The following is a 57,671-nucleotide window of genomic DNA, read 5'->3' as shown; positions in this document are numbered from 1 at the left end:
AAAGATATTCGTGTTGAAGAGGTTGAAGAACCGGTAATTTCGCAAGGTAAGGTGAAAATTAAAGTACAATGGACAGGTATCTGTGGAAGTGATTTGCACGAATATGCAGCTGGTCCTATTTTCATTCCTGTAGATCAGCCACACTATGTAAGTAAAGATATTGCACCAATTATCATGGGTCATGAGTTTTCTGGTGAAGTAGTAGAAATAGGAGAAGGCGTTACCAAAGTAAAAGTTGGGGATCCAGTTGTAGTAGAGCCTATTCTTGCTTGTGGGGAATGTCCTGCATGTAAAAAAGGGAAATACAATATTTGTATTCATTTAGGATTCCACGGTCTTTCAGGTGGAGGCGGAGGCTTCTCGGAATATACGATGGTCGATGAAAAAATGGTACATAAAATGCCAGAGGGTCTTTCTTTTGAGCAAGGTGCTCTTGTAGAACCTGCAGCTGTTGCACTGCATTCAGTACGTCTAAGTAAACTTAAAGCTGGAGACAAAGCAGCTGTTTTTGGTACAGGTCCGATTGGTCTGCTTGTAATTGAGGCGCTGCGTGCAGCAGGTGCATCGGAAATTTACGCGGTGGAGCTTTCAGAAGAACGTGCTGCAAAAGCAATCGAATTAGGCGCGACAGCTGTCATCAATCCAAAAGATGAAGATGCAGTAGCTCGTTTACACGAGTTAACAAACGGCGGTGTTGATGTTGCATTTGAAGTAACAGGTGTACCAGTAGTTTTACAGCAAGCCATTGATTCGACAACTTTTGAAGGTGAAACAATCATTGTATCTATCTGGGAATCAAGTGCCTCAATTCAGCCGAACAATATTGTACTATCAGAGCGAACAGTAAAAGGAATTATTGCATACCGTGATATTTTCCCAGCTGTCATGGAATTGATGACACAAGGGTATTTCCCAGCAGACAAGCTTGTAACGAAACGAATCACTCTTGATGATGTAGTAACTGAAGGGTTCGAATCATTAATGAAAGAAAAAAATCACATTAAAATACTTGTAAATTCACAGTCATAAAATATTTAGCTTAAGGAAATTTATCGTTCCTTAAGCTTTTTTAATTTAAAGTCAAAAATCTCTTTTTTTATAGATAAATATTCATAGGCAGCATGCTGAAATTGAAACGGGCAGATGGCATCCTTATAAGGAAATGGACATTGCATTAGCGTATAATATTATTGGAAGATATAAGAAATATTGGAGGGATGGCATTGAAGAAAGAAATAAACTATTTAATAGACATGTATAGAGATTCTTATTACCCAGATTTCTTAGTAGATAAGGTAAAAGAAGCGATAAAAGTGGTCGTTTATTTTCTAGAAAATGAAACATACACAATTGAATCAGTTCAACTAAAATTAGATGAGATGACCGACAAAATTAATGATTTATCTGAAGAATTTTATGCACATGATAGTGAAATTGAAACTGTTGCGAGAGAATCGATTGCGGATACTGTTTTCTTAGTTTTAGAAGCTTATCAAATTAATATTGATATCGAAGAAGCTATTCGAAATAGAGATTGGTAAAAGACGAGGTGTGTTTATGAAATTTACCGCATTGTAAAAATTAATACATTGAAATAAATGTACTTTTTACCGAAAAGATTTAGTTGGTATTAACATTAGAGGAGCTGGTTCATTGGTCATTTCCGTTCAACATATCCGTCACGCTACATCTATTCTAACAATTAACGGCAAGCGGATACTAATTGATCCGATGTTGAGTGATATTGGAGAACTTTCGCCGGTGCCCTTCACTCGAAATTATCGTAGAAATCCATTAACGCCATTACCTGTCCCACTTTACGAATTCGATGATGTGGATGCTATACTCCTAACACATCGCCATTTTGACCATTGGGATAAAAAAGCTATTTCCATTCTGAACAAACATATACCTGTAATTTGTCAGCCAAGAGACCAAGCTTCTGTGCAGTCAGCAGGTTTCTTAAAAGTGATATCAGTCAATGATTCTATTGAATGGGAAGGTATTCAAATAAAGCGAAAAGAGGGTCCTCATGCGCCCGGTATGACTGGGAAGTTACTCGGACGGGTTTCAGGATTTTTCTTAAATACATTGGTAGAAGGTTCTATTTATATTGTGAGTGATTGTATAATTACGCCGGCTATTGAAGAGGTTTTCCAAGAGCTTGAGCCAGATTTTGCGATTTTGAATGCATCGGAGGCAGAGATGATCTGGGGAACCGTTATTACCATGACACGTGAAGATATTGCACATCTCGCAAGATTGTCACCGAAAACGAAGTTTCTTACTGTTCACCTTGAAACCATTAACCATTGTAAATTGAGTCGAAATGAGCTTAGAAAGTTTTTGAAGGAACAACAACTGGAAAATTCAGTTTTGGTGCCAGAAGACGGTGAGGTTATTTCTTTTTAAAGGTAACTATACAATCATGGAGGTTTCTAACATGCAGAAAAAAATACGTGAAATGGGGATTGTAATAGGAAAGTTACCGGTAGGGATGAAAAATTGTATTACGGATGTGGCTGGAGTGCAAGTTGGGCATAAGACACTTGATTATGAAATTAATCAGGAAGGGGCGTATGCATGTACAGGAGTCACAGCGATTTTACCGCATGGTGGGGATTTGTTCCAACAAAAGGTGACGGCTGCGAGCTATGTACTTAACGGCTTTGGTAAAACGACAGGGCTTATGCAAATAAATGAGCTAGGGGTTATTGAGTCTCCAATTATGCTGACTAATACATTTGGTGTACCTGCTGTGACACAAGGGACTTTGCAATATATGCTAAATGCTAACAACGAGATTGGTGATTCGACGGGTACGATAAATATTGTTGTTGGTGAATGCAACGATAGTTACTTGAACTCAATTCGCATGTGTCCAGTTACCCCTGAGCATGCGATGGAAGCGATACAGGATGCATCAGAAGATAGAGCAGTTGAAGGAGCGGTCGGAGCAGGAAAAGGTATGGTTTGCTTTGGCTATAAGGGAGGAATTGGCTCATCTTCCCGTCTTGTGACCGTAGAACTAGCGGAAGTAACGTATACTGTAGGATGTATGGTGTTGAGTAATTTTGGACATAGCTCAGAGTTTTCAGCGGAACGTTATCAAAAATCGAACGCTCAAGGTGAATCTACTTTATCGCCGACAGATGGCTCCATTATTATTGTGCTGGCAACAGATGCACCGCTTAGTAGTAGACAACTGTCCCGTGTCATTAAACGATGTGGTATCGGTCTAGGGCGTACAGGTAGTCATTTTTCCCATGGAAGCGGTGATCTTGTCATCGGCTTTACAACGGCACACCATATTCCTCATACGACGGATCAGCTTGTAGTAACGCGTACACAGTTGCGGGAGGATCATCCGGTTATGAACCAATTATTTTCTGCTGCTGCAGAGGCAACAGAGGAAGCGATTTTGAATTCACTTTCACAGGCAGAGACAACGACTGGGCGAAATCGCCATGTCGTTAATGCGTACAAATTTGAAACAATAAAATAGAATAAATTGTAGAAGCTGTTGAAGCACAATTGTGCTTCAATAGTTTTTTATTTTTCAAAACCATAATATTTCGACTCTATGTAACGATTGCTAAAAGTAAAGTAGCGTAATTTGTATTAAATCAAATTATTATAAAATATCATGTAATAATACTATTTTTATCTAGTCAATGAATTGTAGGTGTGTTAACATTTACCTTAAAATAATGAATTGTCTAAATATTAAAACAATGTTCTTTTTCAGCTAGGAATGGAGGTGAATCGTGTTGCAAGGAGACATTTATCAACCTATTGGTGTACTAAAAACTGCTAATAGACAACAAGCTCCGCCTATCCGAGAAAATGGCGATTCACTTATTCAAATAAATGATAACCACCCTAGAATTTTTATTCATTCCTTCTACTTTCTTCAACACATTCCGAACAGTCTAAAATCGTTGTATTTACGTAATGATGCTTACGAGCGATTGAAGCAGGCAGTGCTGTTATTGCCTAAAAACTATAGTTTGATTTTGTATGACGGTTTTCGACCATTACAAGTACAGCAGTATTTATTTACACATTTTTCGAAACAAATAAAACTGCAGTTTCCTGATTTTACAGAACAAGAAGTGTTAAACGAAACACTTAAGTACGTAGCATTTCCAGCCAATGGGCAAGAGTTTAATACACCACATGTTACAGGGGGAGCGATTGATTTAACGCTTGGAGATTTAAAAGGTCGTGCATTGGACCTTGGTACAACATTTGATGAAATCAGTGAAAAGTCTGCAACCCGTTACTTCGAACAACATCCACAAGAAAATAGGCAAGCGTGCATTCACCGCCGTTTGCTGTACAACTGTATGACAATGGTCGGTTTTTCGAATTATTCAGAGGAGTGGTGGCATTACGATTTTAACAATGTTTCTTGGGCAAGACGAGTGAATGCACAAGAAGCAGGGTATGGTGCGATTGAAGCAAATATTCAAGATAATCATGTAAAGGGGTATCGATATTTATGAAGGTATATATAAGTGCAGATATTGAAGGGATTACTGGAACAACTTCTTGGAGCGAAACGGAGCTAAATGCACCGGATAATCATTTTTTTCAGAAGCAAATGACGCAAGAAGTGGAAGCTGCCATAGAAGGAGCCGTTATTGGTGGGGCAACAGAAATTTTACTAAAGGATGCACATGATACAGCGCGTAATCTCGATATTTCAAACCTGCCTGTTAATTGTAAGGTGATTCGAGGTTGGACACAAGAACCTATGTGTATGGTTGCAGGGTTAGATCAGAGCTTTGATCGTGTTATTTTCATAGGTTATCACAGTAAGGGAGGCAGTTCACGGAACCCGTTAGCACATACGTTGTCTTTGATTGCTGATGTGAAGATTAATGGCGAATATGCGAGTGAATTTTTAATTAACACGTACGCTGCTGCATTACATGGGGTTCCTGTTTCGTTTGTTAGTGGGGATGTTGGGCTCACAGAAGAAATTCAGTCTGTCAATGAAAACATCGTTACTTTTGCAACGAAGGAAGGTGTGGGAAATGCAACGATTAGTGTAAGCCCGCAGCTTGCACTAATGGAAACAAAACGTCTAGTCGAACATTCGATGAAGGTGGAGCGTGAATCGCTACAAGTGACATTACCTGAGCGCTTTGTTGTGGAGATTATTTATCGTGACCATACGCGCGCATATCGAAATTCTTTTTATCCAAAGGCAACATTTAAGCCACACAATACGGTTGAATTCGAGACGGATGATTATTTTGAAGTACTTCGAATTTTACAGTTCTTAACTTAAACAGGAACTGAATTTGACGCACTAAGTCAATGTTTGAAAATGGGCTGTAGTATATTGAGAGTGCTTCTAACATGCTTTTTACCATATAGAAAGCTAGTTAATATGCTTGAGAGGCAACTTTGACAGTACCATTTTCATTATAAAAATTGCTAGGGGGAGGTTTTTTATGAAAAAGTATTGGTTGCTGTTAGTGTGCCTTACTGCATTGCTTTGTGCAGCATGTAGTGACGATTCCTCAGATGAAAAGAAATCTGAATACCGCACCGTTTATTCAGGAGAGTTAAAAACATTAAACTATTTAAAAACATCTGAAACTAATGAGTTTGCTGTCGCTGCAAACTTAATCGATGGTCTGATTGAGTACGATAAATATGGAATCGTACAGCCTAGCATAGCAAAAGAATGGAAGTCAAATGAAGATGCAACCGTGTGGACTTTCAAGCTTCGTGAAGACGTGAAGTGGGTGACACATGAAGGCAAAGAGTATGCAGATGTTGTCGCACAAGATTTTGTAGACGGCCTCAATTACGTACTTGATGCAAAAAATGAATCGTCAACAGCCTGGATTGCAACTGTTTTGAAAAATGGTAATGCTTTTTATGAGGGGGAAATGACAGATTTCTCTAAGGTCGGTATAAAGGCAATCGATAAACATACTGTAGAGTATACTTTGGAAGCACCTACACCTTACTTCCTCTCTATGCTGAATTATGTATGTTTCTTCCCTGTGAATGGTGAGTTTTTAGCTGATAAAGGCCAGAAATTCGGGACAACACGTGAAAACGTTCTTTATAACGGTGCCTATATTTTAGACAAATTCGAACCGCAAAATGAGCGTGTTCTTGTGAAAAACGATACGTATTGGGATAAGGATAATGTATTAATCGAACGTATTCGCTCTAAATATAACAAAGAAGCAGCTACTGTTGAGCCAGAATTATTTTTGCGTGGCGAAGTAGATAATGCCATCATTCCAACATCAATTATTGATGAATGGTTTAATGATGAAAAGAAAAAAACGCAAGTTCGTCAAACTCAAAATAACTTCTATTCATATTTTTACGCCTTAAACTTTAATCCACAATTCGATGCAGAATATGAGCCTGAAAATTGGAAAGTTGCTGTTAATAATAAAGACTTCCGAAAGTCACTCTTTCATGCTCTTGATCGGGTGTCAGCCATGTTAACAGTTGAACCATACAATCCAAAAGATTTGCTTAGCAACACGATTACACCGAAAAACTTTGTGGACGTGGAAGGTGTTGATTATACACAACTAGCACCATTAGAGGCTATTGCAAATGTAGATTCATTCAACAAAGATTTAGCACTAGCGTACAAAGAAAAAGCGATGGCAGCACTTGAAGGCAAGGCAACATTCCCAGTGAAAGTGTTAATGCCATACAATTCGGGCGTTGCAGATTGGGCGAATCGCTCGCAAGTAATTGAGCAACAAATTGAAAAATTATTAGGTGCCGATTATGTAGATATTATTATAGAGGCGGGCCCTTCAACTGGCTTCTTAGCAGAGGTACGTCGTCCGGGTAAATTCGCGTTACTTGAAGCAAACTGGGGACCAGACTTTGCGGACCCATCAACGTACACAGATCCATTCGAAGCGGATGGCACGTACAATAAGCCAGAATTAGCAGAAGGGTATACTGATACTAATGGCAAAACAAAATATCAAAATTTAGTCGATGCAGCAAAACTATCCGTAGATTCGGATGAACGTTATAATCTGTTTGCTAAAGCTGAAGCCTTTTTAATTGATGAAGCATTTGTCATTCCATACGCAGTAGGTGGTAGTGGCTATATGGCTTCAAAATTAAATCCATTTGAAGGACAGTATTCACCATTCGGGGTTACAGCAGAAAAATTCAAAGGTCAAAAAGTTTTAGAGAAACCAATGAGTAATGATGAGTTTAAGGAAGCATTAGCACAGTGGGAGCAAGAGCGTGCGGATGCTTTAGCGAAAGTAGCAAAATAATCAATGCATTGATACTAGGGTGATATGGCATGACGAAGGAGATGACCGACAGTTTGATTCGGCATCTCCTTCAATCTTTCTGATATGTTTCCAGTGAGGAGGACGAAGCGATGTTGTGGTATATAGGAAAACGATTATTACAATCTGTCTTAACACTTTTTATCATTATCACTATTGTGTTTTCATTACTACGTTTAATGCCAGAAGAAGGATACTTAGGCGCTGCAGCAGAGAAAATGTCACCAGCCCAACAGGAAGTGTATTTAACGAATTTAGGTCTACGGGATCCAATGCTGGTCCAATTAGGAAATTTCTATTCGAATTTATTCCAAGGGGATTTAGGGAGATCTGTTACATACCGTACAGATGTACCTGTTATCACGATTATTGCAGATAAAATACTGTATTCGGTGCTGTTTGGATTAGGTGCAGTAGCGTTATCACTTCTAATAGGAGTGCCGCTTGGAATATTGATGGCACAGATGAAAGGGCGTTGGCTAGATCGGTTAGGGACGGGCTACATTGTCTTTGTCGTTGCGGTACCAGCAGCTGTGTATTACTTAGTGATTCAAATGTATGTTACAGAAATCTTCCATTTACCCATGCTTTTTGATGAATATAATCCAATCAGCTGGATTTTACCCCTTACCTCAATGGCTTTAGCACCGACTGCTTCCTATGCGATGTGGATGCGTCGATACATGGTGGATGAGCTAAACAAAGACTATATTAAGCTAGCACGTGCTAAAGGCGTGAAAGAGCGGACATTAATGTTCAGTCACGTGCTTCGGAATGCGTTCATTCCAATAGCGCAGTACTTACCAGCGACGATTTTATTTACTATCACAGGTTCCATCTATATTGAGTCTTTATATTCTATTCCAGGGATGGGGGGCTTACTCGTTGATGCAATACAGCGGCAGGATAATACCGTTGTACAAGGGCTAGTGCTTGTTTTCTCATCCCTTGGCATTATCGGATTGATATTAGGGGATATCGCAATGGCACTCGTCGATCCACGCATTAAATTGGGTAGAGGGGAGAGTGTGCGTTAATGGGCATATTTTCTAGTGAAATTAACAATATCTCAGACAAATCACGTGACGAGTTGTTTCAGTTTGCTGAAGTAAGTGACAGCAGTGCTGAAGAAACTGCTTACTCCAATTACTCCTATTGGCGTTCAACATGGAAATCCTTTTTGAAAAATCGCTTGGCAGTTTTTTTATTAGTGACTGTTGTAATCATAGTGGCTTTTACAATTCTTCAACCATACTTACCGGGGCAAAAGTCGCCAACAGAAATTAATATTGATGAACAAACAGGTTTACAGGCACGTAATATCGTACCAAATTCGGAATTTTTGTTTGGAACCAATTCGATTGGGCAGGATTTATGGTCTCGTATTTGGGCTGGTACACGTACATCGCTATTTATAGGTTGTATTGTGGCTTTGGTCGAGGCAATTGTTGGTATTACAATCGGTACTATTTGGGGCTTCTCTCGTAAGCTTGAGGTGCCCATTACACAGCTATACAATGTGGCAGATAATATCCCCACAACGATTCTTCTCATTTTAATGTCGTATATTTTACGTCCGAGTATTTCGACAATCATTATAGCTATGTGTATCACGGGCTGGGTGGAGATGGCACGGTTCATTCGCAACCAAATCGTCATTTTGCGCGACCGGGAATATAACCTAGCCTCAAAGTGCTTAGGAACACCAAGTTATAAAATTATCATTAAAAATTTATTGCCGTACTTAATTTCAGTCATCATGCTTCGTATGAGCTTAGCGATACCATTTGCGATAGGTGCAGAAGTATTTTTAACCTATATTGGTTTAGGACTACCGATTAGTGAACCAACCTTAGGGAATCTAATTAATGAAGGTCGTGTATTAATGATGTCTCCTGACTTACGTTATCAGCTAATTTTCCCGAGTATTGTATTAAGTGTAATTACCATTGCATTTTATATTATTGGCAACTCTTTTGCAGATGCAGCAGATCCAAAAAATCATGTGTAGGGGGAAAGACATGACAACATCTCGAATATTATCTATTGAAAACTTAGTCATTAAATTTACACTTCGTGGTCAAGTGTTAACTGCAATTCGTGACATCTCCCTTGAGCTATACAAGGGTGAAAGCCTGGCGATTGTAGGGGAATCTGGTTCAGGAAAATCAGTACTGATGAAATCAATTGTGGGTTTGCTTGATAAAAACGGTTATATCGCTCAAGGGAAAATTATTTACAATGACATGGATTTAGCACAGTTTAAAACTGAGCAAGAGTGGTTGCAGATTCGTGGGAAAGAGGTTGCAATGGTGACGCAGGACCCCATGACATCATTAAACCCGCTCAAAATAATAGGCAAACAAATTGAGGAATGTGTAATTTTACACCAAAGCTTAAAAGGGAAAGAAGCCTATGAAAAAACACTTAAATTGTTAACCGACGTAGGCATTTATGATGTAGAGAAACGCTATAAGCAGTACCCTCACGAATTTTCGGGTGGCATGCGTCAGCGGATTGTTATTGCGATTGCACTTGCCTGTAATCCGAAAATTTTAATTTGTGATGAGCCAACGACGGCACTAGACGTTACGATTCAAGCGCAAATTTTGCGACTCTTAAAAAATCTTCAGAAGAAATACGGTCTATCAATTGTCTATATTACACATGATTTAGGGGTTGTGGCTAAAGTAGCGGATCGAATTGCCGTTATCTACGCAGGTGATGTGGTTGAAGTAGGAGAAACGCACGAAGTCTTTTTCAATGGTAAGCATCCTTATACATGGGCGCTTATTTCATCATTACCACAGCTTGGTTCAAAAGGAGAACAGCTTAATTCCATCAAAGGTACTCCGCCAAATCTTTTCAAAGAGATAAAAGGAGATGCTTTTGCACCGCGGAATCAATATGCATTAAAAATTGACTTTGAGGAACGTCCTCCATTCTTTAAGATAAGCGATACTCATTATGCGCGCACTTGGCTACTCGATTCACGTGCACCTAAAGTCGATCTTCCTAATGCGTTACGAGCATTCTTTGAAGATGGGAGGCGATATGCGTATGAGCAGTAAAGAAGTGTTAGTCGAGGTGAAAAACTTAAAAGTGGTTTTTGGTAAAGGGAAAAATAAATACGTAGCGATTGATGATGTTAGCTTTGAAATTTATAAAGGGGAAACATTCGGCTTAGTAGGAGAATCGGGTTCAGGAAAAACAACAATCGGTCGTGCTATTATGCGCATCAATGAAGTGGCAGAAGGTCAGATTTTGTATCATGGGAAGAAGATTAACGGCAAAATATCCAAGGAATGGGATCGTGAAATCACACAAAAAATCCAAATGATTTTTCAAGATCCGATGGCATCACTCAATGAACGGGCGAAAGTGGACTATATTATTTCTGAGGGCCTCGTTAACACCAAGAATTTTACAAGTGAGGCAGATCGACTGCAAAAAGTACGAAATGCATTATTAAATGTAGGGTTACTACCAGAGTTTGCAAATCGTTTCCCCCATGAATTTTCAGGTGGTCAACGCCAACGCATTGGCATTGCCCGTGCGTTAGTGATGGAGCCAGAGTTTATTATTGCTGATGAACCGATTTCGGCACTTGATGTTTCGATTCGCGCGCAAGTGCTAAACTTGTTGTCAAATTTACAAAAGCAAAATAACTTAACGTATTTATTCATTGCGCATGATTTATCAATAGTACGTTTTATTTCTGATCGGACAGCAGTTATTTATAAGGGGAATATAGTAGAGCTAGCGGAGACAGAAAATTTATTCACAAATCCAATCCATCCATATACGCGTGCATTACTATCCGCAGTACCAGAGCCAAATCCATACAAAGAGCGCGAAAAAGTGGTGGAAATCTATGATCCTTCTCAGCATCGCTATGAATCGTATCCACCGTCATTTGTAGAAATTGAGGAAGGGCATTTTGTATTGGCAAACGAAGAAGAAATCATTCAATACCGTATGACGAATAAAATGGGGGTTAACAGATGATTATTCCAAAAGCGTTGAAAAAAGGCGATACAATTGGGCTTATTAGTGCTTCAGGTGCTACACCGTCTGAAAAATTACCACGAGCAATTGCAAGTGTTGAGAAGTTAGGTTTTAAAGTAGTTACGGGGGAAACTTGTCGCGCAAGGCATGGCTACTTAGCGGGTTCGGATGAGCTCCGTGCGGCTGAGGTCAACCAAATGTTCCAAGATCCAACAATTGACGGTATCTTCTGTATCCGCGGGGGATATGGTGCAACGAAAATCCTGCCACTTCTAGATTTTGAGATGATTAAAGAGAATCCTAAAGTATTTGCAGGTTATAGCGATGTGACTGCTTTACATATTGCTTTTAACCAAAAATGTAACTTCGTAACCTATCATTCACCGATGCCATCTACAGAATTTATTCGCTCAGATATGGATGATTATACATGGGAATATTTTATTAATAGTGTTATGGATACAGGGAGGAGCGGTTACTTTCTTGAAAATCCACAAAGACAGCAAATGACAACACTTGTTGCTGGTGAAGCAACGGGAGAGTTGGTTGGAGGTAATTTAACATTAGTAACCGCATCGCTTGGTACACCTTATGAAATCGATACTAAGGGGAAAATCTTATTTTTAGAAGATATAGACGAGAGCGAACAGCGTGTAGACAGGATGCTTACACAGTTAAAACTAGCGGGGAAGCTTGACGATGTTGCAGGTCTATTGTTGGGTGCGTGGACGGATTGCGGTCCAGAAAATCCAAGTCAGCCCGAGCAAAGTTTATCGTTACCAACAATTTTTAAAGAAGTTTTAGAACCACTTCATAAACCTGTATTAATGGATCTTACTTGTGGTCACTGCTTACCAACGATGACATTGCCATTAGGTCGAACAATTAGCTTTAATACAGAGACACAAGCTATTAAAGTCGTGGAGTAGAAGATATATGGAGCGGGAAATTAGGCAAATGCTTCAAAAAAGCCCCTATAAAGTGCATTTATTTGTGAAAGATGCCGAGACAAATCACTACTTTATTGGTGAGCGACTGGATGATGCCTTTTCAAGTGCTAGTTTGATTAAGGTGCCAATATTACTTGCGGTGTTGGATGATTTAGAATGTAACAATGGCTCATTAGATAGAGTAATTACAATTTCGCCTGAAAGCTGGGTTGATTTTAGTGTAATTAGTGAACAACGACTAGATTCGATTACCATATACGAACTATTAGTATGGATGATTGTGACAAGTGATAATACAGCGACTAATGTGCTGATTGATCTTATTGGTATGGACACATTAAATAAATATTTTCGTCAAATTGGTCTAAAGCAAACCAAAATACAACGAAAAATGATGGATTTTGAACGACTTGCTAAAAGCTTTGATAATATGACGACCGCACGAGATATGGCGCATATTTTTACTCGTATTTATCGAACAGAATTATTAACACCCTCATTTAGTTCGCTAGTCATTGAAATCTTGAGCCGTCAGCGTGTCTATGACTCTCTAAAACGTTATTTAGTAGACGATGTGAAAATGGCTCATAAAACAGGGGGTCTTGATACGGTCGATCATGATGTAGGGATTATTTACAGCGACACAAAGGATTATATAATCGGTGTTTTCGTCACTGAGGTTACTGATAATACAGATGCTAAACAACTAATCGGTCGCATCTCAAAAGTTGTGTATGAGCATTTAGTAAAAAAGTGAGGAGAGGCTTTATGGATGCTATTGTCACTGTAATGATTGCCAATTTACATGCAAAACCGAATGCAGCATCTGAGCTTATTGATGAGGTTCTATATGGGATGCCCGTACAAATACTAAAAGAATTAGAAGATGACTGGGTACGTGTTCAAACGGCCTATCGTTATGAAGGGTATTGTCAGAAAAAACATTTGTTTATTGATGATACAATAACAAGGGCTTGGTTGGATGATGCAACTTACGTGATACACCAAAGCTTTGCTGATATTTTACAAGAACCGCTAATTCAAAGTGCGAAAATAATGACACTTGTTAGAGGTTCAATTTTACGCATAATCCCTAATGAGGGACTAGATGCAGAATGGGCAACGGTACAATTAGCGACAGGGGAAACAGGTTATCTACGAAAAAAATGGCTTCAAGAAAAGGTTGCAGAGTATAGTCTATCAGAGCAAAAAATGCGAGAACAAGTAGTCCAAACAGCACTTGGTTATTTAGCAACACCATACCGTTGGGGAGGGAAATCACCACATGGTATTGATTGCTCTGGTCTTTGTTCGATGGCCTATATGCTAAATGGGGTTCAAATTTACCGAGATGCCCAAATTGTCGAGGGCTTTCCTATAAAGGAGATTTCATTTGATCATATTCAAAAAGGAGATTTATTGTATTTTCCAGGGCATATTGCGATGTATTTAGGTGATAGTCAATATGTGCACGCATCAATTGGGGGGAATGAGGTCAATATTAACAGTCTAGATGAGCAACACCCGCTATTTCGTAATGATTTAACGACATCAACGATTACAGCGGTGGGGAGCTTATTTGTAGCTAAAAAAGATTAAAGTTTTTTAAAGGCATCTATATGAGGAGGGTCAATATTTTTTAGTAAAGCTTATTAGTTCGGGAAGCAAAATCAATATAGAGACAGACATTAATCAATTTGTTAGTAGATTAATGCCTGTTTTTTTACGCATAGATTTATTTAGTTGCATCTCTAATTGTTCACAAGATTTTTTATAGATTGTTCAATTAGATTTGTTAAAGTTTCTATCCCTTTTTGTTCCAAATGGACACCGTCTGGGGCAAAATATTCTTGATGGTCTAGGGCAGCAGAATGCCAATCAATTAATGTGATATTGTCATGCTCTTGAGCTTTTTTTAAGAGCGTATTATTTACTTTTCCCTCCCATGAACGTGGAACGCGTGTATTCACTAAATAAATATCAGCATTCGAAAAAGCTTCCAGCAACGTGTCAATTTGATTATTCGTAAAATAACCATTTGTCCCTAGTTGAATAATGACAGCTTTTTCTGGACTGTTGAAATGGGCATAACGAGGAACCAAATCGACAGCTTGGGAAACTTGACGGCCAATTTTAGCATCAATGGTAATGCTAGGGTAAATAGTTGATAAACTTTTAGCAATGTCTATCATCACTGAATCTCCAATTGCTAATATACCAGTATATGATTCGTTCACAGGGTTTTCACTTGAATCATTTTTCCCCGACTCTATATTATCGTCAACACTCGTTTCAACTTTTTCTGGAGATTCCTGATCTTTTGCAGAGGTCTGTTCTTCAGGATTTATCTCTACTTTTGTTGGAGGTACTTCTGTTGAATCTTGTTTCGCTTCTCCTACAACACCTGTAATTCCTGTGAAAAATAGTAGAAGGAGTAGAGGAATCAGGACAGTGGATGTTTTCCTAATATATGAAAAACTCTTCCAATTAGTAATATTTACAGCAAGATGCTTCCGATAATATGATCGGAAACCTTGTTTATGGATCGGCTTTTCAATAAAACGATATGATAGTTCCGTAATTATTAATATAAGCACTAGTTGTAAACCGACACGCCAGTATACTGGATTACCTATTTCGTGAACAGGTGTACTTAATACCATAATAGGATAATGCCAAAGATAGATACCGTAAGACCTTGAGCCAATCCAGCAAAGAGGCTTCAAAGAAAGTAATTTCCCTAAAAAGCTACTTGGGTGACAAACACATGCTATTAATACCGCAGCGTTTATACAAAGAAGGAACATGCCCCCCCTGTAAAGAAAAGGTTGATATTCATCCACAAAAAAAATACTTAGAATGAAGATACTAAAGGAAATTAAACCTATACTATTCAGCTTACGAACATGCTCAGTAGAAAGTTTTTTTGACGAAAGTCTTTTCATTGGCCAAACTAAAGCTAACCAACAGCCTATCAGTAGTTCAAATGAGCGGGTATCTGTGCCGTAGTAGACACGACTTGGATCGGCTCCAGGCTGATACAGTATATTCATGAGAATTGCTGAACACAATGCACCTAAAAAGACGATTTTTGAAAATTTGCTGGGCTTTTTAAAGATATGTAGTCCAATGATCAGAAGAATCGGCCAGATAATATAAAATTGTTCTTCAATAGCTAATGACCATAAATTTTTCAAAGGGGAAGGAGAGCCGAAACTATCAAAATAAGAGAGTTCGTGAAAAATGAACCACCAATTACTTGAATAAAGAATAGAAGAGATTGCATCTCCGCGCAAAGTATTTAGAAGTTCCTTATTGAATAACATTACCCACACGAAAGTAATTAAAATCATTACATATGCAGCTGGAAGTAAACGTCGGAAGCGTTTTATCCAAAATTGACGCAAACTAACCGTTAATTGATTTCCTTCATCAGGTAAAATAGTGGAAGTTATTAAGTAACCTGATAAAACAAAAAAGATATCCACTCCTAAGAACCCTCCGCTGGCCCAACTGAAGTTAAAATGGTAAGCAATTACAGCAAGTACTGCTAATGCTCGAATCCCATCTAATCCAGGGATATAATGTTGATTGAATGTTTTGCCTAGCATAAAACTTCCTCCAATAATCTATGAAAAGTAATTCTTGTTAACCTGTGAAATTATTAGATAATTGCTAATATCATCTCCATTTATTTCGCTTTTTTGATTCTTACTTAGACAAAGACGTATTAAATACCTAAAAAGTTTAGATTTGAATGAATTTAATAAGTAGCATATTTAGTAACGGGTTCTGTTTTCGAGTACAAAACTCTAAAAAACAATAAAAAACGGATATCAAATCGAATTAATAAAGTTACTTTATAGAAAGTTCTATAACGATGCGAATACATAATCTTTTTTCCGCTCGAATTAGTTAACGTGTTAATTTAAATGGCAAGGAACTATATTCAACTCCCACGAATGAACGTAATAATCTTTCATTTTCTGTGGTGTAGCGTAGATTTTACGCGACATGGATGGCTAACGAAGCAGTTTAGTTCAATAAGAAAAATAGAGATCAGAAGGAAAAAAATACATAAATGGAGAAAGTATCTGTTAAAGATATAGGAAGGAGTCGATAGAATGAGCGAAAAGTTGCTAAGGGTAGGAACTACTTATATTACAGTAACTAATGTAGAAAATTCTTATGAATGGTATGTAAACAAATTGGGGGCAGAGTTAAGCTATAAAGACGAAGACAAAGCAATTCTTAATTTTGCAAACCAAAGTATTTTTCTTGTTAAATCTAAAGAGAGTCAAAGTTCTAACTTTTATGATTGTTATGGTGTAGAACGTTTTTCTATAACATTTGAAGTTAATGGACTAACTGCATTAGAGGCAATTCATAGAGATTTTATCGATAAAGAAATAAGAGTTGGAGAAATTGAAAACAGAGGACACTCTGGAAGGAACTTTGTTTTCTTTGATTTAGATGGTAATAAATTTGATGTGTGGAGTGAATTAAGTCCATTTTTCAAAGAAAAATATCTTATCACGAAATAGAAAAAACTATTTTTTTTGAATTAACGGGGGCTTTAATTGAAGAGCATTGAGTTGCGTAGGCAGCTCTTCTTTCTTTGTTGAACTAACCAGGCAGGATAGTTAAGTAAGAATGATATGTGAATCTACTGGTGAATAAAGTATTTTATATACACAAAGAGAAAGGAGGCTTGAAAATGAAATCAATAGTTATAGGTAATGTTATATTTACTGGCATTGTTGCATTATTTATTTCTTGGTTTTTTGCAGAAGGGGCGTTAGGTGAATCTGATACTTTGACGCCAGAATTCTTTTTAGTCATACCAGTATGGGCTTTTGGGGCACTGTTGATGTGGAGATTCGTTTCCAAAGACAAATTAGAAAATACTTCTTATTATAAAATTATATTGAGCAATTCTCTGCTTTGGTTAACTATCCCTTTAGGTTTAATGTTTGCGTTTGAATTTATATAAGAATATTAGAAGAAAGATAAAGAATAAAGCTGTTTTCTTATTGAACTAATGGTGTGCTCTAGTTAAATTTTGATTCACGAAATATCAAACTAAGTTGTACAAAAAGGTACTGCGAATTGCAGTACCTTTTTGTATGCTAATTAATTGTCTTTTTAACCTGCGATTTTGCTTTTTGTACTTCAAAACAGAACCCGTTACATATTTAGGTAATTTTTTTACCTGCTAACTTAGGATTAGATGGGTGCTTCTTTAATAAGAAAACCAGGTGCTGTATGTAGTTGAGGTTACTAAAGATGTAGTTCAAAATACTTGTAGAATAAAACCAAAGATTCTATTGAATGGTGTATGAAGACTAATTAAATAACTGTTGTGGAATTAATCGGAATTATATCTCAAGGAGTGTTCTTTAATAAAATGCACTATGTGGGGTTTGTTTTTATCGTAAGAATTTGTAAATGGTTGTTTTAAGATTATGAGGTGGACATATATGCGGATATTCTCGACGTTTTTTATAGGATTTCTAATATCTTAAATCTTGATGGGTGTAGAAATAGCCCAGGACAAAATGAAGGCGGTTATTTAAGTAAACAACAAGTGTTGATATTAGATCCAGATGCGGACATCTTTGTCTACGATGATTGGGTCTATAAAACAGGTGTGGATTGGATTGAAGATGAAGAGTTAACAATAGAGGAACAAATAGGGGAAATAGCTGAGGGAATGGCTACTGTTTTGCCAGTTGGTGCGAAAATATTTGTACGAAATGAAAGAAAGGATATTCTGATTGTTGCGTACAATGGAAAAGACAAAAGGTATTTAGTTCAACTTGGTGAATAAAAACGATTACGTAACATAAATGTAACAAGTGGCACTGACATGGGAGTCGTTTTTTACTAAAACATATAGTAGTTCAAAAAACTATATATTAGAATATTGAGAGTGTCTGATTATGATGAAACCGTAAAGATAGGAAGTCCGGAAAATAGGGAGGCTCTACCATGAACATTATTGAAATTAATAAATTGACGAAAACTTATGGGAATGCAAGAGGGATTGTTGATGTTAGTTTTGACGTAAAAGAGGGAGAGATTTTTGGTTTTATTGGACCAAATGGCGCTGGTAAATCAACGACCATTCGTACATTGTTATCTCTGATTCATCCGACAAGCGGAAATGCCAAAATATTTGGGAAGGACTGTATTGAGTTCGCACCCGAGATTGCCAAGGACATTGGTTATTTGCCTTCCGAAGTGTTCTATTATGACAATATGAAAGTGATCGATTTACTCAAATACTCTGCCAGTTTTTATAAAAAAGATTGCCGGTCAAGAATGAATGAATTGGTTGGAATTATGGAACTGGATACAACGAAAAAAATTGATGACCTGTCGTTAGGCAATAAAAAGAAGGTAGGCATTGTGCAAGGGCTACTCCATGAACCAAAACTAATCATCCTTGATGAACCAACGAGCGGACTTGATCCATTAATGCAACAAAGGTTTTTTGATTTGCTAATTGAAGAAAATAAAAAAGGAGCTACGATTCTTTTTTCCTCTCATATATTAAGTGAAGTTCAACGGTTATGTGATCGAGTGGCGATAATTAAAGAAGGGAAAATTGTCACTGTTGAAAAGATTAGTAACTTACAAGAAAACAATTATAAAAAAATTAAAATTGAAACGAAAAATGCAGTTAATCAGGATTTCTTTACTATCGCCGGTGTCAATAATCTGAACGTCGAAGAAGGCATGGTGAGCTTTATTTTTAAAGGTGATATTAACACCGTGATGAAAAAGATAGCCGAGATTGAAATTTTGAATATATGGATAGAGGAACCGGATTTAGAGGAGATCTTTATGCATTACTATGAAAGAGAGGACTAAAAGTGATGAATATTTTTATTCACGAGCTGAAGGCTTATCGAAAATCAACGTTTGTTTGGACGATTTCTTTAATCGCCGTAGTCGTCTTGTTCATGTCTATGTTTCCTTCTATCTCAAAAGAAATCGTGGAATTTACTAAACTGTTAGAAGGTTTTCCAGAGCCCGTAAGAAAAGCATTAGGTCTTGAAATTGAAAGTTTCGGTTCAATATTAGGTTTCTATTCTTATATGTTTTTATATTTAACGCTTTGCGGGGCTATTCAGGCAATGCATATTGGTACGTCAATCGTCTCCAAGGAAGTACGTGATAAAACAGCGGATTTTCTGTTAACGAAACCTATATCACGTACAACAATATTAACCGCTAAGCTTTGGGCAGCACTGACTACATTAGTAATTACAAATGTAGTGTTTTTTATTGGTGCGAGTATCATGGTAGCGCAGGTGAGTACGGAATCTTATAGTGTTAAAAGCTTTTTGATGATCTCCATGACATTATTTTTTACGCAGCTTATTTTTTTATCGTTAGGCATTGTTGTATCTATCATTTTTCCGAAAATTAAGTCTGTCTTGACCGTATCTCTTGGAACTGTTTTTACTTTTTTCATCATTGGCTTATTAGTGTCAACGACCGATGATGATATAAAACGATATTTAACACCATTTAAATATTTTGATTCAGCGTATATCATAGAAAATTCTAGCTATGAAATCTCCTTTATGCTCACCGGGGTTGGTATTATTGTCATTTCATTAATTGCTAGCTTTATCATTTATACGAAAAAGGATATTTAAATCCAGCATAGGGGGATTTAGTATGAATATATTTTTGAGAGAAATGATTGCTTATCGGAAATCGTTAATCATTTGGAGTATCGGCGTGATTATCTTAATTGTCTCTGGTATGGCTAAATTTGAGGGGATGGTATCTTCTGGTCAGTCGATGAATGAGATTATGACGGCCATGCCGAAGTCTCTGCAGGCGATAATGGGGACAGGAACACTGGATGTATCGACGGTGAATGGCTATTTTGGTGTACTATATATTTATTTGTTACTTATGGCGACAATCCATGCTGCAATGCTTGGAGCTACAATTATTGCGAAAGAAGAACGAGATAAAACTGCAGAGTTCCTATTTGTTAAACCGATCTCTAGAAGTAAGATTATTTCTTATAAATTGATAGTGGCTTCGGTGAATATTTTACTATTTAATGTCGTAGCAGCGGTTTCATCTATTTTTTTAGTTGGAAAATACAATGAAGGTGAGTCAGTGACTGGTGATATTATTAACGCCATGTTAGGAATGCTTCTGTTACAGGTATTATTTTTGCTCATCGGTTCAACCATAGCTGCAGTCAGTAAAAGGCCAAAGATAGCAGTATCTTTATCTACAGGAATCATTTTGGTGACTTATATAGTATCGATTGCCATTGATTTAAACGAAAAACTAGCATTCATGAAATACTTAACGCCGTTTAAATATTTTGAAGCAAAAGTTGTGATGAATGGAGAAGGGTTAGATGTACTTTTTGTTCTGTTAACACTAAGTTTAATTGTAGTTTTGTTAATGATTACCTTTGTATTTTATCGTAAGAGAGATTTGAATGTGTAATGTTTTTTGACTTTGGTTATATTGGCTTAACTGAATATGAGTTCCAGTTTGCTTGGGAATGGCAGGCGCAACTTTTAACAGCCCAATCAAGAGCAATTAGCGAGTTACGTACTTCAATCAACCACTTTATTAAATTAGCTGATGAAGCTGACGAACGTCGCTTGAAGTTAGAGCAGATGCAACTGTCTATTGATAAAACGAAAGTTGAGATTGATAAGATTGGTTCTGATGAACAGACAGGCCCAATAGAGATTAAAATTGTTGGCAAGAAACGCGACTAATTTTATGCATGAAATCATGGGAAATAAAAATTTGAAGCGCCTGTAAAGCTTGATAAATCAACGATGTATAAAATCATGCCTAATCAATAAAAACAGAAGTTTTAGATACGTTGATATAACAGCGTTTGAGATTTTCAGAACTTCCTAAAATTAGAATTATGTTAACTTAAAACGAATAGCTTATACACGAAATTGAGGTCGATTTAAATAGCAGAAATCGACCTTTGGTGACTAATTTAAATTATTTTAATTAATTTGATTGAGGAACTAAAAGTAGTTCCACCACAAGTAGTGAACCTTGCACCGCCTACATTCCTTAATTGAACAGTACCCCCTGCCGGAATGGGTACAATTGCCCCTCCTGAAATTGGTATGCATTCAAAACGATCACCTTCGTTGTTGATAGCACCAAATCTTGTAAGAATTGGATTGACTTCAATATCATTTACGAAAATCGCTACAACTATTATGTTAGGTAGAAATGATGCAAAACCTCCGGTTATAATGAAATCAATGTTATACATACCAGCCTGAGAAACTCTGATAGTAACATTATCAGGGTCTAAAGTTATTCCAGATGTTTCTCCCTTGCTGTTCCATGGTATAGCTTCATTATCGTCTAGAAATATATCACCACCACCACTCAGGAAAAAATTAGCGAATGCTGGTGGTGGGGGTTGCGGTGGTGGTTCTTGGGGTAGAGGAATTTCACATTCCTCTACCGCTTTTATTACTCTTGATGGAATACCACATTTTTTACAACGCTCGCATGAACAATTTTTTTTACATGGATTCAAAAAAAATCCTCCTTTCCTACTTTCTAATTATTACTATTTTATTTAAATTAGTCTTACTTGTTTGTATGATTGTTGGTATATGACTGATGATTTATGACTTGGCAGTAAGTAATACTATTTAATCCATGAAGAGAGTGGAGTATATGACAACAGAAATAGCGAAAGAAGTAAATCCATATATCGAAGATTTTCTTTTCGACTGGCGTTGTAAAACTCAACTGCTTGTCGGTGGGTATGGTTCTTCGAAATCCTACCATTGTAGCACTAAAGATACTTTTAAAGTTGTTAGAAGAAAAACGTACAGCTCTTGTAGTTCGTGAAGTTTACGATACGCATAGAGACAGTACGTTTTCTTTGTTTACGGAAATTATCGAGGACTAAGGGCTATCTGGAAAGGTAAAGACAAGTTCGTCACCTATGACAGTGAAGTTCCCAAATGGCTTTAAGATAATCTTCCGAGGTATGGATAAACCTGAAAAGCTAAAATCCATCAACAGCATTTCGCTGATTTGGTTAGAGGAATGTAGCGAGATTAAGTACGCAGGGTTTAAGGAGTTACTTGGCCGTTTACGACATCCAACACTTGACCTGTTTATTATTCTCTCAACTAATCCAGTATCAAAAGGGAATTGGGTGTACAAGCATTTCTTTAAAAATGAGATGGAAGAGTATTTTGTACTGGAAGACGAGGAGCTTTATAAGCTACGGACTATTATTGTCAATAACACGTACTATCACCACTCAACTGCTGACGATAATCTTTTTTTACCTGATAGCTATCTTGACCAGGTAGATGAGATGGAAGCGTATGATCCCGATCTTTACAGGATTGCACGTAAAGGGCGTTTTGGCGTAAACGGAAAATTAGTGCTACCGCAGTTTAAAGTTAAGCCTCACGACCAGGTAATGGACGAGATAGCACTAATTCGAAAACCAATACGTAAAAACGGAATGGACTTTGGCTTTGTCGATTCTTACAATGCTGTTTTGCGCATGGTAGTCGACCATGTAAAGAAATGGTTGTACATCTACTGGTTGCTTGGAATGAGTGCCATGCTACAGGATAAGTCGCATAAAATTGATGTTCACGAATACATTTTCTAAAACTAATTGATTCTTAAAATAATGCCCACCTTGTCATTCAGGTGGGCATTATTTCATGATTTTATTAAAAAGCACTATGGTGCTCTCGACGTTGTAGTTCTTTTCTGATTTCATTCGTCCAAATTCCTTCTTCCAATTGATTGGCGATGTCGACTAATATTTCGATATCCTGAAAAGAGTATTTCCTTATTCCTGTTTTAGATCTTTCCGGGAAAAGTAATTTGCGAGTTTCATAATAGCGAATTTGTCGTTCGGATAGTCCTGTTAACTCTCTCACAGTTCCAATTGAAATTACTTTTTTGTCTTTATAAGAAATATCACTACAAGTCATGCTAAAATCACCATCTTTCTAGTAAATTCGATAGTATTATTATTTCTTTTTATCTAATATTTTATGACTGATAGAACAATAAAATACATGATTGTGTAAAAAATATTAACGCTAAATTCGGTAAAGTTCGACAATTGGCGATTGTTTCCTGAGTGGAAACGAAAGTGTGTCAGAACAGCTGACAAGGTTGCTGTTTTTTTGCAGTTTTAGAAATATACTTACTATGAATCTAGTTGTAAAACTGGAGAGAGAAAAAATAGGGGGTATACTATGAATCTAAAAAAATCTTTTGCTTTACTTTCAGCAAGTATATTAAGTATTGGAATTTTGGCGGCCTGTTCTTCAGACACTCCTGATTCCTCGGATTCAACGAAAGATGTTCCAAAAGACGGCACAACTGTCATCAAAATTGCGACTCAATCACCTTTATCAGGTGGATCGGCGATTACTGGTGAATCCATTCGATTAGGTGCCCAGCTGAAATTAGAAGAAGAAGTGGAGAAGTTTAAAGAGCTAGGCTATACACTTCAGCTTGAAACGTATGATGATCAATCAGATCCGAAAAAGGGTGTTTCAAATGCCAATATAATCGGTGCAGATGAATCTATTTTGGCTGTAGTCGGACATTACAACTCTGGAGTAGCGATTCCGTCATCAGAAGTGTATGACAAATACAAACTAGCCATGATAACACCGGGAGCGACAGCGGTTGATGTAACAGAACGTGGTTTAAAAACGGTTAACCGTATTGTTGAAAGGGATGATGGACAAGGTCCTGCAGCAGCAAAATATGCGGTTGAAACTTTAGGTGCTAAGAAAATTTTTATCATTCAAGATAAAACGGCTTTCGGTACAGGGGTTGCTGAAGCATTCAGAGGAGCAGCTGAGAAATTAGGAGCTGAAATTGTTGGGTTCGAAGGAATTACAGTAGGTGAGAAAGATTTCAACGGTGTAGTAAACCAAGTATTATCTAAAAAACCAGATGTAGTATACTTCGGTGGCATCTATTCTGAAGCTGGTATCATCATAAAACAAGCTCGGGCAAAAGGTATTGATGTACCGTTCATGGGTGCTGACGGAATGGACTCGTCAGGTTTAGTTGATATTGCAGGAGATGCAGTGAAAAATACATTTATTACATCTGTAGCAGGGGATAGTACTGCAACTGAAACAGGTAAAAAATTCGTAGAGGCTTATAAAGCGGCATTTAATAAAGAAGTAGAAGCCTTTTCAGTATACGGTTATGACACGATGGGTGTAATCCTCCAAGCAGTCGAAACAGCCATTAATGACAATGGTGGTAAGCTCCCTACAAGAGAAAAAGTAGCCGAAGCGATTCGAGGGACAAAGGACTATCAAGGTGCACTGACAAACGTTACATTTGATGAAAAAGGCGATAACGTAAACGCAAAAATTTATTTATATAAATTTGATGAAGCGGTATATCCAGGTGTTCTAGAGGGTGAAGTTTCCCCATAATAGGCAGATTTAATCGGGGTGTTGAGATATTATTTTTTCTCAACACTTTTTCTATAGTATTTAAGAAAGGCAGTATTTCTCATGCATTTAGACGAGGTGCATCTTTCTGGCTCATCATTAAAAGTAGGGGATGACACTTGTTTAGCGTATACCATGTATATAAGTTGATTGGAGTGGAGGCTAGGCGACTCCTTGGGGCTCATCGGACGCCCCCAGGAAAGCGCCTAGCTGGAACGGAAATCAACCCCACATTATGGTGATGAGCCAACTTTCTAACAGATGAATGTGAAGGAGGTTTACTATGTTTACAGAAATGATACAGACATTACCTCAAGTGCTAATTGATGGCCTGACGTTGGGGGCAGTGTATGCGGTTGTAGCCCTTGGTTATACAATGGTATACGGCATTTTACAATTAATTAATTTTGCACATGGCGAAGTTTTTATGACAGGTGCATTTATTGGTACAGCATTCTTTATTTTTCTAATGGGGATGAGTTGGATAACGGCGGTTCCTCATTTACTTGTTTTAATCATAGTGTTAGTTCTAACGGCTAGTCTGACAGGATTGATGGGCATGGGGATCGAACGAGTTGCTTATCGTCCACTGCGAAAGGCACCAAGGCTTATCCCGCTTATTACGGCAATTGGTATTTCTTTTATTTTACAAGATGTCATTCGTTTTATCGCAGAATTATCATCGGGTAACTATATCGTGACAGGACCTTCTTTATTTACTGAACAAATCACGTTAAAAGCATCATCCGTTTCAAGTATGTTTAATGATGCTAGTTTCAAATCGTCTTTTATCATTGTCCTTGTGATTGCGGTTATATTAATGGTTTCATTGGATTTCTTTATCAATAAAACGAAATATGGAATTGCAATGCGAGCGGTAGCACTAGACCGCGATACAGCATCACTTATGTCGATTAATGTAAATAAAATGATCTCTTTAACATTTTTTATCGGTTCAGCTTTAGGTGGAGCGACAGGTGTGTTATTTGCCGTTCAATATGGAACAATAGATCCGTTTATTGGTTTTATTTTAGGTATGAAAGCATTCATCGCAGCAGTTCTAGGTGGAATCGGTAACATTCGTGGTGCGATGTTTGGAGGCATGCTACTAGGAGTGTTGGAAATGTTTGCTGCGGCGAATTTATCACTTATTACAGCTGGGATATTTGGCGCTGAATATAAAGATGTTTTCGCATTTGCAATCTTGATTGTAGTACTTATCTTCAAGCCAGAAGGTTTATTAGGTAAACCTGTGGCAGAGAAAGTGTAGGTGATGGTAATGAAAGAAAAGTGGTCATTATTTGCACAAAATAAATGGGCACAAGCCCTATTATTCACGTTATTTGTAATTGTGACATCAGCAGCATTATATTTTTCCCAAAAATCAGTTATTGCCTTTTTGTTATTATTGTCTTCCTTATTAATACTTCATTATATGAAGTTGAAGAAATTAACGAAATGGGTAGTGGCGGGTGGTTTATTGTTTATTCTTATTCCTTTTGCCTCGAGTGGTGGACCAGCATTCCAATCATACATGGACGTAGCCACAATGGTTGGTATTTATATTTCGATGGCATTAGGACTGAATATCGTAGTCGGTATGGCGGGACTACTTGATTTAGGTTTCGTTGCATTCTTTGCGGTGGGTGCCTATTCATATAGTATTTTTGCAACTAAACAAGCATCGAATTTTATGCCATTTGGAACATTTCCTCTGGGGGGGGAAAGCTTTTGGGCGTTCTTAATTATTGGAGGGATCGTTGCAGCTATAGCGGGTGTTCTCATCGGGATTCCAGTGCTTCGGGTGAAGGGTGATTACTTAGCGATTGTTACGTTAGGATTTGGTGAGATTATTCGAATTTTATTCAACAACGCCGACCGCCCAGTAAATATTACAGGTGGTGCAATGGGGATTGCATCCGTTACGCCTCCTAAAATATTTGGAGTAGAACTCATTTTTCCAAACCAGTTTTACTTTGTTACACTTGTCATCTTATTATTTACGCTTTTTGCCGTTATTAGACTTGAGCATTCAAAGTTAGGTCGATCATGGAAGGCTGTTCGAGAAAATGAAATTGCTGCACAAGCAATGGGCATTCCACTTGTGAAAACGAAATTAATGGCCTTTGCACTGGGTGCTTCATTTTCTGGCATGATGGGTGTTGTATTTGCAGCAAAACAGGCTTTCATCGATCCGACAAGTTTTACTTTAATGGAGTCCTTTACAATTTTAGTAATGGTTGTACTTGGAGGTATGGGCAGTGTGCCTGGTGTTATTCTTGGTGCAGCCGTAGTGACCATTTTAAATTTACAAGTATTAACGGAATTAACGAACTGGATAAATCAGCTTAACTTTAATGGAACTATCTCGATTCCCGCTGCACTTTCTCCATCGAAAATGCAGAAATTTATATTTGGCGCTATTCTTGTAGCGTTTGCATTATATCGACCAAAAGGATTAATTCCTGCAAAAAATAAAGTCTTTGATGAAGAGAAGCTAAAAGAAGCTACTACGCAAAAGGGCCAGATACGTACTGACTAGTAAAGGACTCATTTGTAGGGGGGAAGTAAATGTCGATTTTAGAAGTGACAAATCTAACAAAAAAATTCGGTGGTCTAACAGCCAATCAGGATGTCACGATGAATGTCGAGAAAGGCTCCATAACAGCTGTAATTGGACCCAATGGAGCAGGGAAAACAACATTCTTTAATATGATAACAGGTGTTTATCAGCCGACTTCAGGTGACATTAAGCTAGAAGGAAAATCAGTAGTCGGGATAAAGGCTGATGAGGTATCAAAAAGAGGGATTTCGAGAACCTTTCAAAATATCAGATTATTCAGTGAAATGTCAGTTCTTGAAAATGTACTTGTAGGTATGCATACACAATTAAAAACAAATTTATTTGGTATTTTCTTGAATTTACCGGGAACAAAAAAAGAAGAGGTGGATGCTGAAGTGGAAGCATACCGTTTATTAAAGCATTTCGATTTGGCTCATCTATTAAATGAAAAAGCGAATAACTTAAGCTATGGTGCACAAAGAAAACTTGAAATTGCTCGTGCTTTAGCGACAAAACCAAAATTAATTTTATTGGATGAACCTGCAGCAGGGATGAATCCAAAAGAAACAAAGGAATTAACCGAAGTGATTAAGAGAATGGGCGCTGAATTTGATGTTTCGGTGTTGTTAATTGAACATGATATGAAATTAGTAATGGAAATATCAGAGCATATTATTGTACTAGACCATGGAGAAAAAATCGCAGAAGGAAATCCAGAAGAGATACGAACGAATCCTAAAGTAATTGAAGCTTATTTAGGTTCTGGTGCCGTTCATGGACCAGCTTCTACTCAACCGGTTTAAGGGAGTGAAAACGTAGATGACGATACTGCAAATAAATAATATCGAAACATATTACGGTGGCATACAAGCATTAAGAGGGATTAGTATGGATGTGGAAAAAGGAGAGATTGTTACTTTAATAGGGAGTAATGGAGCTGGAAAATCCACAACTTTAAAATCGATAAGTGGGTTGGAAAAAGTCAAAGTGGGCTCCATTTTTTATAAGGAACAGGAAATTACAAACAAGCAAGCGCACCAAACAACATTGCTAGGCATGGCACATGTGCCAGAGGGACGGAAGATTTTTTCAACGTTGACAGTAAAAGAAAATTTATTAATGGGTGCCTTTTCGGTGAGCAAAAAAAGTGCCATTGAAGAGCGTATGGAAATGGTGTATGGCCTTTTTCCAATACTTAAGAAGCGGATTGATCAAAAGGGAGGTACGATGAGCGGTGGTGAACAACAAATGCTAGCCATTGGACGTGCACTGATGATGAAGCCAGATTTATTAATGCTGGATGAACCGTCAATGGGGTTAGCACCAATTATTGTGGAACAAATTTTTGATATTATTCGAAAGTTGAATCAGGAAGGAATAACGATTCTACTAGTAGAACAAAATGCGTATCAAGCATTGAGTATTGCACATAGGGGCTATGTAATTCAAAACGGTGAGATTGTGTTAAGTGGAAAAGGTTCGGATCTCATTGAAAACGATGAGATAAGAGAAGCGTATTTAGCGTAACTGCTACAAAATTGAACAAGAGGCTTTCTTTAAAAAATGCCTCGTAAAATAGGGGATGTCCAATAAGTTTCTTTAAGCAGAACACCTGCCTTTCTATATTGTAAAAAAAACAGAATATTATTTTTGTATTTAGGACATCCCCTATTTTGTGTTAATCATTATTAGGAACTTTAAAAAGTACATACTTACCAGTCCACCTTTCTGTTGTAACGATTAATTGTCTCCCATTTTTCTCAAAACTCAAGACACTTCCATTTTTATCTTTGAAAGCCCATCCTTTTTTACTGATCATCTCTTTGATTTTTTTATCACCTTCTAAAATACCATTATTGTTACTCCTCGTAACATACCAAGTCCAATTATCTTCTTTAGACAGCATCGCTATATCCTCATTTGAATCACGTAGTTTATGTAAAATATCCTTTGCTGATAAATGCTCAATAGGTGATTGAGGATAATACAGTTTGTTTGCAAAGATATAGGTACCCGCGACTAAAAGTATTGCAACTAACCCTGAGATTATTTTTTTCACATACTACCTCCTTGAATGAATAGTCAGTATATTTCTCTTCGTCAGTTATTCCTAAAAACCTTTATATCTATTAACTTAAGCAATATAGATTACATATATGAACATAAAGCGATGGGGGAAAAAATATAATAAAATTTGGAAGTGTAAAGCATCTACGCGGGTCTATCATTTAAATAGGGCATATATTGTTTTATTATCGTTTTGTTGATTAACAAAAAAATGGGGGGTTACATGTTGCGCAATTTATATTATGGAGTTGCTAGGTCATTCACAGTCGAAGGCCTGGAAAGTAATATTAAGGGGAGCCTTTACAATGATTCAATTTGAGAATGTCACTAAAAAATATGAAAGTGATCAGATTGCGGTGAATTCGATTAATCTTGAAATTAATAAAGGTGAATTTTTTGTCATTATTGGACCAAGTGGATGTGGAAAGACGACATTACTGAAAATGATAAACCGTTTAATTCAATTGACTGAGGGCACTATTCGAATTAATGGAAAGAGAATAAGTGATTATAATATCCATGAGTTGCGCTGGAATATCGGCTACGTGCTACAACAAATTGCACTGTTTCCACATATGACGATTGAAGAGAATATATCCATTGTGCCTGAGCTGAAAAAGTGGCGCCATGAAGATATCCAGAAGCGGGTTCGGCAACTATTGGAGATGGTTGGACTTGATGCGGTGAAATATAGCAGGCGAAAACCAATAGAGCTTTCTGGTGGGGAACAACAACGAGTGGGTGTTCTTCGTGCATTAGCAGCCAATCCCGAGATAATTATAATGGATGAGCCGTTTAGTGCACTTGATCCGCTCAGTCGGACGAAATTACAAGATGACCTTCTGGAGCTTCAACGAGCGATACAAAAGACCATTGTTTTTGTTTCACATGATATACAAGAGGCATTGAAATTAGGTGATCGAATATGTGTGATGAAGGATGGCGAAATTGTGCAAATTGGTACGCCCCAAGAAATCCTACAAAATCCTGTAAATGATTTTGTTAAAGAATTTATTGGCGTTAATGAACACTCTTTAAATGGATTCAAGATAAAGCATTCGAGTGAACCGATTTTTTCTAAAGAATCCCTAGAAAGAGGGGATTCGAATGACTAATTTTTTGGATGTTTTTAACGAACGAAAAGGACAACTATTAGTCTCTTTACTAGATCATATTCAAATTTCATTTATTGCATTATTTTTTGCGGTTGTCATTGCAATTCCTTTAGGCATCTTTTTAACGAATAAGAAGAAAATTGCGGATAGTATTATTGGCATCAGTGCTGTTTTGCAAACGATTCCTTCATTGGCTCTACTAGGTTTGTTAATTCCGCTGTTTGGTATTGGCAAGGTACCAGCGATTATAGCATTAGTTGTTTATGCACTATTACCGATTTTACGAAATACATTCACTGGAATAAATGAGGTGGATGCATCTCTGAAGGAAGCTGCTACTGCTATGGGGATGAATACGTGGAAAAGGCTAGTGAAGGTGGAACTGCCACTTGCGATGCCTATCATTATGGCAGGGATTAGGACAGCTATGGTCTTAATAGTGGGGACAGCAACACTCGCTGCACTAATTGGTGCAGGGGGGTTAGGGGATATTATTTTACTTGGTATTGATCGTAATAATCCTTCTCTCATTGTTTTAGGCGCTGTACCTGCTGCGTGTTTAGCATTAGTGTTTGATTTTTTACTGAAAAAGTTAGAATCATTATCCTTTAAAAAAACGGTCACAGTGTTAAGTGTTATTAGTGTTGCAACGTTATTAATGATCCTTTTACCGTTAGTGAATCTTGAGGAAAAAGAAGAAATTGTGATTGCAGGGAAACTTGGTTCAGAGCCAGAAATACTTATTAATATGTATAAATTGCTGATTGAAAATGAAACTGACTTAACTGTTCAATTAAAGCCTGGTCTCGGAAAAACTTCTTTTGTTTTTAATGCGCTAAAATCAGGGAGTGTTGATATTTATCCAGAATTTACAGGAACAGCAATTTCTGAATTTTTAAAAGAAGAAGCCGTAAATAATAATGAAGAGGATGTTTACAAGCAGGCCAAGGCAGGGATGATAGAGAAATTCGACATGTTGATGCTTAGTCCGATGAAGTATAACAATACTTACGCGCTAGCTGTTTCTAAAGAGATGGCGGAGACTCATCATTTGGAAAGTATTTCGGACATTAAGGCCATTCAAGAGTCGATAAAAGCAGGTTTTACACTGGAGTTTAATGATCGAGAGGATGGTTATATAGGTATTCAAAAGTTATATGGAATTACGCTCGCCCATATAAAGACTATGGAGCCGAAGCTAAGATATCAAGCAATGAATTCAGGAGATATACAATTATTAGATGCTTACTCGACAGACAGTGAAATACGACAATATAATTTAACCGTGCTAGCAGACGACCAGCAACTATTCCCACCTTACCAAGGCGCCCCGTTAGTAAGAGCAGAAACATTAGAGAAGTACCCCGAAATAGAACAAGCATTAAATAAACTAGCAAATCTAATAACGGATGATGAAATGCGTGAAATGAATTATCAAGTGAACGTAGAAGGGAAAAACATTATTGATGTAGCTCGGGAGTTTTTAGAGGAAGCTGGATTGTTATAAATGATGAAACTTATACTTTTAGGAGAGCCGTTTTCTATATTAAATTATCGAAATATAGTGTTGCATGTCCTGCTATATAAATGAAACAGTATTGTTTTCATAATTGATAAGGCGGAATACTATTTAAATTGATGTATCTTTAATAGTTGAACAAAATATAATATTGCAATCGTTGTGGTTAAACTTTATAATGTTCAAAATACAATGAAGAGAAGAGTAAATGTGAGGAGTCTTTCCAGAGAGCTCGGGTAGGTGAAAGCGAGTAGGACGAATCAGATTGAAGCAAGTCTTGGAGTAGCGTATAGGATTTCATTTGAATGATGATACGACGGGGTCTCCCGTTATAGAGAAACAGTATGTTTGTACTGATTGAGGCGATAGATAGTGATATCTACGCGAAAAAAGGGTGGCAACACGTGTCGTATAGTCGATTCCGTCCCTAAGATGAATAATCTTAGGGATGGAATTTTTTTATTGTCCTAATATGGAAAGGGGTAAACTATATGACACATGGAAAAATACAATTATTAAGTAGTATGTTAATAGCCAATATTGGCGAGTGGGTTTATTTTATTGCACTCAATTTAATCGTACTAGAGTTAACAGATTCTCCTTTTGCGGTAAGTATATTATATTTGTTAATACCAATTGCTATTTTAATAACAAATAGCTGGGCAGGAACATTTATTGATCGGATGAATGTCAAAAGGTTACTTATAGCTTTAGATATTCTACGTGCTTCTTTAGTTCTAGTTCTTGTTTTTACTACGAATATATTTTTAATTTATAGCTTCTCCCTTGTCATTCATATGTGCGTTGCAATCTACTCAAACGCATCCTTTGTCTACATGACTAAATTTATTGATAAAGCTGAACAGCAACGATTTAATGCATGGAAAAATGTTGTGCAATCTTCAGGTTTTATTTTAGGCCCAAGTATTGCTGGAGGGCTATTTTTCATCGGCAGTCCACAGTTGGCTATTTTGATAAATAGTGTTGCATTAGTTTTTTCAGCGCTCTTACTTTTTGGATTACCAGATGTAAAAATTATGCAGAAACAAGGGGAGATAGTATCGATAGATGTAGTGAAAAATGATTGGCGGGTGGTTTTCTCATTTGCTAGAAAAGCTTATATATTTAGTTTAGTTTATATATTAAATAGTATTTTTATTGTTTTTATGACTGTTTTAGATTCTCTTGAAGCTTCATTTGCAATAAGGTCATTAAATTTTAGTGAATCTGAGTACGGATTATTAGTAAGTATCGCGGGTATTGGTTTCATACTCGGTTCGTTATTTAATACAAAATGGCAATTTCGGCCTATTTATTGTCTAAAATATGGTGCTGTGATGACAACAGTTGGTTATTTGATTTTTGGTATATCGAACGAGTGGTGGATGGCATCTTGTGGATTTTTCATCATATCTTTTGCCAATGCATTTGTGAATATCGGATTTTTAACGTATATTCAGCAAGTGTTACCAACAGATATCCTAGGTAGGTTTTCAAGTATTTTCGCTTTAATTGAGGCAAGTTGCTCCATTATATTCATTCTACTTTTTGGTCTACTGACTAATTTACTTTCAATAAGAATAATTATTTTATTTGGTGTAGCAATGCTATTTGTTATCGTAATAGCTATCTTTTTCGTATTTAATAATGATAATTAGAATTTAAGGTTTAAACAATAGTCGCATATAGAAGGTGGAGATTTTAAATAGTATAGAAGGATCTAATCTAAGTCTAATACTTTGGTAGCAGCAACCTAATAATAAGTGGGGATTTGTGTCTAAGGTGTCTTACAATGTTGATATGAAGGAATGGATGTTGAGGGAGAAACATTTAAAGTACAGAGGTTTACACTGAACTAAATCATAAACTATCTGAACGCGCCATATTTTGCATCGGTTTATAGAACCATAAATGAGAAGGCTCCTGCTTGAAAAAAAGCTGGAGCCAAGTGACTGAAAAGTGATTTAGATGTTTGAATATTATCCACCACACTATTTAAACATTGGTCAACAATCTCTAACTAAATTTTGATGTTAAGCCGCTTTTTTACTATTCTTTTTCTTAGCTTTTTTGTTCGAAACTTTCTTTTCCACTTTTTTCTTAGCTAACTTTTTCTCGAGCTTCTTTTTGTCTGCTTTTTTCTTAGCTTTCTTTTCTAGTACCTCTTCTTTAACTTTGTTTTTCTTGATTTTTTTTGCCATGTTATATTCACTCCTAATCTATATTGACTTTCTTTGTAAATAGAATGTCTATATACTAGGTTATACCAACCATAACTGGAATGCAAATATAATTAATGTAATATTTTTACAATTATTCATTTTAGGTGGTTTTTTCGGGTTTCCTGGATCAAAATATCGCCCAATGTTCATTTTTTACAAGCTTAATCGTTCTAGCAATATCTAAAAATAAATAAAGAACAACCGTATAGATAAATACTCCGCACATGGAGAAGAATGCTTGTAAGTTAGAGTTAATAAGGGATTCACCACTGTGGGTTTTAAAATGATCATCTGCCACATTAGAGCTCAACCAGGGTAAATATTAATAAGATAAAAACAAATGTGGATTTTTTATGAAAAATCAATCTTATCAAAGTATTCATAAAAATTAATGTGACTATTTTTGGGTGCTGTTGTTCATTTAGTAAGCTTTACTTCCTTGAAATGGGTCTAAAAAGAACAGTAAAAGTCAACTGTAAATTAGCAGTATTACCTATTATCAGGATACCTAATTTCCAATTTGTGTTGCAGTTGTTAGAGGTATATCGAACAAAGGGGGAGAGATGTGGCGAAAATTAAAGAGAATACTTCAAAATGGCTAAAAATGAATAGAGGATATAGAGATCTTTTATCAGAGCATTATCAAAAAGAAGACAGATTCCATCAAAGGAGACGTTACTATTTGAAAAAAACAATAGTAACTGTTTTCAACTTGTCTTTTATTGGTATTGGAATCTGGTTATTTTATTTGAGAACTATTTATATGGGTGTAAATTCTACTTTTAATAGTGGGCCGACGTTTATAATTATAGGCATAGTATTAACGATAGTGGGTTTTAAAAAAGATAAGAATACGCAACGAAGAATATTTGTCATATTCCCGATTGGCATTGCTATTATTTTGGCATTAATTATTAGCGAAATTCCAAATATCACTTATAAAGAAGCGCAAAAGATAATTGAAGAGGAAACCAGCGAATCAATTTTAAACCCTCCTAAAAATGAAAAAGCAGGTCAATTTGGTGTGTATTACATTTACACAGAAAAAGGGAGCTATGTTGTTAGTTCTGAAAATGGAACATTTGCAAAAAGAGGAATAAAAAGTAAAGAGAGCTAGACTCTCTTTACTTTTTTGACTGTATTACATTTCTTCTAAAATACCCTTAATTAACCCGACAAATTGTTCTCTAACTTTAGCCGCCACTTCAATAACTTCATCATGTGCTAATGGCTGATCTAAAATGCCACTTGCCATATTTGTCATACAAGAAATGCCAAGTACTTTCATGTTTCCATGAATAGCCACAATTGCTTCTGGAACTGTTGACATACCTGCAGCATCAGCGCCCATTGTACGCATCATACGGATTTCAGCTGGCGTTTCATAAACTGGTCCACTAGACCAAGCATAAACCCCTTCTTTTAAACTAAAGTTTTGCTCTTTAGCGACTTTAGTAGCAATATTACGTAATTCAAGATTATAAACTTGAGAAGCATCAGGGAAACGAGTTCCTAATTCATCATTATTTGGTCCGATTAATGGATTTGAACCAACCAAATTAATATGATCCGTAATTAACATTAAATCTCCAGGGGTATAACTTGTATTAATAGCACCTGCAGCATTTGTAACGATTAGGTTTTCAACACCTAACGCCTTCATAACACGTACTGGGAAAGTTACATCAGATAATGAAAAGCCCTCATAATAATGGAAACGACCTTTCATAGCTACTACTGTCTTACCTTTTAATTCCCCGATTACTAATTCGTTTGCATGACCAATTGCTTCAGACTTTGCAAAGTGTGGAATCTCGCTATAAGGAATTTTGACAGGGTTTTCAATTTCATCAGCAAGTGAACCTAAACCTGATCCTAAAATCAAACCAATCGAAGGACGATATTTTGTCTTGCTCATGATGAAATCTTTAGTTTCTGAAATATCTTGTAATTTGTGCATTAATAATGCCTCCTTAAATGATCGTTACTTGAACTAATTTGCTACTAGTCAAAAAGTTGAAGTATGAATTTTTATTGTAGGATTAGTGTTTCTCAATACTTCACCAATAGAAGTTTAATTGATTTTATTACCAATGTAAATAGAACAAAATTTGGAATGTCAATACTTAAAAAAACGAAAATTATTATGAATTTTGCTTAAATTCAGTCAGGTTAGTCCTTTGTAATGTTTGTGAAATTTGAATATTTTTAACGGATTTGAAAATCGAGTTGACCAACTTAATGTGGCCTTTCTACTTATACCTTATACCAAGAAATCGGTGTGATTTTTAGTTTATATAATATGTTCATTAATAAAATTTTCCTGTTTTGATTGACCTTACCCTAACAGGAGACTCTATATTAAAAGTACCACATAACAGGAGGTGATTAGTATGCTTTCAATTGGGGAGTTCTCAAAAATCTCGCATCTAACTCTGAAAACGCTGCGCTACTACGATGAAATTGGTCTTCTCAAGCCTGCTTTTACAGACGCTAAGACCGGCTATCGTTACTATAATACTCCACAAGTAGAAACAGCATTATTGATCTCACGTTTAAAAACATATTTATTTTCACTTGAAGAAATAAAGGTTATTTTAATGAATTGGCACGATGTAGATTTTTTTCAGACAAAAATGAAAACCAAACAAGAAAATCTAACGCAACAGATTACTTATTATTCTTCTCTATTAAAGAAATTAGAACTTGATATTCAACTTTTAGAAGAAGAGAGAAGCATCATGGATTATCTAGACCAAATTGACATTAAGCTTGTCGATCATCTACCATTCAATATTTTATCGCAGAGAAAACAAATTAATATCTCTAATTTTTTACGACATTTTAATGAATTGTTTAGTAAAGTAGTTTTCGAAAAATTAACACCTGTAGCTAAACCGCTTGCTATTTTTCATAGTACTTCATATGTACCAGAAAATTATGACGTAGAAATTGCGATTCCCATTGTAGAAGCCACAAATGAAACAATAGTTTTTAACCCTGGTCTTTGTGCAAGGGCTACGCTAATTGGTTCATATGATGAATTACCTTCGATTCATGCAAAGTTACATGCATGGATTGAAGAAAATCATTATAAACTGAATGGTGCTCCATTTGAAGTTTATCAAACGGACCCTCATACGACATTAGAGGAACATAATATTATAGAAATATATTTCCCGATAAAATAAATACAAGAAGGAGCATATCACCATGTATGGTATACACAAACCAACTATAAAAGAAAAAATATTGATTTTTTGTGCTGAAATTATATATTTAATCATCGCATATTATTTACTGTTCATCGTATATGAAAAATCAGCCATTTCAATCGGGCTTTTTATCGCATTAATCATTACAACAGTTAGACTAACAGCTATGATGTTTATTTGGCTGCCTAGAGGAATTGGTTGGCAAGAGGCCATCATGAACAGTGCAGCTTTTGGAATTTATTATTTAGGCTTCCCCATTTTATTAATAATCGGTAAACAAGAGCCAAACATAATAGTACTGATTATGGGCTGGGTCTTGTTTTTAGTAGGCAGTATATTAAATACTGCATCAGAATTGCTTAGAAAACCTTTTAAAGACAATCCAGCAAATAAAGGGAAGTTGTATACAGGCGGGCTATTTAAACATGCCATTCATATTAATTATCTTGGAGATTGCCTTTGGGTACTAGGTTTAGCGCTAATATCTAATAATATTTATAGCTTACTGATTCCTCTTTTTCTATTATTAGTATTTGTTTTTGGTTATATTCCAAAATCCGATGACTATTTACAAACTAAATATGGAGAACAATTTACAGCATACAAAAAGAAAACAAAAAAATTAATTCCGTTTATTTGGTGAATCATCTTGGTTTTACTTGAAGATTAACTCTGTTTTTATGTTTCCCTCAACAAACTATTAGAAAACAGCTACTTTCAATAGGGAAGGTAGCTGTTTAGTGCTGTTAATCTATGCGACGATTTCCTTTTTTTTCGTAACAATCCATAAAATCGAATGGACAACGACGATATAGATTATTAATAGTGTAGTACTTTCAATAAAAGATATTTCATTCATTGTATCCGTTAAATTCAGTGGCAAAAAATCGCGAATGAAGCGATTCTCTCTAAAAATAGAAGACAAAATAGATAAACCAATCGTCGAGAGTAATACGCCAATTGAACCGAAACGGAGTGCAATCACGGCTGCTAATGAGATAAAGAGGATGGCAAACAACATGATTAATAATAGGTTTTGCAATAATAATTGGTAGTCACTCAAAGTACCAGCAAAGTGTATTTGCTCAGGTTGAAAGATGAAATAAATCGCAAGCATGGCAAGAACAGATACACTCAAAAGGATACTTATTGCAATTGACATGACTAATATTTTACTCCACATCAATCTCCATTTACTATGACTATGCAAAAAATACGTAGTCAAACTCCGATGGTCGACTTCTTTTCCAAATGTATTCCAGCAAAGAATAGCTAAAATAATGCCAATTAAGCCAAGATGTTGACTCATGCTAAAAATTGAACCCACTATATTGTTTAACGAGAGTTCCATACGCTGACCGGATTCAATCTTTATAAAAGAACCTTCTGCGGACAACTGATACATAAAAAAGCTGGTAATACCAATTAGAATAATACCTGCAATATAAAAATCCCATCGGAATAATAATTTTCTAAGCTCAACCTTCAGTTCACGTAGCATAGAGAATGTCCTCCTTAAAGAGTTGTTGTAAGTCAATCTCTTCTGTTGCAAGTAAATCATGCGTAATTTTTCCCTGACTCAAGAATAGAATACGGTCAACAAGAGGCTCAAGCTCTGCTAGTTGATGACTTGATAGTAAAACAGTTGTGCCTTTTGAGACCATGGACTTTAAAATATTTTGGAGTTGCCCGATGCCAAGGGGATCTAAGCCGACAAAGGGTTCATCGAGCATTAAAAATTTTGGCTTGCCGATGAGAGCTGCAGCTAAACCGAGTCGTTGCTTCATGCCAAAAGAATAGTGGCTTACTTTCTTTTTCCCAGCTTGTTCAAGGCCCACTTGTTTTAGGATCTCAGCAATATTAACTAACGTTTCGCCACGTAAAATAGCCATTTGTTTTAAAAATTCTTGGCCAGTAAGATAGTTTGGAATTGCTGGTTCTAGTAAAATCCCAACTTGATTGAAAAGACGATGCCACTCTGAAAAAGGGGCATGTTGAAGAAGTTGTACGTTTCCAGATTCCTCTTTTAGTAAACCTGAAATTATTTTCATCAGGGTACTTTTCCCAGCTCCATTCGCTCCAAGTAGTCCGACAATTGTGCCTTGTTCCAGGGTGAATGTAATGTCTTGTAAGACAACTTGCCCTTTGAAGCATTTCGAAACCTGTTCAATTTTTAAAATTTGTTTATTCATAATGACCTCCTTATTTGTATTATCCGGATACGCTTTACTATAAAGTCTGAATTAAAATAAATCAATAAAAATTTAACGATAAACATTAATTAATTATTGAAAAGGATAAAACTAAGTGTATAATAAATGGTAAGAGAGGAGATGTTTTTATGGATCAATCAATTCAAAATAAAGAATTTATATTTTTAACCAAAGGACTACGTGCAATTTTCACGTTTATTATGGTAGTGGCGATATTTGGTGTTGTCATCATGGGGTGTGTACTTGCCGGGGCAATGATTGTACCTGAGCAGACCGTTAACAGCATAATCGATAAAGGGACGATATCAGCTGCCGTTAACTTTAATGGGATGGAAATTGTATTAGCAGATCAAGAAGCAAATAATATTCGATATGTAAAACAGGATGTCGTAAAATTAATAGCTGTTGCTACTATCTACATGGGGATATTATTATTTATAGTGGTGCAAGTGAGAAGATTATTAGGTAGTTTGAGTGGTGGTGATATTTTCACCAAAGCCAATAGCAAAAAAATTGAGTGGATTGCCTACAGTATTCTTTTGTTAAGCTTGACAGTAGGGGTGTTTCACACGTACATTTCATATACAATAGGTCACCTCGTCCATTTGGATACCCTATTACTAAGTACCGATTGGGTAGCGGGGGTAAATTATCAATTTAGCGGTATTAATTGGACATTATTATTTACGGGCTTAATCATTTGGACGATTGCACGTATATTCCGATATGGTGCTTTTTTACAAGATGAGTACGATGCAACAGTTTAGGAAGTGAAGAAATGACAATTATTATTCGATTAGATCGGATGCTAGCCGATCGGAAAATGCAGCTAAGTGAGTTAGCAGAGAAGGTAGATGTATCAATCGTCAATCTATCTAATTTGAAAACGGGCAAGGTAAAGGCTGTTCGCTTTTCCACATTAAATGCGATTTGCAAGGCACTAGAATGCCAGCCAGGTGATATTTTAGAGTACGCTGATGATGAACAATAACAAAAGTCCCAAATAGTGATTACTATTTGGGACTTCGTTGTTTTTGTTGACTTTTAAAAGTATGAAACATAAAATAAAAAGACCGTCTGGACGGTTTTATTTGTGGAGATGTCGATAAAAATTTGAATGAGTTCGATAAATTGAAAAATATGTCTGATAACCTAGAAAAGACCTCCGTTTGAAGGGAATAACTAGTATTGTCGCAAGAGAGGGTGAATGATGTGTCTTCAAAAGCAAGTCAAAAACGAGCACTAATTATTCATACAGCAATCCGACTTATACAAGAAAATGATTTGAACTCTTTGACACTAGAAGGTGTCGCAGGGAAGGCTGGGATTAGTAAAGGGGGGCTACTTTATTATTTTAAGACGAAAGACGCCCTTCAATCAGCCATTGCAGAAACAATCATGGAAGAGGTTATGGAATCCTATAAAGCAATAGCAAGCCAAGAGCAAGGTGCTGGTAGATTAACGAGGGGTTTTATAGTTGGCTCTAGGAAGGACTTAATGGAAGGGGCCCGTTTGAATATTGCCATTCAAATTATGCAAAATGAGTATACAAAAATGACCGACGACTATGAATGCTTCCTAGAGGACTTGATGAACGATGGGCTTGAAGAATCTAGTGTGCATTTGATTCGTTTAACGATTGATGGATTGTATTATTCGAAGTTATTAAATATTGCACCTGTTTCTGAAGAAATAGCAGAACAGGTCTTTGAACAATTATTAGAGATGACAAGAAAGGACAATGTTTCATGAGTATTTGGGTTTTTCTTATGATTTCGATTGTTGCAGAAGTTTTTGCGAGTTCGATGTTGAAACTGACAAATGGATTTAAACGCGTGCTGCCAACGCTTGGTGTTGTTGTTGGATATGGTACTGCTTTCTACTTCTTATCCTTAACGCTGCAATCATTAGCGATTGGCACAGTATATGCTATATGGGCAGGGTTAGGTACAGCCTTAACTGCGGTTGTCGGAGTCATTTTTTATAAAGAACATTTTAATGTGAAAAAGTTCTTAGGGATTGCCATGATTATTGTTGGCGTGGTCGTTCTCAATCTTGCTGGCGGTGCACATTAAGGAGGAATTTAAGGGATGAAAGGATATGTATTTTTAGCAATATCAATTGTTAGTGAAGTATTGGCGACAATGATGCTTAAACTTTCAGATGGTTTTTCAGTAATCGCTCCTTCAATAGGTGTCGCTATCGGTTATGGAGTTTCGTTTTATTGTTTGTCCTTATGTTTAAAGACGGTACCTTTAAGTCTTGCATATGCCATTTGGTCAGGTGTAGGAACCGTGTTAACTGTCATTGTGGGAATCGTCTTGTGGGGAGATGTTTTTAATCTTTATTCAGCAATAGGGATCTCCCTTATTATCGGGGGCGTTGTTCTCTTGAATCATGGCAATCAAAATGAGGCAACTTCATAAAAAATCGAATAGAAAAAAACGTCCAAAATCTCGATGAATTTGGACGTTTTTGTTTAATTGATAGAATCCATAAACTTATACACACGAATTGAACATAATACGGTAATAAAAAGGACTAGATAGCTAATAGGCGTGCCATATAAAAATCGTGCAACAATTGCTTGCCTAGGTGCATCAAGAAGTAGTTCAGTCATTGTTACAAATACAGGCAGTAAAATAATGATCGTAAAGACAGTTTGATAAATGCTAATCTTTTTTCTTCGATGTTTTTGTGTGAAATGCACAATCAGCAATGCGATAAGATGTAATGCTGTAAGATTAGCAACTCCTTGCAACAGAATGCTAGGAAGTGTTTGATGAATTGCTAGAAATGAGCCAGTGAATAGAGCTGCGATAAGTAATGAATAGATAATAGCCCTCATCTTGATTCCTCCTTAGTAAGGTAAAATAACACCGGCACTAACATAATGGACGATATCATTTTCTAAGTAGGGTAAAACTTCCTCAAGTGTACCTGTTAACACGACACCACCGACTTTTAAAGAATGGCCATCAACATCGCCAATTGTTGCTTTTAAAAGCTCTGCCTCATACATTTTTTCATGATTGCGAATGTTTAAGCCTGTTGTGTCTTTATCTCGTGTCTCCATCTTTTTTCGTAAAATGTTGAGTGCTTCTTTTTCATCGTGCGCATACATATCTACTTGATCTAAAAAGGATTCGGCAGAATGAAAGGGTTCGTTGGTGATAACTGGGTTATTAAGAATTTGGAAGCCGTAAGCACTATCACCAGAGACTAATCCATAATTCATTTTCGGCATTTTCGAAAGATCGACATTTGTTTCTTGTTGCTGTTCAGCCAGTTGCTTTTCCCATTTTCGCGCTTCTTTTTTCTGCTCATCTATAGATTCAAGTAATCCATTTTGAAGTATCCATGCCCATTGTGCTGTTGGGAATTTGGATGCCATTTCATCAATTGTTAATTCTTTTGTAAAAGACAGGCCTACCTCGACACTATAAAAGGGAGGTAAAGTTTTTAAATAATCTAGGTCATCTTCTATTTTAGATTCAGTATACGGATAAAATTTTAGTACCCGCTGATTATTACGGTAACCATTGCTAGAATGACTGTTGTTTACAGGTGCCTTTGTTCCTAAAATGGTATAAAAATGCTCCCTGATTCCCCAGTTAACTTCATGACCATTGACATTTTTGTATATAGGTGATTTTGTGTTACCAGCTAAAAAGAAATGATCGTAACTCGTGCTGTTAACTTGTAAATTCGCACCAGTAAATGTGCTTTCTAGATAATTTAGAGTGGATTGCTTATCCATCTCCTTATACATGAAATATTGCCCCAGAGCAATAAAAGCATAGACAAGTAGAGCTATACTAACAGTTACTGAAAATGAAATTAAAATTATACGTTTTAACGACTTTCGTTTTGCAGTCCTAACTAAATTTTGAAATGTTGGATCTTCATTAAATATTGAATTTTTCTCCATAGCCACCATCCTTTTGATAAATGTCACTAAATTTTTTCTTTGCGCGCGCCAGTAGCGTTTTGATTGTTTTATCGGTAGTACCGAAAAGTACTGCAATTTCTTTTAACGATAAGTCAGCACTATATTTCAATAGTAGTAACTCCGTTTCTTTTGGTTGTAACCTGTTTAAGCATTGTTGAACAGTGGCCAATTGTTCTTTTTGTAGCACGTATTGCTCAGGTGTTTGTTCATCTAATAAATCCTGCAAGTTAAACGATAGAAAATACTGGTTGGCGTGCTTTTGCTTTTTGAGTGAATCGTAGTACTTATTAATAGCGACTCGATACAACCAAGCCTCTGCGTATTTTGCGTCAATGCCATCTATGTATTTGATGAATTGATAGGCCGTTTCTTGCAAAATATCTTCTGCATCCTGTGTATTCGCGCCCATTTTCAGTAAAGTAAACTGAATGGTCCTTAGTTTTTCCTGTAATTGCTTGCCAAATTTCTCATTCATATCAACCCTCCTACTTAGATAACGATTAACCTAGAAAAAGGTAAACAATAAATTTACATATTTTTACCGTAATTTTTCTAAATAATTACGCGGCGCAAAAAAGCGCCATATTCATTAGCCATACATATTATAACGAGAAAGGTCTCGAATAAATATTTTTGGTATTGTTCCTATGTATACGAATCGTTTAATTGGATTAGAGGAAAGGGAGTTGAGCGTGGAAAGGGGAAGTAAATATTGTTTATATGAAGCGCTATGCGATTTAATAGCACTCCAGGATTTGATATCAAATTATCAATCTAAATATTTTGGTCAATACCTTGTGGAGGTTATTGGGGGAGATACGATTCCTTTATTATTAATAAAAAACAAAGGCGATCTTTTTAAATCATTAGATAAAACACTGCAATTTGAGACAGTGTTTTTTCGTATAGAATCTATCGATAAAGAAAGCTGCTGTGTGACGGTATCGTTATTACGTGGTATCGATCATGAGGGGCATCTTACAAATACAATAGTAGATGTTGTGAGATTAGAAAGAACAACATCTAAAAGGACCATTGAATTATGCGATATCGTAGCTATTCAACGTTTAAGTCCAGACTTGTTAAAAAACAACATCATTATTGAGCCTAAATGGTAATGAGGGACTAATGGAACCTACTAAAATAACAGCAAAACTAGAGCATCTGTCCATATACAGAATGCATTGGCTGAATGTAATAGAAAGATTCGAATGAAAGGAAGGTCAATGAATGGTGATTATTGGAATGTTGCACCACCGTCTAGATCCTAAAACAGTGATTAAATCTTTTGCATATGCAGCCGTTGCAAGAGCAGAAGGCGCTCAATTTTTTTACTTTACACCGAAGAATGTAAACTTTGAGGGCCGTACTATAAGAGGGCAAGTATATGAAGAGGGGCAATGGCAAGAAAAAGTTATGCCTTTTCCTGATGTGGTTTATAATGCGGGGAGCCCTGAAAAACTAGCCGCATCAAAAGAAATTATTGAAAAGTTGAAAAAGGAAGTACCCTTTACAACACATTCTATAGGTAATAAATGGAATGTTTCGGAACGATTAAAAGAAGCAAAAGAATTTGCCAACTATTTAATTCCTTCAGAAATCATGAGTAACGTCGAGGCATTTCACAAGTATATTACAACTTACAATAAAGTCGTGTTTAAACCGATTGATGGAAGAAAAGGAAAGGAAATTTATTTTGTTTCGAAAATAGGCACTTCTTTTGAGGTCAGGAAGGATACTGAAATTAATGTTTACTCGAAACCGAAGTTAGATAAACTATTATATGAGCAAATTTCTACAGGAACGTTGATCATGCAACCATATATTCAATCAAAGATGAAAACAGGTCAAGTCTATGATTTTCGTCTCCATGTACAAAAAAATGGGGAGGGGAAATGGATTGTAACAACGATTTATCCACGAATTGCGCCGAAAGGTTCCATAATACCTAATATAAATAATGGTGGTTTTACGCAATATTTAGATCCATTCTTGGAGCTAGAGTTTAAAGAAGAAGCCTATAATATTCGGCGTATGCTAGAGCATTTTTCATTATCATTAGCGCAACATTTAGATGAACTTCAAATGGTTCAATTTGGAGAGGTTATTGATGAAATTGGTATAGACGTAGGCTTAGATGAGCATCAAAAGATTTGGATCTATGAAGTAAATTGGCGTCCTGGTTGTCCACCTGCATTTTACTTAGAATTAGATGTCGTTGTTCATACCATTCGATATGCCAAATATCTAGCAGAAAACCAAGAACTAATAAAAAATGAGATTATGGAACGAAAAAACAAATTTTTAAGCGCAAGACCTATCATCGCCATTACCGGAAGTGCAGGAAAAACGACAACTAAGGCATTTCTTGCATCTATTCTATCTGAGAAATGGAATGTGTTTGAGTCAAAAGACTATTGGAATACAACAGAACATACCAAACTACATGCTGAAGAGATTAATGAATCCCATGATGCAGTTGTTCTTGAATACGGGATGGCTTATCCTGGGGTCATTACAAATCACTGTAGTATCATTAAGCCAAATATCAGTATCGTGACTAATATTGGTCTTGCACATGTGGGGAACTTTGATGGTGATATTCAAAAAGTGGCACTGGCAAAATCAGAACTAATTCATGGAATGGACCAAAAGGGATTACTTGTCATTAATAAGGATGACGATAATTCGAGGTATTTATCGATGAAGCAATTTAATGGAGAACTACTAACAGTTGGTATCCATTCTACAGCGAGTTATAGGGCGTATAGTATTCGCTATAAAGATGAAGGTATGTCTTTTAAGATGAAGCTAAAAGGGAAAGAAATTGAATTGTTCATTCCAATCTTAGGAGAACATCATGTCTACAACGCACTAAATGCGATTGCTGTTGCAGATTATCTAGGATTTAGCCCAGAAGAAATTAAGGCGGGTCTAAATTTCAAAAAACCACCAAGAAGATTAACTTTGTATCATTGCCGAGATCAAATTACGGTTATTGATGATACAGTTCACTCACATCCTCAAGGCGTACGGGCTGCTATTGATGTGCTTTCGAATATCGGAAGGAAACGAAAAATTGCTATCATCGGACAGATGCGAGAATTAGGCGATTTAAGAGAAGAAGAATATCGGAAAGTTGGCGAATATATTTATGAGCAAAACATTCATATTCTCATAACCTATGGATTTAGAACAGAAGAGATAGGAGCAGCAGCACGAGCAAGGGGAATGAATGGTTCAAATATTTATCATTTTACAGATAAAGAAGAATTAGATGCGTTATTACAGAAAATCATCCGCCAAAATGACACCATTCTCGTAAAGGGTGCTAGTAAAACAAATATGTTTGATATTGTCCAATTCCTAGATGAGACATATAGAGCATAAAGTGAAAAAACCGAAGCTACTACCCTTATGGCAGATACTTCGGTTTTTTGAATTGTAGGGAAATGCAGTGCTTTTTTTAGAAGGATTTTTAAGTATTTTAGAGAGTACTTTTGCAGATTGCGTAAGTTTATACGGCCTTCATAATGAACTTAATTTCCTTTGCAGCATTTGTGGCGTTGTTTTTAGCCTCAACTAACGTGTCGCCTTCTGCAATAACATATGCATAGCGATGACCCATGGATAATGGCGGGATTAAAAATGTTCCTTTTTTAGGCTTCACATAAACTGTTAAAACACCTTTTGAATTCGTAGCTTTTGTCTTGCCAAGCACTCTTTCTAAAATACCCTTCCTCTCAACAATTACATATTTTGTGAAGATAAACTTTCTATGCCTTGGCTCGATATGCGGTTCTTCTCCTAAAAATAATTTAAGTGTTTCTTCTACTAAACTTATTCCGAATGCGGCATATAGCATGTTGTTCATAGCGCCCCCTGAGATTCTTGGATTGATCTCAATGAGCTTCCAGCCATGTTCAGTCAACCGAAGTTCTAGATGCAGTGTACCGTTCTCTATATCAAATGCTTTGACAATTGAATGGAGTACTTCCTCAAGACCTGCTTTAAGTTCAGTCGAAACTTCTGCGAGTACACCATAACCAGTAATGATAAAACGTTGACCTTGGGTAATTTCCTGTTCAATAATCCCCATAATATGAGCTTGCCGCTTATAGACGAGTGCTTCTACTAAATATTGTGGGCCTTCAAGATATTCTTCAAGCATAATTGTTTCTCGTGGATTTTTGCTTTGAAGATATCGAAGGTGCTTTGTGAGTTGGTTTTTATTGGCAGCAAACAGTACATCTTTTGAACCTGTTGATTTTGGTGATTTGACCACTAGTGGGAATTCAATATTAGTAGGAAGTGATTCTTTAGGTTTAATCGAAAAATATTTAGGTGAGTAAGGTTGGTCTTTTAAAAAATTTCTTGTTTCCTCTTTATCTTCCATCATTTCAATGGCTTTTGACGACGTATAGTTATGACAAAATTCATCACATAAAGTAGAGGCAACGTGAACGTAAGGGTCTACAAAACTAACAATTGTTTTGATCGTTAATCCAGTATCTATCAATTTACGAATTTCTATTTTCATTTTCTTTATATTTGAAATGTCGATGGAAATCATTTTGTGAATATCTGGATAGGCCTTTCTCTGTTGTAATTGCTTTTCATTGTTTGTGAAAAGTATCGTCAAGTAACCCAATTTCTCTGCTGCCCTTATTGCTTCACGGCTTGATCCGGATTTGTTGGTGCCTATAAAAATAATTGATTTCAACTATATCTCTCCTTCAATTGGTAATTGGATTCTGCATACACATTTTATTAGTATGCGAAGAAATAGTTTTTCTCTAGATATGTATCATGTCTACATCCAATCAACTTTTAGCGAGGTACATATAGTAGAAAAGAAAGGAGAGAAATTTGATATGAAACCACTTTCGGTGAAGAAACTAACAGCAATTATTGCGGGTAAAATGGAGCAAGGGATAGATGAAGTACTTATCCAGTACGGTGCATATCGACTGAAGCAAGTAAAAAATCCAAACACCGCATTTTTTACAAGTAGGCGAATAATAGACTGGAAAAGTCTAGAAGGCTTTTCTCCTCTAGTTCTTGTAACAGATTGGAGCTATAGACAAAATGAACTCCCTAAGCATGTAATCCTCATTAAAGTAGCAAATGTGGAAGATGCATATTGGAAGTTTGTACATTTCTATCGTAGCCAATTTAATATTCCGGTCATAGCCATAACCGGTACTTCTGGAAAAACTACGACTAAGGAGATGATCAAACATATACTTTCAGCTAAGAAAAAGGTGACGGCAACTACTCAAAGTAGTAACTCCCGTACAGCTCATTTACAGTATTTACTCAACATTGAGGATGAAACCGAAGCAGCCGTTTTTGAAACAGCTGTTGGCTCGCCAGGTGATGTAAGTAGTGCAGGTGAATATTTCAAGCCGACAATCGGCATTATTACGAATATCGGAGCACATCACTTAGATTACTGCAAAACATTGGAGGGCTATATTCAGGCTAAAGGAGAAATGGTGAACATTATTCATCCTTCTGGTACCCTAATTCTCAATGCTGAAGATGTTAATACAAAGAAAGTTGATGTGTCGAAGTTCCGAGGAACTATTATTACAGTTGGTAAACATGCATCTTGTGAATTTAGAGCAAGTCATATTCGCTACTATCAACATGGTATGCGATTTACATTACATCACAAAAATAAGACATATGATATTTTTGTGCCGGGATTTGGGGAGCATCAAGTCTATAATGCATTAGCAGCGCTAGCAGCTGTATATGAACTAGGTGTAACGATTCCAGAAGCGGCGAAACAATTGCAATCATTCCGCCAGATGCGTATGCAATTGCAGTTATTTGAAGGCATTAATAAATCAATGGTTTTAGATGATACATGGAGTATTACGACCACTTCTTTAGAAGCGGCATTAAAGGTGTTGAGTTCACTTGGCGATGGTAAAAAAAGAATAGCAATTATTGGAGCAATGACAGATTTAGGGTCTTGGAGTGATAAAATTCACGAGCAAGCAGGGGAATTGATTCATCGCAGCAGAGTTGATGTGCTTATTACAATTGGTGAGCAAGCTCGCTTAATAGCTGATCATGCAGTTAAATTAGGTTTCAAGGGAACCGTTTACAAAAATAATAATAGTACCCTCTTGTATCGTTTATTGCGTGACAAAATAGATGAAAATACCATAGTACTCATAAAAGGAGATATGTACAGTAAGCATATGTTCGAATTAGCTGAAAAATTAAAGATAAAGCCGTTTTTTCATGCTGATTAGAAAACGAGCATGAAAGAGAAGCATACAACTTTGGAGTTGGAGCAATTTTATGTCGCTAGCAATGTAGTTGTAGGCGACAACCCTTAAAAAAATTTACAAGGACTATACTTTTTAAAAAAATCTACGTGACACTCCTAAGAAAGAGCATGAATTTTTTGTTTTTGTCTCTTCTTTAAGAGATGGTATAAGGGATGTCCAATAAGTTTCTTTGAGCAGAACAACTCCCTAATTTATATGGTGAAAGGTAGATATTCAAAGTGCTCTCAGCATATTATTTTTTCTTTTGTGTCATCTTTGCTTAATAGTAGAAACTATTGATTATTATGGGAATAAAATGTATAAATAATATTATCACTAGTTAATAATATGTTAAAGTAATTGTATTGTTAAAAAATGGATATCAAATAAAGATATAAACATAATATAATCGTAAGTTTTTCGGGCGAATTATGCATAATTAAGCATGTTTTTTACGAATCACTTCGGGTAGAATAGCAAATGAAATGCACATATAGCGTTATATTAGCGATAGGTAATATATGTTATATTTAAATTGTAATTTAAATAATGCCATTTAGACGAAATTGTGAAGTTTTATTATTAATCAGGTGTGTTAATTAGGGGAATATTGGGTTGTGTGCTACCTGTAAATTAATTGTTTTTATACTCGATATAAATAATATTACAATAAATTTAGTTGATTGTAGAAGAGGGGGCTTGCCCGCGGAAAACGGGCATTCCATAACGGAAATCAGCTTCCCGCTTTAATAGCGATGATTAAAATCAGTTAAACAACACACCTGATTATTTTTTTCACAAAGTAGACATAAGAAAGAGGTAAGTAGTATGTTTCAGTGGTTTAGTTTCAAAACAATTAGGGCAAAAATTTTAAGTGCTTTTTTTATCGTAGTATTATTAATCGCATGTTTTAATACATACAGCTATTATGTAAATAATAAAGTCATTTCTGCAGTTGAAGAGATTGTAGAAAAAGAACTGCAGATATTAACTGCAAGTGAACAGCTTGCTTCAACAATTAGTGTTCGAACAACTTCAGCAAAGAGTTATGTATTAACAGGAGATATTAAACATAAAGAAGAATTTCAACGCTATATAGAAATTGCTGAAAAAAATAATGCAGTATTAGTCGAATTGTTAGAAGCTAAGAATTTAGCAACATTGGTGGAGAAAGCAAGAGAATGGCGAAAATTTGTTCAAACAGATGTATTTGATGAGTACGATAAGGGGAATGTAGAGCAAGCCATCCAAAATTTAAATTCTATGGACGAACTTGCTACAGAGGTAAGAGTAGGCTATGAAAAACTGGCATTGGAAAGGGAAGCTAATATTAATCAATTAGGGAATGAGATGATTGCTCAATCCAAGAAGTCTACTAATGTGGGCTTATTAGTAGGAACGTTAACAACTATACTGGCAATAGTAATTGCTTTCGTTTCGGCTAGATTAATTGCAAATCCGATTAAAGCAGTAATTGAGAGACTATCAGCAATGGCAGAGGGCGATATTAGCCAACCACCACTACCAGAAAAAACGCATGATGAGATTGGGATTCTTGTAAAATCGGCAAATAAGATGAATCGCAAACTGCATGATATATTAAGTTCCATCAATGAGGTTTCTGGAAATGTCGCAGCAAATAGTGAAGAGTTAGCGCAATCTTCGGTTGAAGTTAAAACAGGCGCAGAGCAAATTGCTGTTACGATGCTTGAGTTAGCTGATGGCTCGGAATCACAGGCAAACAGTGCAAGCGACTTAGCACAAATTATTGAAAACTTTAAAGTTAATGTCCAGCAAGCAACAGATGAAGGTACTAGTTTGGAAGGGCATTCAAAAGAAGTATTACAATTAACAAAAGCTGGTCAACAGTTAATGAATTCATCAACGCAACAAATGTTTGCCATTGATCGAATCGTCCAAGAGGCAGTGTCGAAAGTTGAAGGCTTGAATACGCAATCACAGGAAATTTCAAAATTAGTATCAGTGATTGATAGTATTGCAAATCAAACAAATTTACTGGCGTTAAATGCGGCGATAGAAGCGGCAAGAGCAGGAGAACAAGGTAAAGGCTTTGCTGTAGTGGCAGATGAAGTACGCAAGCTTGCAGAACAAGTATCGTTCTCGGTGACAGATATTTCATCAATTGTGGCACGTATTCAAAATGAGACTGTCGGTGTTACATCCTCGCTTCAAACAGGCTATGAGGAAGTAAAAAAAGGAACAGTGCAAATTACCGATACGAGCGGAACATTCGAAAACATTGCAGCAGCAGTCAATAGTATGTTTAGTAATATTCAAGGTATTACTGGCAATCTACATGGAATCGCGACGACTACGGAACAAATCAATCGTTCTATCGATGAAATTGCAGCGATTTCTGAACAATCAGCGGCAGGTGTGCAGGAAACATCTGCAACAATCGAGCAAACAGTAGGTACGATGGAAGAAGTGGCGAATAGCACCGAACAATTAGCGATCATGGCAGAAAATCTAAATAATCAAGTACGAAAATTTAAGTTGTAAAGTGAATATGTGCGGTGATAAAGGAATGATAAATAAGACCTTTGATTTCCGCTATAAACAATAAAGCAAAAATGACAAAAGGCATTGAGAAGTCCATTCTCGATGCCTTTGTCATTATTGCTAATAAGTAGAATATAGGAATCATGTTTTGCACTTTTGAGTCGCTTCATCTCTTTTTATAAACCCGGTTAATAGAATAAGTGTATACGCCCATAAGAGCCATGAGGCAAAATAACGATCTAATTCAGTAGATAAATTTGTAAAGATACGATCAAAATAAAGTAGCACTATTGCATCTATAAGCATTCCTGGTAGTGCAACATAGATTGCTGCTTGTAGACGTTGTGCACCATTTGAAATTCTCATTAAAGAATAAATAGGGACAGTAAGTACCCAAATAAGTGGTATAACAAAAATATATGAAGCTATCATTAGCAAAGGTCTATCAAGTACGAAAAAGTACTGACCAACAATTCTAAAAATAGCACTCGCACCTAACCAAACAATAAAACCCCATAATAAAAAGAATCGCATTTGAATTCCTCCTTAACGAGTTATTTTCCTAATTGATAAAGTGTATTTAAGATTTTTTCTAATTCTTCATAAAATGAATCCACTGGGAAATCGTCGTTCATAACGACTTGCATGGCAATCCCATCTATAAGTGCATTAATAAAGATGCTCCAAGTTGCCATTGATACACCGTTAATTGGGGATTTATCCCATAACTTAGAAAGCACTTGAAATAACCTTTCATTTTCATTCGCTAAAATTTGTCCGATTTGCTCCTTAATAGGGGGCGTGTTAAAACCAAGTACGATTAATGTGAAAAACAATCGATAAAATTCTTTATTTTCATAACGGTCTTTCGCAGATAGGAATGCTGATTGAATTATTTGCTGATCACTTGCTAACAGTTCATCCCATGTGTTTTCACAAATAGATTGAATGATTTCAAGCAAAATTTGCTCCTTTGTTTTGAAATGATAATAGATGGTTCCTTGTGTCACACCAGCCTGTTCTGCAACTGCTTTCAAAGTAAACTTCTCAATACCTTTAGTTACTAAACATTGCTTGGCGGCCACTAATAAATCTACTTTTGCCACGCCAGTTGGTTTTGCCATTATATGTCCTCCATTTCTTTTAGTTAGTCAGCTAACTAACTTTAAACAAAAAAATATTGTCTTTTTATTTAAGTGTAGTTTCTGAATGTTTATTGTTCAAAGTAATAGCGGCGATACTAAACTGTAAGACACGTCTAGGTATAAATTTAGCAGCCAATAATAGTAACCCATAACGTTTACCTGGAATGGCATATGTCTTTTTCTTTTCGAGGCTTTTAAAAGCAACTTTAGCTACCTTCTCAGGTCGTACACCAACTAAATTGACTAGCTCACCAAGTTGCTTCATATCTCCATTCTTTGCGAAATTTGTTTTCGTAGGTCCAGGACAAATCGCGGTTACTGCATAATCACCTTTGTTTCGGAGTTCAGTGTTTAACGCTTCTGAAAAAGATAGTACATAGGCTTTCGTTGCTCCATACACCGCCATACTAGGTGTTGCGATAAAAGAGGAGATGGAGCCAATATTCATTATCCGACCATAGCCGTTATTCAACATATCTTGTACGAACAAGTGGGTTAACTGTGTTAGCGTTGTGATATTTAATTGAATCATGCGAAGTTGCTCTTGTGCAGATAGGTGATGAAAATGATCTTGTAAACCAGTACCTGCATTATTTACAAGTACATCGATTTGAATATTAGAAGATTGTATTTCATTATAAAGTTGCTGTGCTGCGTCTATTAGTGATAAGTCTTTCTCAATAATCATTACATCTGTTAGGTAACCGAGCTCTTGTTGTACCTCCTGTAACTTTTGATGATTACGTGCAACTAAAACAAGCTTATAGCCGTTAGTAGCAAATAGCTTAGCCAGTTCATAGCCAATACCTTCACTTGCGCCAGTAAGTAGAACTGTTCGATTTTTCATAGTCTTCTCCTTTTCGTTGAGATAACTATAATATCGGACTGTTTATCTGAATATTTAGAAATGGTAAAATGATTATATTGTTTAATAGAAAGTAATAGGGGGAGCGTAAATGCCAATCATTACAGTGCAAATGGCAAAAGGTCGAACAATTGCTCAGAAGCAGCAGTTTGTAGAAACGGTTACGAGGGAAGCTGTGCAAACATTTAATGTCAAAGAAGAATGGGTCACTGTTATTTTTGATGAATACGAAAGAGAGAACTGGGCTTCAAGTGGTGAACTACATGCTGTGAAATTTGGTGAAGGCTGTGGGAAGGAGGGAAGCGAGTAGTATATATACAAAAAGCCTTTTAAGTAACGGATCAAGAGCAATCGATAAAGTATATAGAAATCCCTTGAAATAGAGCATAAGAAAACCCAGTGAACTTTTAAATATTTAATTAGACATAAGAAATAAGAGAATATTATGTGTAGTATATGAGCATAGTATTTTCTTTTCTAATGCAATTTAGCTCATTATGAAATGTGTAGCATATTTATTAAGAACATAGTTATGATTAAGTTTATACATAATACTAAATTTATCTGAATTTTCGGAGGGTAATTCGATGAGATACATCTTCATTCATGGTTTGGGGCAAAATGCTTCAAGTTGGGAGAAAACTATATCGTTTATGGAGAAAACAACTCAAGTATCACATCTTGATTTGTTTGATCTTCTGAAAGATAAAAGACCGACTTACAACAATCTATACCTCGCTTTTTCTGAATATATGGAAGGATTTTCAGAGCCTGTCACCCTTTTAGGACTTTCTCTAGGAGCAGTTCTTGCATTGAACTACACGATTGAGCATCCTGAAAAAATTCAATCTCTGGTTTTAATGGCGCCACAATACAAAATGCCAAAACTGTTATTAAAATTTCAAAATGTTATTTTTCGGTTTATGCCAAAGTCTATTTTCCAGAAACTTGGGTCCAGCAAAAATGATTTTATTCTGTTGACAAGTTCGATGATGGAGTTAGATTTTAGTAAAGACTTAACAAGGATTCAATGCAATACTTTGGTTTTATGTGGGGAAAAAGACAAAGCGAATAGAAGGGCAGCGAAGATGGTAGCAGAGCAAATCCCAAAAGCAGAACTTCAGACAGTTATGGGTGCAGGTCATGAAATAAATGTGGACGCCCCAGAAATATTGGCGTCCATCCTCAATGAATTTTTGATAAACATTGAAGGTGAAACGATTATTTCTTAGTAACCTTACATTTATATTTTTTGATTCGTTTGTGAACATCTCATTTTTATTAATCGTGATTGTTGTTAATTAACATAAGGAATATGTTGCTTGAAGAAGAGTTTCGATTTTTAGTAACAAAACAATAAATAAAGATAGATATTAATTGGATCTATTGAAATTTAAAGCTTAAATCAGTAAGATGTGAATTTTACTCTTAAAAAATTGTTATTAAGCTAAAAAGTGGTACTAGTTAAACACAGAATTGATTCTACACATTTTATAGATTAACTTTATGCTATTGTTTTAACCGCAAGAAATCTTTAGAAAATAGCTAAAAAGAAAGAACATAACAAATTATATAATTAAGTTATGTCCTTTTCTTAATTTAGATGCGATTTATCTTGTATCTTAGTAGTGCTTTCCCTAATTTAACGACACCCACAATTAATAGGAGTAAGGGGATTAAAAATAACAAATGCCCTATCCCAGGTGCAAATAGTGTTACTGCAGACAAAGGTCCAAATAATTTAGGGAATTCTATTAAAATAAGCAATGGTATCAGTAAATGAAATACGAAAATAAGAATTCCTTTTAGAATGGTGACCTTTTCATTTTTAGGTTTTATAATTCTGTAAGTTGACCAAACAATGTAAGCAATGATCCCCAGTAAAACCAAATCAAAAATAATATATTTCATAAATGGATTGCTAGTAGGTAGGGGAGGCTCTTCATTATGGAGTAGCTTGTTAATTCCACTCGTTATAGTTTCATATTCATTAAGATTAAAATAATCCATTGAATTAATAAGCAGACTAATGCCATACTCTCCATCTAGCAGTACTCTTGAGTATGCATTTTCTGTCCATCCATTATGGGAGATTACGTCATTTACTTCCCATCCCATCGCATAGTATGTGTCATTGCTCACAAGTGATGATGGATGATGTATTGTGCTCATTGCATTCGCAGATATAATATTTTTACCTTTGAATTGACCTCCATTTAATTGTGCAATCATGTAATTTGCCATATCTTCAGCACTTGAAATGATGTAACCAGAAGCAACAGTTCCTCGATGGTTTAATTGTTCTGTACGTATTTTAAATCCAAAAACAGTTTGATAGCCCGCCGCCATTGTATTGTTGATATCTTCTTTAGGGTCCGTAAAGGTATTGACCATTTCGAGTGGTTTGAATATGTATTCATTGATATAGTCTGAATAGGATGTTTGTGTTACTTCTTCGATGACTGCACCTAGGATGTTGTAATTTAAATTTGAATATTGATATTGCTCTCCAACAGGGAAAGTTAATTTTATATTTGCTAAGTCTTTTATATGTTCTTTTACAGTTGTATCTCCATTTGAGATTGAGACTTGTCCATCATTTGTTGAAAGACCACTCGTGTGATTTAGTAAATGTTGAATCGTGATTTTTTTAGATGCTTCTTTATCTGCAAGGTGGAACCAAGGAATCACTGACTGCACAGGATCCTCTAGACTGATTTTTTCTTGTTCCACTAGTTGCATAATGGCCAGTGCAGTAAACGATTTACTAACTGATCCAATAACAACTGGCGTTTGCGGTGTCATTTCGGTTCCATCTGGGCGCGAAACACCATATCCTTGCAAGTATTCAACGTGATCGCCCTTTACGATGGCCAATGAAGCCCCTTGGATGTTAAGTCTCTCTACTTGATTTGACATGAATTCATCAATAGTAGAAAAATCGAGCTTTCTATCAATGGTCTCTTTTTCGTTTGCAAATACAACTCCATTAATACATGTCATCAGTAGTAGCATGGCGATTACGATAATGTTACCTATTACAAATTGTTTTTTTAGCATAGTTATAATTCCTTTACCTCTAAAATGTTTTTTATTCTGACTGGAATCTCGTTACATAAAATTATTCTTAAACATATTCAACACTCTCTGTTGTGAATACATACTCAATGTGGATATTTTCGGTTTATTGCTGAAAGCCGAGGATGACATTCGATTAAAG

Annotated in this window: 58 protein-coding genes, 2 pseudogenes and 1 other annotated feature (1 of these 61 only partly in view); of the genes and pseudogenes, 44 read left to right on the top strand and 16 right to left on the bottom strand. The window is 36.1% G+C overall.

The annotated features are described in order from the left end of the window. The 14 genes from ACIQZG_RS09540 to ACIQZG_RS09475 all read left to right on the top strand — a co-directional run. Window positions 1–1,029, top strand: partial view of a 2,3-butanediol dehydrogenase gene (locus ACIQZG_RS09540; protein ID WP_402754976.1) — the 3' portion only. It extends 27 nt beyond the left edge of the window; only the last 1,029 of its 1,056 coding nucleotides appear in the window; the start codon falls outside the window, past its left edge; the stop codon is at window positions 1,027–1,029. Between the two features lie 188 nt (window positions 1,030–1,217). Then, a complete protein-coding gene (locus tag ACIQZG_RS09535) occupies window positions 1,218–1,541 on the top strand; it encodes a DUF5713 family protein (protein WP_402754943.1) in 324 nt (107 codons plus the stop codon). A gap of 112 nt (window positions 1,542–1,653) precedes the next feature. Further along, a complete protein-coding gene (locus ACIQZG_RS09530) occupies window positions 1,654–2,412 on the top strand; it encodes an MBL fold metallo-hydrolase (protein ID WP_402754942.1) in 759 nt (252 codons plus the stop codon). Between the two features lie 31 nt (window positions 2,413–2,443). Next, window positions 2,444–3,505, top strand: coding sequence for a DmpA family aminopeptidase (locus ACIQZG_RS09525; RefSeq protein ID WP_402754941.1), 1,062 nt, complete (start codon window positions 2,444–2,446; stop codon window positions 3,503–3,505). Window positions 3,506–3,770: 265 nt separating this feature from the next. Beyond that, window positions 3,771–4,508 (top strand): M15 family metallopeptidase, encoded by a 738-nt coding sequence (locus ACIQZG_RS09520; protein WP_402754940.1) that lies wholly within the window; start codon window positions 3,771–3,773, stop codon window positions 4,506–4,508. Next, window positions 4,505–5,299: a M55 family metallopeptidase gene (locus ACIQZG_RS09515; RefSeq protein ID WP_402754939.1), complete on the top strand. Its 795-nt coding sequence runs from the start codon at window positions 4,505–4,507 to the stop codon at window positions 5,297–5,299. Before ACIQZG_RS09520 ends, ACIQZG_RS09515 begins: the two co-directional genes overlap by 4 nt. 166 nt (window positions 5,300–5,465) lie before the next feature. Then, window positions 5,466–7,289, top strand: a complete 1,824-nt coding sequence (locus ACIQZG_RS09510) for a peptide ABC transporter substrate-binding protein (RefSeq protein WP_402754938.1) — start codon at window positions 5,466–5,468, stop codon at window positions 7,287–7,289. 110 nt (window positions 7,290–7,399) lie between these two features. Beyond that, window positions 7,400–8,344, top strand: coding sequence for an ABC transporter permease (locus tag ACIQZG_RS09505; RefSeq protein ID WP_402754937.1), 945 nt, complete (start codon window positions 7,400–7,402; stop codon window positions 8,342–8,344). After that, window positions 8,344–9,318 (top strand): ABC transporter permease, encoded by a 975-nt coding sequence (locus ACIQZG_RS09500; protein ID WP_402754936.1) that lies wholly within the window; start codon window positions 8,344–8,346, stop codon window positions 9,316–9,318. The genes ACIQZG_RS09505 and ACIQZG_RS09500 overlap by 1 nt, the downstream gene beginning before the upstream one ends. Window positions 9,319–9,328: 10 nt before the next feature. Then, entirely contained in the window at window positions 9,329–10,378 is a 1,050-nt protein-coding gene (locus tag ACIQZG_RS09495) for an ABC transporter ATP-binding protein (protein WP_402754935.1), read from the top strand. Continuing rightward, entirely contained in the window at window positions 10,368–11,315 is a 948-nt protein-coding gene (locus ACIQZG_RS09490; RefSeq protein ID WP_402754934.1) for an ATP-binding cassette domain-containing protein, read from the top strand. Before ACIQZG_RS09495 ends, ACIQZG_RS09490 begins: the two co-directional genes overlap by 11 nt. Beyond that, entirely contained in the window at window positions 11,312–12,244 is a 933-nt protein-coding gene (locus ACIQZG_RS09485; protein WP_402754933.1) for a S66 peptidase family protein, read from the top strand. The genes ACIQZG_RS09490 and ACIQZG_RS09485 overlap by 4 nt, the downstream gene beginning before the upstream one ends. Window positions 12,245–12,251: 7 nt before the next feature. Continuing rightward, the gene (locus ACIQZG_RS09480) at window positions 12,252–13,022 is read left to right on the top strand and encodes a serine hydrolase (protein ID WP_402754932.1); all 771 of its coding nucleotides are present in this window, start codon (window positions 12,252–12,254) and stop codon (window positions 13,020–13,022) included. Window positions 13,023–13,033: 11 nt separating this feature from the next. After that, window positions 13,034–13,864: a C40 family peptidase gene (locus ACIQZG_RS09475; protein WP_402754931.1), complete on the top strand. Its 831-nt coding sequence runs from the start codon at window positions 13,034–13,036 to the stop codon at window positions 13,862–13,864. Window positions 13,865–14,016: 152 nt separating this feature from the next. Here ACIQZG_RS09475 and ACIQZG_RS09470 read toward each other — a convergent pair whose 3' ends face one another. Next, a complete protein-coding gene (locus ACIQZG_RS09470) occupies window positions 14,017–15,876 on the bottom strand; it encodes an acyltransferase family protein (RefSeq protein ID WP_402754930.1) in 1,860 nt (619 codons plus the stop codon). 513 nt (window positions 15,877–16,389) lie between these two features. Between ACIQZG_RS09470 and ACIQZG_RS09465 the strand changes: the two genes are divergently transcribed. From ACIQZG_RS09465 to ACIQZG_RS09435, 7 genes are all read left to right on the top strand, one after another. Then, window positions 16,390–16,809: a VOC family protein gene (locus ACIQZG_RS09465; RefSeq protein WP_402754929.1), complete on the top strand. Its 420-nt coding sequence runs from the start codon at window positions 16,390–16,392 to the stop codon at window positions 16,807–16,809. Between the two features lie 173 nt (window positions 16,810–16,982). After that, window positions 16,983–17,258, top strand: a complete 276-nt coding sequence (locus tag ACIQZG_RS09460) for a hypothetical protein (protein ID WP_402754928.1) — start codon at window positions 16,983–16,985, stop codon at window positions 17,256–17,258. 477 nt (window positions 17,259–17,735) lie between these two features. Further along, complete coding sequence (locus ACIQZG_RS09455; protein WP_402754927.1) at window positions 17,736–18,095, top strand: hypothetical protein; 360 nt, start codon at window positions 17,736–17,738, stop codon at window positions 18,093–18,095. A 161-nt stretch (window positions 18,096–18,256) separates the two neighbouring features. Then, window positions 18,257–19,141 (top strand): ABC transporter ATP-binding protein, encoded by an 885-nt coding sequence (locus ACIQZG_RS09450; protein ID WP_402754926.1) that lies wholly within the window; start codon window positions 18,257–18,259, stop codon window positions 19,139–19,141. A 5-nt stretch (window positions 19,142–19,146) separates the two neighbouring features. Next, window positions 19,147–19,935, top strand: a complete 789-nt coding sequence (locus ACIQZG_RS09445; RefSeq protein ID WP_402754925.1) for an ABC transporter permease subunit — start codon at window positions 19,147–19,149, stop codon at window positions 19,933–19,935. Between the two features lie 22 nt (window positions 19,936–19,957). Then, window positions 19,958–20,755, top strand: a complete 798-nt coding sequence (locus tag ACIQZG_RS09440) for an ABC transporter permease subunit (protein WP_402754924.1) — start codon at window positions 19,958–19,960, stop codon at window positions 20,753–20,755. Next, window positions 20,755–21,036 (top strand): hypothetical protein, encoded by a 282-nt coding sequence (locus ACIQZG_RS09435; protein ID WP_402754923.1) that lies wholly within the window; start codon window positions 20,755–20,757, stop codon window positions 21,034–21,036. Before ACIQZG_RS09440 ends, ACIQZG_RS09435 begins: the two co-directional genes overlap by 1 nt. Before the next feature lie 236 nt (window positions 21,037–21,272). On the opposite strand, the gene ACIQZG_RS09430 is transcribed toward ACIQZG_RS09435, so the two are convergent. Next, window positions 21,273–21,833, bottom strand: a complete 561-nt coding sequence (locus tag ACIQZG_RS09430) for a hypothetical protein (RefSeq protein WP_402754922.1) — start codon at window positions 21,831–21,833, stop codon at window positions 21,273–21,275. A gap of 143 nt (window positions 21,834–21,976) precedes the next feature. Between ACIQZG_RS09430 and ACIQZG_RS09425 the strand changes: the two are divergent. Further along, window positions 21,977–22,904 (top strand): annotated as a pseudogene (locus ACIQZG_RS09425) (PBSX family phage terminase large subunit); the annotation flags it as partial. A gap of 97 nt (window positions 22,905–23,001) precedes the next feature. Here the strand turns inward: ACIQZG_RS09425 and ACIQZG_RS09420 are convergent. Further along, window positions 23,002–23,268, bottom strand: a complete 267-nt coding sequence (locus ACIQZG_RS09420) for a MerR family transcriptional regulator (RefSeq protein ID WP_402754921.1) — start codon at window positions 23,266–23,268, stop codon at window positions 23,002–23,004. Window positions 23,269–23,538: 270 nt separating this feature from the next. Between ACIQZG_RS09420 and ACIQZG_RS09415 the strand changes: the two genes are divergently transcribed. The 5 genes from ACIQZG_RS09415 to ACIQZG_RS09395 all read left to right on the top strand — a co-directional run bounded on the left by ACIQZG_RS09415 (window position 23,539) and on the right by ACIQZG_RS09395 (window position 28,855). Next, the gene (locus ACIQZG_RS09415; RefSeq protein ID WP_402754920.1) at window positions 23,539–24,747 is read left to right on the top strand and encodes a branched-chain amino acid ABC transporter substrate-binding protein; all 1,209 of its coding nucleotides are present in this window, start codon (window positions 23,539–23,541) and stop codon (window positions 24,745–24,747) included. A gap of 301 nt (window positions 24,748–25,048) precedes the next feature. Then, window positions 25,049–26,035: a branched-chain amino acid ABC transporter permease gene (locus ACIQZG_RS09410; RefSeq protein ID WP_402754919.1), complete on the top strand. Its 987-nt coding sequence runs from the start codon at window positions 25,049–25,051 to the stop codon at window positions 26,033–26,035. Between the two features lie 9 nt (window positions 26,036–26,044). Next, the gene (locus ACIQZG_RS09405; protein WP_402754918.1) at window positions 26,045–27,307 is read left to right on the top strand and encodes a branched-chain amino acid ABC transporter permease; all 1,263 of its coding nucleotides are present in this window, start codon (window positions 26,045–26,047) and stop codon (window positions 27,305–27,307) included. A 29-nt stretch (window positions 27,308–27,336) separates the two neighbouring features. Further along, window positions 27,337–28,131 (top strand): ABC transporter ATP-binding protein, encoded by a 795-nt coding sequence (locus tag ACIQZG_RS09400; RefSeq protein ID WP_402754917.1) that lies wholly within the window; start codon window positions 27,337–27,339, stop codon window positions 28,129–28,131. A gap of 16 nt (window positions 28,132–28,147) precedes the next feature. Beyond that, window positions 28,148–28,855, top strand: coding sequence for an ABC transporter ATP-binding protein (locus ACIQZG_RS09395; protein WP_402754916.1), 708 nt, complete (start codon window positions 28,148–28,150; stop codon window positions 28,853–28,855). Window positions 28,856–29,006: 151 nt separating this feature from the next. On the opposite strand, the gene ACIQZG_RS09390 is transcribed toward ACIQZG_RS09395, so the two are convergent. Further along, a complete protein-coding gene (locus ACIQZG_RS09390) occupies window positions 29,007–29,387 on the bottom strand; it encodes a hypothetical protein (RefSeq protein ID WP_402754915.1) in 381 nt (126 codons plus the stop codon). A 313-nt stretch (window positions 29,388–29,700) separates the two neighbouring features. Here ACIQZG_RS09390 and ACIQZG_RS09385 point away from each other — a divergent pair. From ACIQZG_RS09385 to ACIQZG_RS09375, 3 genes and pseudogenes are all read left to right on the top strand, one after another. Then, window positions 29,701–30,414, top strand: a pseudogene (locus ACIQZG_RS09385) (ABC transporter ATP-binding protein); the annotation flags it as partial. An 88-nt stretch (window positions 30,415–30,502) separates the two neighbouring features. Next, complete coding sequence (locus ACIQZG_RS09380) at window positions 30,503–32,017, top strand: ABC transporter permease/substrate-binding protein (protein ID WP_402754914.1); 1,515 nt, start codon at window positions 30,503–30,505, stop codon at window positions 32,015–32,017. A gap of 195 nt (window positions 32,018–32,212) precedes the next feature. Further along, window positions 32,213–32,461 (top strand) — a binding site (T-box leader). A 59-nt stretch (window positions 32,462–32,520) separates the two neighbouring features. Continuing rightward, window positions 32,521–33,687 carry an MFS transporter gene (locus tag ACIQZG_RS09375; RefSeq protein WP_402754913.1) on the top strand — a complete coding sequence of 389 codons (1,167 nt, stop codon included), beginning with the start codon at window positions 32,521–32,523 and terminating at the stop codon, window positions 33,685–33,687. Between the two features lie 375 nt (window positions 33,688–34,062). Here ACIQZG_RS09375 and ACIQZG_RS09370 read toward each other — a convergent pair whose 3' ends face one another. Beyond that, on the bottom strand, window positions 34,063–34,230 hold the full coding sequence (locus ACIQZG_RS09370) for a hypothetical protein (protein ID WP_402754912.1): 168 nt from the start codon (window positions 34,228–34,230) through the stop codon (window positions 34,063–34,065). 586 nt (window positions 34,231–34,816) lie between these two features. Here ACIQZG_RS09370 and ACIQZG_RS09365 point away from each other — a divergent pair. Then, entirely contained in the window at window positions 34,817–35,368 is a 552-nt protein-coding gene (locus ACIQZG_RS09365; RefSeq protein WP_402754911.1) for a tetraspanin family protein, read from the top strand. A 24-nt stretch (window positions 35,369–35,392) separates the two neighbouring features. Here ACIQZG_RS09365 and ACIQZG_RS09360 read toward each other — a convergent pair whose 3' ends face one another. After that, window positions 35,393–36,211, bottom strand: a complete 819-nt coding sequence (locus tag ACIQZG_RS09360) for a purine-nucleoside phosphorylase (protein WP_402754910.1) — start codon at window positions 36,209–36,211, stop codon at window positions 35,393–35,395. A 433-nt stretch (window positions 36,212–36,644) separates the two neighbouring features. Between ACIQZG_RS09360 and ACIQZG_RS09355 the strand changes: the two genes are divergently transcribed. Further along, the gene (locus tag ACIQZG_RS09355; protein ID WP_402754909.1) at window positions 36,645–37,442 is read left to right on the top strand and encodes a MerR family transcriptional regulator; all 798 of its coding nucleotides are present in this window, start codon (window positions 36,645–36,647) and stop codon (window positions 37,440–37,442) included. A 22-nt stretch (window positions 37,443–37,464) separates the two neighbouring features. After that, complete coding sequence (locus ACIQZG_RS09350; RefSeq protein ID WP_402754908.1) at window positions 37,465–38,109, top strand: methyltransferase family protein; 645 nt, start codon at window positions 37,465–37,467, stop codon at window positions 38,107–38,109. Window positions 38,110–38,217: 108 nt separating this feature from the next. On the opposite strand, the gene ACIQZG_RS09345 is transcribed toward ACIQZG_RS09350, so the two are convergent. Next, a complete protein-coding gene (locus tag ACIQZG_RS09345) occupies window positions 38,218–38,967 on the bottom strand; it encodes an ABC transporter permease subunit (RefSeq protein WP_402754907.1) in 750 nt (249 codons plus the stop codon). Further along, window positions 38,957–39,658, bottom strand: a complete 702-nt coding sequence (locus ACIQZG_RS09340) for an ABC transporter ATP-binding protein (RefSeq protein WP_402754906.1) — start codon at window positions 39,656–39,658, stop codon at window positions 38,957–38,959. Before ACIQZG_RS09340 ends, ACIQZG_RS09345 begins: the two co-directional genes overlap by 11 nt. A 149-nt stretch (window positions 39,659–39,807) precedes the next feature. Here ACIQZG_RS09340 and ACIQZG_RS09335 point away from each other — a divergent pair, with 149 nt between their 5' ends. The 5 genes from ACIQZG_RS09335 (at window position 39,808) to ACIQZG_RS09315 (ending at window position 42,105) form a co-directional block, all read left to right on the top strand. Next, complete coding sequence (locus ACIQZG_RS09335) at window positions 39,808–40,446, top strand: DUF2975 domain-containing protein (protein ID WP_402754905.1); 639 nt, start codon at window positions 39,808–39,810, stop codon at window positions 40,444–40,446. A gap of 11 nt (window positions 40,447–40,457) precedes the next feature. Continuing rightward, window positions 40,458–40,670 carry a helix-turn-helix domain-containing protein gene (locus ACIQZG_RS09330; protein ID WP_402754904.1) on the top strand — a complete coding sequence of 71 codons (213 nt, stop codon included), beginning with the start codon at window positions 40,458–40,460 and terminating at the stop codon, window positions 40,668–40,670. A gap of 221 nt (window positions 40,671–40,891) precedes the next feature. Beyond that, a complete protein-coding gene (locus ACIQZG_RS09325) occupies window positions 40,892–41,431 on the top strand; it encodes a TetR/AcrR family transcriptional regulator (protein ID WP_402754903.1) in 540 nt (179 codons plus the stop codon). Then, window positions 41,428–41,754: a DMT family transporter gene (locus ACIQZG_RS09320; RefSeq protein WP_402754902.1), complete on the top strand. Its 327-nt coding sequence runs from the start codon at window positions 41,428–41,430 to the stop codon at window positions 41,752–41,754. The genes ACIQZG_RS09325 and ACIQZG_RS09320 overlap by 4 nt, the downstream gene beginning before the upstream one ends. Window positions 41,755–41,769: 15 nt before the next feature. Then, window positions 41,770–42,105: a DMT family transporter gene (locus ACIQZG_RS09315; protein WP_402754901.1), complete on the top strand. Its 336-nt coding sequence runs from the start codon at window positions 41,770–41,772 to the stop codon at window positions 42,103–42,105. A 53-nt stretch (window positions 42,106–42,158) separates the two neighbouring features. Here the strand turns inward: ACIQZG_RS09315 and ACIQZG_RS09310 are convergent, their stop codons facing one another. The 3 genes from ACIQZG_RS09310 to ACIQZG_RS09300 are packed head-to-tail and all read right to left on the bottom strand — an operon-like array spanning window position 42,159 to window position 44,106. Next, on the bottom strand, window positions 42,159–42,527 hold the full coding sequence (locus tag ACIQZG_RS09310) for a hypothetical protein (protein ID WP_402754900.1): 369 nt from the start codon (window positions 42,525–42,527) through the stop codon (window positions 42,159–42,161). Window positions 42,528–42,539: 12 nt separating this feature from the next. After that, complete coding sequence (locus ACIQZG_RS09305; protein WP_402754899.1) at window positions 42,540–43,610, bottom strand: sigma factor regulator N-terminal domain-containing protein; 1,071 nt, start codon at window positions 43,608–43,610, stop codon at window positions 42,540–42,542. After that, the gene (locus tag ACIQZG_RS09300) at window positions 43,588–44,106 is read right to left on the bottom strand and encodes an RNA polymerase sigma factor (protein WP_402754898.1); all 519 of its coding nucleotides are present in this window, start codon (window positions 44,104–44,106) and stop codon (window positions 43,588–43,590) included. Before ACIQZG_RS09300 ends, ACIQZG_RS09305 begins: the two co-directional genes overlap by 23 nt. 172 nt (window positions 44,107–44,278) lie before the next feature. Here ACIQZG_RS09300 and ACIQZG_RS09295 point away from each other — a divergent pair, with 172 nt between their 5' ends. After that, window positions 44,279–44,749, top strand: a complete 471-nt coding sequence (locus ACIQZG_RS09295; protein WP_402754897.1) for a hypothetical protein — start codon at window positions 44,279–44,281, stop codon at window positions 44,747–44,749. Window positions 44,750–44,861: 112 nt separating this feature from the next. After that, a complete protein-coding gene (locus ACIQZG_RS09290) occupies window positions 44,862–47,021 on the top strand; it encodes a YheC/YheD family protein (protein ID WP_402754896.1) in 2,160 nt (719 codons plus the stop codon). Between the two features lie 127 nt (window positions 47,022–47,148). Here ACIQZG_RS09290 and ACIQZG_RS09285 read toward each other — a convergent pair whose 3' ends face one another. Further along, complete coding sequence (locus ACIQZG_RS09285) at window positions 47,149–48,354, bottom strand: ATP-grasp domain-containing protein (RefSeq protein ID WP_402754895.1); 1,206 nt, start codon at window positions 48,352–48,354, stop codon at window positions 47,149–47,151. Window positions 48,355–48,505: 151 nt separating this feature from the next. Here ACIQZG_RS09285 and ACIQZG_RS09280 point away from each other — a divergent pair, with 151 nt between their 5' ends. Together ACIQZG_RS09280 and ACIQZG_RS09275 are read left to right on the top strand one after the other, a co-directional pair. Next, entirely contained in the window at window positions 48,506–49,900 is a 1,395-nt protein-coding gene (locus ACIQZG_RS09280; protein WP_402754894.1) for a UDP-N-acetylmuramoyl-tripeptide--D-alanyl-D-alanine ligase, read from the top strand. A gap of 846 nt (window positions 49,901–50,746) precedes the next feature. Continuing rightward, window positions 50,747–52,441, top strand: a complete 1,695-nt coding sequence (locus ACIQZG_RS09275; RefSeq protein WP_402754893.1) for a methyl-accepting chemotaxis protein — start codon at window positions 50,747–50,749, stop codon at window positions 52,439–52,441. 141 nt (window positions 52,442–52,582) lie between these two features. Here the strand turns inward: ACIQZG_RS09275 and ACIQZG_RS09270 are convergent, their stop codons facing one another. The 3 genes from ACIQZG_RS09270 to ACIQZG_RS09260 form a co-directional block, all read right to left on the bottom strand. After that, window positions 52,583–52,975, bottom strand: coding sequence for a DUF5367 domain-containing protein (locus ACIQZG_RS09270; RefSeq protein ID WP_402754892.1), 393 nt, complete (start codon window positions 52,973–52,975; stop codon window positions 52,583–52,585). 20 nt (window positions 52,976–52,995) lie between these two features. Continuing rightward, window positions 52,996–53,565, bottom strand: coding sequence for a TetR/AcrR family transcriptional regulator (locus ACIQZG_RS09265; protein WP_402754891.1), 570 nt, complete (start codon window positions 53,563–53,565; stop codon window positions 52,996–52,998). A gap of 64 nt (window positions 53,566–53,629) precedes the next feature. Further along, window positions 53,630–54,433, bottom strand: a complete 804-nt coding sequence (locus ACIQZG_RS09260; protein WP_402754890.1) for an SDR family NAD(P)-dependent oxidoreductase — start codon at window positions 54,431–54,433, stop codon at window positions 53,630–53,632. Window positions 54,434–54,542: 109 nt separating this feature from the next. Here ACIQZG_RS09260 and ACIQZG_RS09255 point away from each other — a divergent pair, with 109 nt between their 5' ends. Both ACIQZG_RS09255 and ACIQZG_RS09250 read left to right on the top strand, forming a co-directional pair. Then, the gene (locus tag ACIQZG_RS09255; RefSeq protein ID WP_402754889.1) at window positions 54,543–54,761 is read left to right on the top strand and encodes a tautomerase family protein; all 219 of its coding nucleotides are present in this window, start codon (window positions 54,543–54,545) and stop codon (window positions 54,759–54,761) included. Window positions 54,762–55,038: 277 nt separating this feature from the next. After that, window positions 55,039–55,683 carry an alpha/beta fold hydrolase gene (locus ACIQZG_RS09250; protein WP_402754888.1) on the top strand — a complete coding sequence of 215 codons (645 nt, stop codon included), beginning with the start codon at window positions 55,039–55,041 and terminating at the stop codon, window positions 55,681–55,683. Between the two features lie 367 nt (window positions 55,684–56,050). Here the strand turns inward: ACIQZG_RS09250 and ACIQZG_RS09245 are convergent, their stop codons facing one another. Beyond that, complete coding sequence (locus tag ACIQZG_RS09245) at window positions 56,051–57,511, bottom strand: serine hydrolase domain-containing protein (RefSeq protein WP_402754887.1); 1,461 nt, start codon at window positions 57,509–57,511, stop codon at window positions 56,051–56,053. Window positions 57,512–57,671 lie beyond the last annotated feature (160 nt).

Source organism: Lysinibacillus sp. NPDC096418 (assembly GCF_044762775.1).
Taxonomy (GTDB): domain Bacteria; phylum Bacillota; class Bacilli; order Bacillales_A; family Planococcaceae; genus Lysinibacillus.
This window is presented reverse-complemented; position numbering and strand designations above follow the sequence as displayed.

What these genes read in the sequence shown, in the direction of transcription:
- ACIQZG_RS09535 (WP_402754943.1), top strand. Translation starts at nt 1,218, where the DNA reads ATGGCATTGAAGAAAGAAATAAACTATTTAATAGACATGTATAGAGAT.
- ACIQZG_RS09525 (WP_402754941.1), top strand. Translation starts at nt 2,444, where the DNA reads ATGCAGAAAAAAATACGTGAAATGGGGATTGTAATAGGAAAGTTACCG.
- ACIQZG_RS09515 (WP_402754939.1), top strand. Translation starts at nt 4,505, where the DNA reads ATGAAGGTATATATAAGTGCAGATATTGAAGGGATTACTGGAACAACT.
- ACIQZG_RS09510 (WP_402754938.1), top strand. Translation starts at nt 5,466, where the DNA reads ATGAAAAAGTATTGGTTGCTGTTAGTGTGCCTTACTGCATTGCTTTGT.
- ACIQZG_RS09505 (WP_402754937.1), top strand. Translation starts at nt 7,400, where the DNA reads ATGTTGTGGTATATAGGAAAACGATTATTACAATCTGTCTTAACACTT.
- ACIQZG_RS09500 (WP_402754936.1), top strand. Translation starts at nt 8,344, where the DNA reads ATGGGCATATTTTCTAGTGAAATTAACAATATCTCAGACAAATCACGT.
- ACIQZG_RS09495 (WP_402754935.1), top strand. Translation starts at nt 9,329, where the DNA reads ATGACAACATCTCGAATATTATCTATTGAAAACTTAGTCATTAAATTT.
- ACIQZG_RS09490 (WP_402754934.1), top strand. Translation starts at nt 10,368, where the DNA reads ATGAGCAGTAAAGAAGTGTTAGTCGAGGTGAAAAACTTAAAAGTGGTT.
- ACIQZG_RS09485 (WP_402754933.1), top strand. Translation starts at nt 11,312, where the DNA reads ATGATTATTCCAAAAGCGTTGAAAAAAGGCGATACAATTGGGCTTATT.
- ACIQZG_RS09480 (WP_402754932.1), top strand. Translation starts at nt 12,252, where the DNA reads ATGGAGCGGGAAATTAGGCAAATGCTTCAAAAAAGCCCCTATAAAGTG.
- ACIQZG_RS09475 (WP_402754931.1), top strand. Translation starts at nt 13,034, where the DNA reads ATGGATGCTATTGTCACTGTAATGATTGCCAATTTACATGCAAAACCG.
- ACIQZG_RS09470 (WP_402754930.1), bottom strand. Translation starts at nt 15,876, where the DNA reads ATGCTAGGCAAAACATTCAATCAACATTATATCCCTGGATTAGATGGG.
- ACIQZG_RS09465 (WP_402754929.1), top strand. Translation starts at nt 16,390, where the DNA reads ATGAGCGAAAAGTTGCTAAGGGTAGGAACTACTTATATTACAGTAACT.
- ACIQZG_RS09460 (WP_402754928.1), top strand. Translation starts at nt 16,983, where the DNA reads ATGAAATCAATAGTTATAGGTAATGTTATATTTACTGGCATTGTTGCA.
- ACIQZG_RS09450 (WP_402754926.1), top strand. Translation starts at nt 18,257, where the DNA reads ATGAACATTATTGAAATTAATAAATTGACGAAAACTTATGGGAATGCA.
- ACIQZG_RS09445 (WP_402754925.1), top strand. Translation starts at nt 19,147, where the DNA reads ATGAATATTTTTATTCACGAGCTGAAGGCTTATCGAAAATCAACGTTT.
- ACIQZG_RS09440 (WP_402754924.1), top strand. Translation starts at nt 19,958, where the DNA reads ATGAATATATTTTTGAGAGAAATGATTGCTTATCGGAAATCGTTAATC.
- ACIQZG_RS09435 (WP_402754923.1), top strand. Translation starts at nt 20,755, where the DNA reads ATGTTTTTTGACTTTGGTTATATTGGCTTAACTGAATATGAGTTCCAG.
- ACIQZG_RS09420 (WP_402754921.1), bottom strand. Translation starts at nt 23,268, where the DNA reads ATGACTTGTAGTGATATTTCTTATAAAGACAAAAAAGTAATTTCAATT.
- ACIQZG_RS09415 (WP_402754920.1), top strand. Translation starts at nt 23,539, where the DNA reads ATGAATCTAAAAAAATCTTTTGCTTTACTTTCAGCAAGTATATTAAGT.
- ACIQZG_RS09410 (WP_402754919.1), top strand. Translation starts at nt 25,049, where the DNA reads ATGTTTACAGAAATGATACAGACATTACCTCAAGTGCTAATTGATGGC.
- ACIQZG_RS09405 (WP_402754918.1), top strand. Translation starts at nt 26,045, where the DNA reads ATGAAAGAAAAGTGGTCATTATTTGCACAAAATAAATGGGCACAAGCC.
- ACIQZG_RS09400 (WP_402754917.1), top strand. Translation starts at nt 27,337, where the DNA reads ATGTCGATTTTAGAAGTGACAAATCTAACAAAAAAATTCGGTGGTCTA.
- ACIQZG_RS09395 (WP_402754916.1), top strand. Translation starts at nt 28,148, where the DNA reads ATGACGATACTGCAAATAAATAATATCGAAACATATTACGGTGGCATA.
- ACIQZG_RS09380 (WP_402754914.1), top strand. Translation starts at nt 30,503, where the DNA reads ATGACTAATTTTTTGGATGTTTTTAACGAACGAAAAGGACAACTATTA.
- ACIQZG_RS09375 (WP_402754913.1), top strand. Translation starts at nt 32,521, where the DNA reads ATGACACATGGAAAAATACAATTATTAAGTAGTATGTTAATAGCCAAT.
- ACIQZG_RS09370 (WP_402754912.1), bottom strand. Translation starts at nt 34,230, where the DNA reads ATGGCAAAAAAAATCAAGAAAAACAAAGTTAAAGAAGAGGTACTAGAA.
- ACIQZG_RS09360 (WP_402754910.1), bottom strand. Translation starts at nt 36,211, where the DNA reads ATGCACAAATTACAAGATATTTCAGAAACTAAAGATTTCATCATGAGC.
- ACIQZG_RS09355 (WP_402754909.1), top strand. Translation starts at nt 36,645, where the DNA reads ATGCTTTCAATTGGGGAGTTCTCAAAAATCTCGCATCTAACTCTGAAA.
- ACIQZG_RS09350 (WP_402754908.1), top strand. Translation starts at nt 37,465, where the DNA reads ATGTATGGTATACACAAACCAACTATAAAAGAAAAAATATTGATTTTT.
- ACIQZG_RS09345 (WP_402754907.1), bottom strand. Translation starts at nt 38,967, where the DNA reads ATGCTACGTGAACTGAAGGTTGAGCTTAGAAAATTATTATTCCGATGG.
- ACIQZG_RS09340 (WP_402754906.1), bottom strand. Translation starts at nt 39,658, where the DNA reads ATGAATAAACAAATTTTAAAAATTGAACAGGTTTCGAAATGCTTCAAA.
- ACIQZG_RS09335 (WP_402754905.1), top strand. Translation starts at nt 39,808, where the DNA reads ATGGATCAATCAATTCAAAATAAAGAATTTATATTTTTAACCAAAGGA.
- ACIQZG_RS09330 (WP_402754904.1), top strand. Translation starts at nt 40,458, where the DNA reads ATGACAATTATTATTCGATTAGATCGGATGCTAGCCGATCGGAAAATG.
- ACIQZG_RS09320 (WP_402754902.1), top strand. Translation starts at nt 41,428, where the DNA reads ATGAGTATTTGGGTTTTTCTTATGATTTCGATTGTTGCAGAAGTTTTT.
- ACIQZG_RS09315 (WP_402754901.1), top strand. Translation starts at nt 41,770, where the DNA reads ATGAAAGGATATGTATTTTTAGCAATATCAATTGTTAGTGAAGTATTG.
- ACIQZG_RS09310 (WP_402754900.1), bottom strand. Translation starts at nt 42,527, where the DNA reads ATGAGGGCTATTATCTATTCATTACTTATCGCAGCTCTATTCACTGGC.
- ACIQZG_RS09305 (WP_402754899.1), bottom strand. Translation starts at nt 43,610, where the DNA reads ATGGAGAAAAATTCAATATTTAATGAAGATCCAACATTTCAAAATTTA.
- ACIQZG_RS09300 (WP_402754898.1), bottom strand. Translation starts at nt 44,106, where the DNA reads ATGAATGAGAAATTTGGCAAGCAATTACAGGAAAAACTAAGGACCATT.
- ACIQZG_RS09295 (WP_402754897.1), top strand. Translation starts at nt 44,279, where the DNA reads ATGTATACGAATCGTTTAATTGGATTAGAGGAAAGGGAGTTGAGCGTG.
- ACIQZG_RS09290 (WP_402754896.1), top strand. Translation starts at nt 44,862, where the DNA reads ATGGTGATTATTGGAATGTTGCACCACCGTCTAGATCCTAAAACAGTG.
- ACIQZG_RS09280 (WP_402754894.1), top strand. Translation starts at nt 48,506, where the DNA reads ATGAAACCACTTTCGGTGAAGAAACTAACAGCAATTATTGCGGGTAAA.
- ACIQZG_RS09275 (WP_402754893.1), top strand. Translation starts at nt 50,747, where the DNA reads ATGTTTCAGTGGTTTAGTTTCAAAACAATTAGGGCAAAAATTTTAAGT.
- ACIQZG_RS09270 (WP_402754892.1), bottom strand. Translation starts at nt 52,975, where the DNA reads ATGCGATTCTTTTTATTATGGGGTTTTATTGTTTGGTTAGGTGCGAGT.
- ACIQZG_RS09265 (WP_402754891.1), bottom strand. Translation starts at nt 53,565, where the DNA reads ATGGCAAAACCAACTGGCGTGGCAAAAGTAGATTTATTAGTGGCCGCC.
- ACIQZG_RS09260 (WP_402754890.1), bottom strand. Translation starts at nt 54,433, where the DNA reads ATGAAAAATCGAACAGTTCTACTTACTGGCGCAAGTGAAGGTATTGGC.
- ACIQZG_RS09255 (WP_402754889.1), top strand. Translation starts at nt 54,543, where the DNA reads ATGCCAATCATTACAGTGCAAATGGCAAAAGGTCGAACAATTGCTCAG.
- ACIQZG_RS09250 (WP_402754888.1), top strand. Translation starts at nt 55,039, where the DNA reads ATGAGATACATCTTCATTCATGGTTTGGGGCAAAATGCTTCAAGTTGG.
- ACIQZG_RS09245 (WP_402754887.1), bottom strand. Translation starts at nt 57,511, where the DNA reads ATGCTAAAAAAACAATTTGTAATAGGTAACATTATCGTAATCGCCATG.